Annotated in this window: 53 protein-coding genes, 3 tRNA genes and 2 pseudogenes (2 of these 58 cut by a window edge); 29 read left to right on the top strand and 29 right to left on the bottom strand. The window is 71.9% G+C overall.

What is annotated here, in order from left to right; all coding sequences use genetic code 11:
* From pheA to AC07FY_RS12115, 7 genes are all read right to left on the bottom strand, one after another.
* On the bottom strand, positions 1-478 hold the 5' portion of the coding sequence (gene pheA, locus AC07FY_RS12085) for a prephenate dehydratase (protein WP_479004245.1). Its footprint begins 458 nt before the window's first position; the window shows 478 of its 936 coding nt (coding positions 1-478); its start codon is at positions 476-478; its stop codon lies off the left edge, out of view.
* Positions 479-520: 42 nt separating this feature from the next.
* On the bottom strand, positions 521-1,798 hold the full coding sequence (efeB, locus tag AC07FY_RS12090) for an iron uptake transporter deferrochelatase/peroxidase subunit (RefSeq protein WP_479004248.1): 1,278 nt from the start codon (positions 1,796-1,798) through the stop codon (positions 521-523).
* A gap of 5 nt (positions 1,799-1,803) precedes the next feature.
* Positions 1,804-3,819, bottom strand: coding sequence for a copper resistance CopC/CopD family protein (locus AC07FY_RS12095; RefSeq protein WP_479004250.1), 2,016 nt, complete (start codon positions 3,817-3,819; stop codon positions 1,804-1,806).
* A 22-nt stretch (positions 3,820-3,841) separates the two neighbouring features.
* Positions 3,842-4,339 carry a copper chaperone PCu(A)C gene (locus tag AC07FY_RS12100; RefSeq protein WP_479004252.1) on the bottom strand — a complete coding sequence of 166 codons (498 nt, stop codon included), beginning with the start codon at positions 4,337-4,339 and terminating at the stop codon, positions 3,842-3,844.
* The gene (locus tag AC07FY_RS12105) at positions 4,336-4,989 is read right to left on the bottom strand and encodes an SCO family protein (protein WP_479004255.1); all 654 of its coding nucleotides are present in this window, start codon (positions 4,987-4,989) and stop codon (positions 4,336-4,338) included. Before AC07FY_RS12105 ends, AC07FY_RS12100 begins: the two co-directional genes overlap by 4 nt.
* Before the next feature lie 67 nt (positions 4,990-5,056).
* Positions 5,057-5,776, bottom strand: a complete 720-nt coding sequence (locus tag AC07FY_RS12110; protein ID WP_479004258.1) for a YcnI family copper-binding membrane protein — start codon at positions 5,774-5,776, stop codon at positions 5,057-5,059.
* A gap of 106 nt (positions 5,777-5,882) precedes the next feature.
* Positions 5,883-6,725, bottom strand: coding sequence for a hypothetical protein (locus tag AC07FY_RS12115; RefSeq protein ID WP_479004261.1), 843 nt, complete (start codon positions 6,723-6,725; stop codon positions 5,883-5,885).
* Between the two features lie 255 nt (positions 6,726-6,980).
* On the opposite strand from AC07FY_RS12115, the gene AC07FY_RS12120 reads away from it, so the two are divergent.
* The gene (locus AC07FY_RS12120; protein ID WP_479004264.1) at positions 6,981-7,424 is read left to right on the top strand and encodes an ATP-binding protein; all 444 of its coding nucleotides are present in this window, start codon (positions 6,981-6,983) and stop codon (positions 7,422-7,424) included.
* An 86-nt stretch (positions 7,425-7,510) separates the two neighbouring features.
* Here AC07FY_RS12120 and AC07FY_RS12125 read toward each other — a convergent pair whose 3' ends face one another.
* On the bottom strand, positions 7,511-8,977 hold the full coding sequence (locus AC07FY_RS12125; protein ID WP_479004267.1) for an aminopeptidase P family protein: 1,467 nt from the start codon (positions 8,975-8,977) through the stop codon (positions 7,511-7,513).
* Between the two features lie 195 nt (positions 8,978-9,172).
* Positions 9,173-10,702, bottom strand: coding sequence for a PP2C family protein-serine/threonine phosphatase (locus tag AC07FY_RS12130; protein ID WP_479004270.1), 1,530 nt, complete (start codon positions 10,700-10,702; stop codon positions 9,173-9,175).
* 426 nt (positions 10,703-11,128) lie between these two features.
* On the opposite strand from AC07FY_RS12130, the gene AC07FY_RS12135 reads away from it, so the two are divergent.
* A complete protein-coding gene (locus AC07FY_RS12135) occupies positions 11,129-11,851 on the top strand; it encodes a bifunctional DNA primase/polymerase (protein ID WP_479004273.1) in 723 nt (240 codons plus the stop codon).
* Positions 11,852-12,057: 206 nt separating this feature from the next.
* Complete coding sequence (locus AC07FY_RS12140) at positions 12,058-12,651, top strand: hypothetical protein (RefSeq protein WP_479004275.1); 594 nt, start codon at positions 12,058-12,060, stop codon at positions 12,649-12,651.
* Positions 12,652-12,831: 180 nt separating this feature from the next.
* Here the strand turns inward: AC07FY_RS12140 and AC07FY_RS12145 are convergent, their stop codons facing one another.
* The 3 genes and pseudogenes from AC07FY_RS12145 to AC07FY_RS12155 all read right to left on the bottom strand — a co-directional run bounded on the left by AC07FY_RS12145 (position 12,832) and on the right by AC07FY_RS12155 (position 15,528).
* Positions 12,832-13,806, bottom strand: a complete 975-nt coding sequence (locus AC07FY_RS12145; RefSeq protein ID WP_479004278.1) for a DUF5926 family protein — start codon at positions 13,804-13,806, stop codon at positions 12,832-12,834.
* Between the two features lie 246 nt (positions 13,807-14,052).
* Positions 14,053-14,654, bottom strand: a pseudogene (locus AC07FY_RS12150) (ATP-binding protein).
* A gap of 85 nt (positions 14,655-14,739) precedes the next feature.
* Entirely contained in the window at positions 14,740-15,528 is a 789-nt protein-coding gene (locus AC07FY_RS12155; protein ID WP_479004554.1) for a glycerophosphodiester phosphodiesterase, read from the bottom strand.
* A 240-nt stretch (positions 15,529-15,768) separates the two neighbouring features.
* On the opposite strand from AC07FY_RS12155, the gene AC07FY_RS12160 reads away from it, so the two are divergent.
* The 6 genes from AC07FY_RS12160 (at position 15,769) to AC07FY_RS12185 (ending at position 21,298) form a co-directional block, all read left to right on the top strand.
* Entirely contained in the window at positions 15,769-17,271 is a 1,503-nt protein-coding gene (locus AC07FY_RS12160) for a S1C family serine protease (protein ID WP_479004281.1), read from the top strand.
* Positions 17,272-17,366: 95 nt separating this feature from the next.
* Complete coding sequence (locus AC07FY_RS12165; RefSeq protein WP_479004283.1) at positions 17,367-18,272, top strand: LysR family transcriptional regulator; 906 nt, start codon at positions 17,367-17,369, stop codon at positions 18,270-18,272.
* Positions 18,273-18,351: 79 nt separating this feature from the next.
* Positions 18,352-18,900 (top strand): cysteine dioxygenase family protein, encoded by a 549-nt coding sequence (locus AC07FY_RS12170; protein WP_479004285.1) that lies wholly within the window; start codon positions 18,352-18,354, stop codon positions 18,898-18,900.
* Positions 18,900-19,946 carry a YeiH family protein gene (locus AC07FY_RS12175; protein ID WP_479004288.1) on the top strand — a complete coding sequence of 349 codons (1,047 nt, stop codon included), beginning with the start codon at positions 18,900-18,902 and terminating at the stop codon, positions 19,944-19,946. The genes AC07FY_RS12170 and AC07FY_RS12175 overlap by 1 nt, the downstream gene beginning before the upstream one ends.
* Before the next feature lie 267 nt (positions 19,947-20,213).
* On the top strand, positions 20,214-21,164 hold the full coding sequence (locus AC07FY_RS12180; RefSeq protein WP_479004290.1) for a trypsin-like serine peptidase: 951 nt from the start codon (positions 20,214-20,216) through the stop codon (positions 21,162-21,164).
* A gap of 49 nt (positions 21,165-21,213) precedes the next feature.
* Positions 21,214-21,298 (top strand) — tRNA-Ser (locus AC07FY_RS12185).
* A gap of 160 nt (positions 21,299-21,458) precedes the next feature.
* On the opposite strand, the gene AC07FY_RS12190 is transcribed toward AC07FY_RS12185, so the two are convergent.
* Positions 21,459-21,581, bottom strand: coding sequence for a hypothetical protein (locus AC07FY_RS12190; RefSeq protein WP_479004293.1), 123 nt, complete (start codon positions 21,579-21,581; stop codon positions 21,459-21,461).
* Between the two features lie 125 nt (positions 21,582-21,706).
* On the bottom strand, positions 21,707-22,579 hold the full coding sequence (locus tag AC07FY_RS12195) for a helix-turn-helix domain-containing protein (RefSeq protein ID WP_479004296.1): 873 nt from the start codon (positions 22,577-22,579) through the stop codon (positions 21,707-21,709).
* 449 nt (positions 22,580-23,028) lie between these two features.
* On the opposite strand from AC07FY_RS12195, the gene AC07FY_RS12200 reads away from it, so the two are divergent.
* The 8 genes from AC07FY_RS12200 (at position 23,029) to AC07FY_RS12235 (ending at position 31,128) form a co-directional block, all read left to right on the top strand.
* Entirely contained in the window at positions 23,029-23,451 is a 423-nt protein-coding gene (locus AC07FY_RS12200; protein WP_479004299.1) for a DUF6344 domain-containing protein, read from the top strand.
* A 514-nt stretch (positions 23,452-23,965) separates the two neighbouring features.
* Complete coding sequence (locus tag AC07FY_RS12205) at positions 23,966-25,135, top strand: acyl-CoA dehydrogenase family protein (protein ID WP_479004557.1); 1,170 nt, start codon at positions 23,966-23,968, stop codon at positions 25,133-25,135.
* The gene (locus AC07FY_RS12210) at positions 25,132-26,064 is read left to right on the top strand and encodes a bifunctional MaoC family dehydratase N-terminal/OB-fold nucleic acid binding domain-containing protein (protein ID WP_479004301.1); all 933 of its coding nucleotides are present in this window, start codon (positions 25,132-25,134) and stop codon (positions 26,062-26,064) included. Before AC07FY_RS12205 ends, AC07FY_RS12210 begins: the two co-directional genes overlap by 4 nt.
* Complete coding sequence (locus AC07FY_RS12215; RefSeq protein ID WP_479004304.1) at positions 26,064-27,095, top strand: acyl-CoA dehydrogenase family protein; 1,032 nt, start codon at positions 26,064-26,066, stop codon at positions 27,093-27,095. The genes AC07FY_RS12210 and AC07FY_RS12215 overlap by 1 nt, the downstream gene beginning before the upstream one ends.
* Positions 27,092-27,475 carry a MaoC/PaaZ C-terminal domain-containing protein gene (locus AC07FY_RS12220; RefSeq protein WP_479004306.1) on the top strand — a complete coding sequence of 128 codons (384 nt, stop codon included), beginning with the start codon at positions 27,092-27,094 and terminating at the stop codon, positions 27,473-27,475. The genes AC07FY_RS12215 and AC07FY_RS12220 overlap by 4 nt, the downstream gene beginning before the upstream one ends.
* Positions 27,472-28,638, top strand: coding sequence for a lipid-transfer protein (locus AC07FY_RS12225; protein ID WP_479004309.1), 1,167 nt, complete (start codon positions 27,472-27,474; stop codon positions 28,636-28,638). The genes AC07FY_RS12220 and AC07FY_RS12225 overlap by 4 nt, the downstream gene beginning before the upstream one ends.
* A 132-nt stretch (positions 28,639-28,770) precedes the next feature.
* On the top strand, positions 28,771-29,304 hold the full coding sequence (locus AC07FY_RS12230; RefSeq protein ID WP_479004312.1) for a SigE family RNA polymerase sigma factor: 534 nt from the start codon (positions 28,771-28,773) through the stop codon (positions 29,302-29,304).
* Positions 29,305-29,478: 174 nt separating this feature from the next.
* Positions 29,479-31,128 (top strand): long-chain fatty acid--CoA ligase, encoded by a 1,650-nt coding sequence (locus AC07FY_RS12235; protein WP_479004315.1) that lies wholly within the window; start codon positions 29,479-29,481, stop codon positions 31,126-31,128.
* Positions 31,129-31,146: 18 nt separating this feature from the next.
* Here AC07FY_RS12235 and AC07FY_RS12240 read toward each other — a convergent pair whose 3' ends face one another.
* The 3 genes from AC07FY_RS12240 to AC07FY_RS12250 all read right to left on the bottom strand — a co-directional run bounded on the left by AC07FY_RS12240 (position 31,147) and on the right by AC07FY_RS12250 (position 35,679).
* Positions 31,147-31,722, bottom strand: coding sequence for an antibiotic biosynthesis monooxygenase (locus tag AC07FY_RS12240; RefSeq protein ID WP_479004318.1), 576 nt, complete (start codon positions 31,720-31,722; stop codon positions 31,147-31,149).
* Between the two features lie 13 nt (positions 31,723-31,735).
* A complete protein-coding gene (locus AC07FY_RS12245) occupies positions 31,736-35,125 on the bottom strand; it encodes a PAS domain-containing protein (RefSeq protein WP_479004321.1) in 3,390 nt (1,129 codons plus the stop codon).
* Between the two features lie 119 nt (positions 35,126-35,244).
* Positions 35,245-35,679 (bottom strand): SSI family serine proteinase inhibitor, encoded by a 435-nt coding sequence (locus AC07FY_RS12250; RefSeq protein WP_479004324.1) that lies wholly within the window; start codon positions 35,677-35,679, stop codon positions 35,245-35,247.
* Positions 35,680-35,862: 183 nt separating this feature from the next.
* On the opposite strand from AC07FY_RS12250, the gene AC07FY_RS12255 reads away from it, so the two are divergent.
* Together AC07FY_RS12255 and AC07FY_RS12260 are read left to right on the top strand one after the other, a co-directional pair.
* Positions 35,863-35,953 (top strand) — tRNA-Ser (locus AC07FY_RS12255).
* Positions 35,954-36,225: 272 nt separating this feature from the next.
* Positions 36,226-36,298 (top strand) — tRNA-Arg (locus tag AC07FY_RS12260).
* A 79-nt stretch (positions 36,299-36,377) separates the two neighbouring features.
* On the opposite strand, the gene AC07FY_RS12265 is transcribed toward AC07FY_RS12260, so the two are convergent.
* From AC07FY_RS12265 to AC07FY_RS12310, 10 genes are all read right to left on the bottom strand, one after another.
* Positions 36,378-37,607, bottom strand: coding sequence for a site-specific integrase (locus AC07FY_RS12265; protein ID WP_479004327.1), 1,230 nt, complete (start codon positions 37,605-37,607; stop codon positions 36,378-36,380).
* Complete coding sequence (locus AC07FY_RS12270; RefSeq protein ID WP_479004330.1) at positions 37,604-37,810, bottom strand: excisionase family DNA-binding protein; 207 nt, start codon at positions 37,808-37,810, stop codon at positions 37,604-37,606. Before AC07FY_RS12270 ends, AC07FY_RS12265 begins: the two co-directional genes overlap by 4 nt.
* On the bottom strand, positions 37,798-39,210 hold the full coding sequence (gene repSA / locus AC07FY_RS12275; protein WP_479004333.1) for a replication initiator protein RepSA: 1,413 nt from the start codon (positions 39,208-39,210) through the stop codon (positions 37,798-37,800). Before repSA ends, AC07FY_RS12270 begins: the two co-directional genes overlap by 13 nt.
* Before the next feature lie 5 nt (positions 39,211-39,215).
* Complete coding sequence (locus AC07FY_RS12280; RefSeq protein WP_479004335.1) at positions 39,216-39,398, bottom strand: hypothetical protein; 183 nt, start codon at positions 39,396-39,398, stop codon at positions 39,216-39,218.
* Positions 39,399-39,489: 91 nt separating this feature from the next.
* On the bottom strand, positions 39,490-40,035 hold the full coding sequence (locus tag AC07FY_RS12285; RefSeq protein WP_479004560.1) for a GGDEF domain-containing protein: 546 nt from the start codon (positions 40,033-40,035) through the stop codon (positions 39,490-39,492).
* Positions 40,036-40,040: 5 nt separating this feature from the next.
* Positions 40,041-40,343, bottom strand: a complete 303-nt coding sequence (locus AC07FY_RS12290) for a SpdD protein (RefSeq protein WP_479004337.1) — start codon at positions 40,341-40,343, stop codon at positions 40,041-40,043.
* Between the two features lie 13 nt (positions 40,344-40,356).
* Positions 40,357-40,542 (bottom strand): mobile element transfer protein, encoded by a 186-nt coding sequence (locus AC07FY_RS12295; protein ID WP_479004340.1) that lies wholly within the window; start codon positions 40,540-40,542, stop codon positions 40,357-40,359.
* A gap of 20 nt (positions 40,543-40,562) precedes the next feature.
* A complete protein-coding gene (locus AC07FY_RS12300) occupies positions 40,563-41,228 on the bottom strand; it encodes a DUF2637 domain-containing protein (protein ID WP_479004343.1) in 666 nt (221 codons plus the stop codon).
* Between the two features lie 77 nt (positions 41,229-41,305).
* Positions 41,306-42,655 (bottom strand): FtsK/SpoIIIE domain-containing protein, encoded by a 1,350-nt coding sequence (locus AC07FY_RS12305; protein ID WP_479004346.1) that lies wholly within the window; start codon positions 42,653-42,655, stop codon positions 41,306-41,308.
* Positions 42,656-42,657: 2 nt separating this feature from the next.
* A complete protein-coding gene (locus tag AC07FY_RS12310; protein ID WP_479004348.1) occupies positions 42,658-42,987 on the bottom strand; it encodes an SCO3933 family regulatory protein in 330 nt (109 codons plus the stop codon).
* 152 nt (positions 42,988-43,139) lie between these two features.
* Between AC07FY_RS12310 and AC07FY_RS12315 the strand changes: the two genes are divergently transcribed.
* The 3 genes from AC07FY_RS12315 (at position 43,140) to AC07FY_RS12325 (ending at position 46,052) form a co-directional block, all read left to right on the top strand.
* A complete protein-coding gene (locus AC07FY_RS12315; protein WP_479004351.1) occupies positions 43,140-44,006 on the top strand; it encodes a GntR family transcriptional regulator in 867 nt (288 codons plus the stop codon).
* Complete coding sequence (locus AC07FY_RS12320; RefSeq protein WP_479004354.1) at positions 43,993-44,685, top strand: HAD family hydrolase; 693 nt, start codon at positions 43,993-43,995, stop codon at positions 44,683-44,685. The genes AC07FY_RS12315 and AC07FY_RS12320 overlap by 14 nt, the downstream gene beginning before the upstream one ends.
* Positions 44,686-45,272: 587 nt before the next feature.
* Entirely contained in the window at positions 45,273-46,052 is a 780-nt protein-coding gene (locus tag AC07FY_RS12325) for a DUF6414 family protein (RefSeq protein ID WP_479004562.1), read from the top strand.
* A gap of 303 nt (positions 46,053-46,355) precedes the next feature.
* Here AC07FY_RS12325 and AC07FY_RS12330 read toward each other — a convergent pair whose 3' ends face one another.
* Positions 46,356-47,267 carry an SMP-30/gluconolactonase/LRE family protein gene (locus AC07FY_RS12330; RefSeq protein ID WP_479004357.1) on the bottom strand — a complete coding sequence of 304 codons (912 nt, stop codon included), beginning with the start codon at positions 47,265-47,267 and terminating at the stop codon, positions 46,356-46,358.
* 107 nt (positions 47,268-47,374) lie between these two features.
* Between AC07FY_RS12330 and AC07FY_RS12335 the strand changes: the two genes are divergently transcribed.
* From AC07FY_RS12335 to AC07FY_RS12365, 7 genes are all read left to right on the top strand, one after another.
* Complete coding sequence (locus AC07FY_RS12335; protein WP_479004359.1) at positions 47,375-47,809, top strand: Lrp/AsnC family transcriptional regulator; 435 nt, start codon at positions 47,375-47,377, stop codon at positions 47,807-47,809.
* Positions 47,806-48,696 (top strand): DUF2797 domain-containing protein, encoded by an 891-nt coding sequence (locus AC07FY_RS12340; RefSeq protein WP_479004362.1) that lies wholly within the window; start codon positions 47,806-47,808, stop codon positions 48,694-48,696. The genes AC07FY_RS12335 and AC07FY_RS12340 overlap by 4 nt, the downstream gene beginning before the upstream one ends.
* 172 nt (positions 48,697-48,868) lie before the next feature.
* Positions 48,869-49,960 carry an amidohydrolase family protein gene (locus AC07FY_RS12345; RefSeq protein ID WP_479004365.1) on the top strand — a complete coding sequence of 364 codons (1,092 nt, stop codon included), beginning with the start codon at positions 48,869-48,871 and terminating at the stop codon, positions 49,958-49,960.
* Between the two features lie 121 nt (positions 49,961-50,081).
* Positions 50,082-50,849, top strand: a complete 768-nt coding sequence (locus AC07FY_RS12350) for a response regulator transcription factor (RefSeq protein ID WP_479004367.1) — start codon at positions 50,082-50,084, stop codon at positions 50,847-50,849.
* Between the two features lie 107 nt (positions 50,850-50,956).
* On the top strand, positions 50,957-52,462 hold the full coding sequence (locus tag AC07FY_RS12355) for a sensor histidine kinase (protein ID WP_479004565.1): 1,506 nt from the start codon (positions 50,957-50,959) through the stop codon (positions 52,460-52,462).
* 25 nt (positions 52,463-52,487) lie between these two features.
* Positions 52,488-53,762: a bifunctional glycosyltransferase family 2/GtrA family protein gene (locus tag AC07FY_RS12360; protein ID WP_479004370.1), complete on the top strand. Its 1,275-nt coding sequence runs from the start codon at positions 52,488-52,490 to the stop codon at positions 53,760-53,762.
* Entirely contained in the window at positions 53,759-55,954 is a 2,196-nt protein-coding gene (locus AC07FY_RS12365; RefSeq protein ID WP_479004372.1) for an ArnT family glycosyltransferase, read from the top strand. Before AC07FY_RS12360 ends, AC07FY_RS12365 begins: the two co-directional genes overlap by 4 nt.
* Positions 55,955-56,069: 115 nt before the next feature.
* On the opposite strand, the pseudogene AC07FY_RS12370 reads toward AC07FY_RS12365, so the two are convergent.
* A pseudogene (locus tag AC07FY_RS12370) lies at positions 56,070-56,516 on the bottom strand (MDR family MFS transporter) (its annotated part continues 1,122 nt past the right edge of the window); the annotation flags it as partial.

Here is a 56,516-nt window from a genome sequence, read left to right on the forward strand (position 1 = left end):
CGTACGGCGCGGCGGCGAACTCCCCCGCGAAGGCCGCGTCGAAGCGGCCTTCCTGAACCAGCCGGGCACCGTCCGCGTTCGAGGCAGCCGACTCCCACACCGCGTCGGGCAGGTTCGCCCGCAGCCAGTTGCGCACCTGCGGCTGGGCGACCGGATGCCCGGTGACCGTCTTGACGTCCGTCAGGGCGGTCCCCGGGCGTACCAGGAGCGCGAACGCGATGGGCAGCAGCACCTCGCGGTAGATCATCAGCGGCTCACCGGAAGCCAGCTCGTCGAGAGTGGCGGTGACCCCGCCCTCGACCGAGTTCTCGATCGGCACCAGGGCGGCGGCTGCCTCCCCGTTGCGGACGGCGTCCAGAGCGGCCGGTACCGACACCATCGGGACGAGCTCCCGGGTGGCTGCTTCCGGCAGTGTGCGCAGGGCGGCTTCGGTGAAAGTGCCCTCGGGTCCGAGATAGGTGAAGCGGGTGGCCGACATGCGGTCAGCCTAATGCCGGGGTGCTCACCGCCGGGTGGCTGTTCACCCTTCGAGCAGCCGCTGCCCGACGTATTCACCGGTGCGCGGCCCGGGCGGTACCGCGTACAGACCGCTGGACTCGTGCCGGATGAAAGCAGACAGCGCGTCACCGCGGTCGAGCTTGCGCTGGACGGGGACGAACCCGCGCAGCGGATCCGCCTGCCAGCAGACGAAGAGGAGCCCCGCGTCCGGCGTACCGTCCGGGCCGATCCCGTCGTGGAAGGAGAAGGGGCGCCGCAGCATGGCGGCTCCGCCGTTCTGCTCGGGGGCGGAGATCCGGGCGTGGGCGTTGGCCGGGATGACCGGCTTGCCGTCGGCGCCGATCTTGTCGAGGGCCATCTCGGTGGTCTCGCCGCCGCCGGTGAGCGGGGCGCCGGTGGCCTTGGTCCGGCCGATCACCTGCTCCTGCTGGGTGAGCGACTGCTTGTCCCAGTCGTCGAGGAGCATCCGGATGCGCCGGACGACGGCATACGAGCCGCCGGCCATCCAGGCGTGCTCGGTGGATCCGGGTCCGGTGGCGGGCACGAAGATCCGCTTGTCGAAGTCGGGCTCGGAGGGCTTGGGGTTGCCCGTGCCGTCCACCTGTCCCATGAGGTTGCGGGCGGTCATCGGTGCGGCGGTGGCGCCGGGGGAGCGGTTGAAGCCGTTCATCTGCCAGCGGACGCGCGCCGCCTCCCCGGCGTCCTTCTGCAGGGCGCGCAACGCGTGGAACGCGACGAGCCCGTCGTTCGAGCCGATCTGGACCCACAGGTCGCCGTTGCTCCGCTGGGGGTCGAGCCGGTCGGAGGAGAAGTCCGGCAGGGGGTCCAGGGCGGCGGGACGGCGGGCGGTGAGTCCGGTGCGCTCGAAGAAGGAGTGACCGAAGCCGAAGGTGACGGTCAGGGAGGAGGGGCCGGCGTCCAGGGCGATGCCGGTGTCCTCGGTCGGGGCGGCCTCCCCGGCCATCAGCCGGCGGGCGGTCTCCGACCAGCGCCGCAGCAGGGCGGCGGCCTCGGTACGGCCGGCACCCGCCGTGAGGTCGAAGGCGACGAGGTGTCCCTTCGCCTGCAGGGGCGTGGTGATGCCTGCCTGGTGGTCGCCGTTGAAGGCGACCTCTGTGGCGCCGAGGGAGGACAGGCTGCCGGCCGCTGCGGAGGCGGAACCATCCCCCGAGCCGGCGAGCGCGGACTGCGCGAGGACGCCACCGGCACCGCCCAGGGCGAGCCCGGCGGCGCCTGCGGCGCCGACGGTGCCCAGCAGGCGGCGGCGGGAGATCTCGATGTCGGTGTTGCTCTGGGTCACGCTGATCAGCCGATCTTCACGGTCTTCTGGACGGTCGTCTGGTCGATGTCGGACGTGCGGACGGTCACGTCGATGCGCCATTCGCCGGCGAGCGGCAGCTGCACACCGGAAGCCGTCCAGTGCCCGGCGGCAACCCGCTCGGGCAGCAGGGGCAGGGGGCCGATGTCCTTCGAGGGGAGGGTGAAGGACACCTTGACCTCCGGGAGGTCGAGGGGCGCGCCCTCGCCGGAGTCGGCCCAGAGGTGGAGGGTGTTGGCGCCGACCCGTCCGGGGTCGAGTTCGAGCCGGACGTTCCCCTTGCCGTTCCGGCCGCCCGTGTCGAAGGGCAGGGTGATCTTCACGGCCCGGTCCGGAACCGCCGTGGAGGCGGATCCCCGGGTCGCCTCCCGCTCCACGGTACGGCCGGGTTCGGTGCTCGTGAGCACCGTGGTCACGGCGAGCAGGGCGACGGCCACGGCCGCTTCGGTGAGGACGGAGCGGCGCAGGCCCGCACGATCCGGGTCGGCGTCCCGTACCCGCTTCTCGCGTGCGCTCTCCAGGACGGCCCGCTGCCGGGCGAGCTGGGCGGCGCGCTGGGGATCGGCGGGCACGGTGACGGTCTCTGTTTCACGTGAAACATCGGCTGCCGGGGCGGATGTTTCACGTGAAACATCGCCGGCGCCCGCAGGCGCGTCGGCCAGCCGTGCGGTCCACTTCCGCGACATGTAAGCGATCGCGACGAGGACGGCGACCAGCCCGACCTTCAGCAGCAGCAGCTGCCCGTACGAGGTGCCGGTCAGTGCCGACCAGCTGCCGAGCTGGCGCCAGGACTGGTAGACGCCGGTGGCGGCGAGCACCAGGACACTGACGAACGCGACCCGGGAGAACCGCCGGACGACCGCCCGCTCGATCCGGGGAACCCGGTACAGCGCGACGAGGAGCGCGGCGAGTCCGCCGAGCCAGGTGGCCACGGCCAGCAGGTGCAGGATGTCGGCGGGCATGGCGATGCCGGGCTGGATGCCCGTGGAGGCATGCTCGGACAGGGCCCAGGTGGCGGCGATACCCGCGGACACCACGGCCCCGCCGACGCCCAGGCCGAAGGTGAGGTCGTCGGCGTGTCCGGCTCCGGCTTCCCCGGTCGCCGCTTCCTCGGCCCCGGTCGCTTCGGACGTCTCGGGCTCGGTCCCCCCAGTCCCCTCGGCCTCCGTCAGGGCGCCCTGGCGGCGGGCGTAGACGCCGAAGAGGACCGCCATGAAGAGGGCCACGGCTCCCAGCAGGAGCAGCCTCGAGACCAGTGAGGCACCGGTCTTGGTCTCCAGGACGGCCTTGAGCCCCTCGAGGTCGAAGGCGTCGGCGAACTGTCCGGACCCGGTGTACGGGGCGCGCAGCACGAGCATGGCGAGGGTGGCGGCCGTGAGGGTCACCCAGGCGCGGACGACCAGCTTCTGGAGCGCCCGTTCGGCGGCTCCCCGGCGCCAGCACATCAGGATGAAGGCGGCGCCGCCGACGAGGACGGCGAAGCCGGCGTAGGCGGCGTAGCGGGCGATGCCGTACGCGATGCCGACGGGTCCGCCCCCCGCCTGCGCGGTGGGCAGGGAGACTGCCGTGGCCGAAGGCGCTCCGATGGAGAAGGTGAAGGCGCCGGAGATCGGGTGGCTGTCGGCCGAGACGGCCTGCCAGGCGACGGTGTACGTGCCGTTGGGCAGACCGGAGTGCAGCGCGGTGCCGTAGCGAATGGTGTTCCCGCTGCACATGTCGCGCAGCTCGCCGGTGTCCACGCGCTTGCCCTGCGGGTCCAGCACGCGGATGGAGTCGTCGCCCAGGGCGATCTGCTCCGAGAAGGAGAGCGTGACCTGGGCGGGGGCCGTGGCGACCACCGCCCCGTCCGCGGGGTCGCTCGCGGTGAGGGCGGCGTGCGCCGAGACCGGGGAGGCCGAGGCGAACAGGGCTGCCAGCAAGGCCGCGAGAACCAGCACGAGCCGCGGCAGCAGCGCCGCGGTCCGTGCGTGAACCGTGGAGGGGGCGGGGGCGGTGGCCGTCATGGCGAGTCGCTTCCTCGGTCCGTCAGTGGCCGTGGCCGGCGGTGGATGTCGGAGCCTGCGCGGTGTACGTCCGTTCCTTCACATCGAGTTCGACCTTGACCGGGGCGGCCTTCTCGAAACGCAGCTCGACGGTGACCTTGTCGCCGACCTTGGGCGTGCTCTTGAGCCCCATGAACATGATGTGGTCGCCGCCGCGCTCCAGCCGGAGCTCACCACCCGCGGGCACGTCCAGGGACGGCACCTGCTGCATCTTCTGGTTCTTGGTCTCGTGGATCTGCAGGTCGTCGGAGAGCGGGGAGGTGACGCCGGTGAGCTTGTCGGCGGTGGCGGAGTCGTTCTTGATGACCATGAACGCGCCGGCCATCTTGTCGTTCACCGGTTCCGGCATGAACGCGCCGCTGACCGCGGGCGCGGGCTTGGCCGCCCCGTCCCCGGAGCCGGAGCCGGAGCAGCCGGATATGGCGAGAGCTGCCGTCAGGGAGAGGGCGGCGGCGAGGGTGCGGGTGGTGCGGGTGTTCACGGGTTCTCCCCCTTGACGATCTTCGGCAGGTCCTTGGTGTAGTCGTCGACGGTCGTGCCCTCGCCGTAGAGGACGTAGCCCTCGTCGGTCTTGGGGGAGAACGCGATGACCTGCGCGCCGTGCATGGAGACGACGCTGCCGTCGGCCTCCTTCTGGGCGGCCTCGATACCGATGCCGAGCGACCGGGCGGCGGCCTGGATGGTGGCGAAGTCCCCGGTGAGTCCGGTGAAGGACGGGTCCTGGGCCTTGAGCCAGGTGCCGAGGGAGTCGGGGGTGTCCCGTTCGGGGTCGGTGGTGACGAAGACGACCCGGAGGTTGTCCTGGTCGGCCTTGGGGAGTGCCTTCTTGGCAACGGCGATGTTGCTCATCGTCAGCGGGCACACGTCGGGGCAGTTGGTGTAGCCGAAGTAGATGAGCGTCGGCTTGCCCTTGGTCTGCTCCCGCAGGTTCCACGGCTTGCCCGTGGTGTCGGTGAGGACCAGTTCGGGCTTGTCGAACGGGCGGTCCAGCACGGTGGCGGCCCTGGTCTTGCTCGGGCCACCGGCGATCTGGTTGACCGGGCCGGGCTCGGCGGATTCGCCGCCGCAGGCGGTCAGGGTGAGTGCGGCCGCCGCGAGGAGTGCGGCGACCGTCACGCGTGTGGTGCGCATGGAGAGGTGTCCCTGGGATCGGGGATGTGGCGGATGGGGGAAACGGCAGGGCGAGGGGCGCTGCCGGTCAGGCGGAGCGGCGGCGCGAGGCGACACCGAAGGCCACACCGCCGAGCCCGATGACGATGCCGGCGATGCCGAGGGCACGGGCGGTGGTGTCGGAACCGTGCGCGGAGTCGGCCTGGTCGTGACCGCGTGCGTCCTCGGCGTCCTTGGTCCCGTCGGTGTTCTTGTCGTCGGCGTCGTGGTGGTCTCCGCCCTTGGGGGCGGTCAGCTTCAGGACGGGCGCGGGGTTCTGCGGTTCCGCGGCGCCTTCCTTGGCCTCTTCGATCCAGCGGACGACCTCGCCGTTGTCGTAGGTCTGGATGGACTTGAAGACCATCTGCTCCGCGTTCTCGGGCAGCTTGCCAACGGAGACCGGGAACTGCTGGAACTTGCCGGGACCGATCTTGCCGCCGGACCAGGTGACCTTGGTGACGGCCTCGTTGATCTGCTTGCCGTGGATGGTCAGCGGCTTGGCCAGAGGGCTCTTCTCGACCGTCACGGTCCAGCCGGGCACGTCCTGGGGCATGACGGACGTGAGGGGCTGGTCGATCGGGAAGTTGACCTCCAGCTGGGTGGTCGAGGCGTTGTCGCGCTCGTTGGGGACCTTGAAGTCGATGGTCGCGTAGCCGCCCTTGGCGGCCTCGCCGGGCTGTACGCCGACGTGCGCGGAGGCGGGAGCGGACAGCAGGAGGACGGTACCGGTGGCGAGGGCGGCGGCGAAGGAGACGCGAGAGGTCTTCATGGCAGGAACACTCCACGGAAGCAGGGGTGACGTCGGCTCCGCGCACGGGTGCGCGCGGAGGTCGCGGCACCGGGTCCCGTCGTGCGTCCGGGGAGCGGGTGCCGCGTCAGGCTGCGAGAGCGAGCGCCGTGGGCGGCCCGCGCCTGATCACCGTGTGCTGCAGCGCCTCACGGCCAGGGGCGGCCGCGGGGTCGGCCGAGGTCCCCGGGGCCTGCGGCACTCCGCAGGGAGAGCCGGAGAGTCCGGCTCCCAGGGCGCGTACGAACGCCAGCGCGGTCCGCAGCGGACGCACCGGGTCGGCTTCGGGGGAGAGCCGGGACAGTTCGACGAGCCGGAAGAGCGCGGCGTCGCCACGGGCGAGGAGCCAGCCGGCGGCCAGTGCCGCCAGCAGGTGGCCGAGCAGCATGGCGGGGCTGAACAGTCCGGTCGCGGGGGCCGCGGAGAGCGTCTGCGCCACGTGGGCGTGCGCGCCGTGGCCCTGTGCGGCGAGCTGCCCCGCCTGCGCCGCGTCGGCGGCCAGTGCGGTCGGGTCCAGGCCGGCGGTCGTCAGGATCTGCCGGGCGTCCTCCGGGCTGAGCGGTACGGAGTTCCCCCCGCACACCAGCCGCGCGGCGAGCTCGGGCAGCGAACTGTCGGCACCGGTGACCGGTGCCGCTTCCGCCGAGGCCGCCACCGCGCCGTGCTGGCCGAGACCGAACACCGTGTGCAGCGTCAGCTGTCCGACGGTCAGCCCGGCCGCGACCCCGGCCGGTGAGCGCCGGCGTCCGGCGAGCGGCGCGGCGACCGCGAAGACCGCGAGGAAGCCGAGGCACAGGGACCACCACGGCACCGTGGCGCAGGACGCCAAGGCGTGGCCCGCCGCGGACAGCACGACACAGACCGCGGTGAACACCGCGGCCCGGATGAGCCGGAGGCCGGCTCCGGCGTGCGTCGCGCGGGGGGCAGTCATGGCCGGGCCATCATCGCACTGCCCTCGGGCCCCCCATACGGCAGGTCCGGAAGGTCCCATGAGTCCGACATGGGATCCCGTGCGGTGCCTGGCGGGGCGACGGCCGGAGGACCACGGTCCTGGACACGTCGGCGGTCACCCGGGCACTCGCATATACCGGATCCGAAAAGAGCCGCATCGGCCGAACGGGGGCAATGGAGCTCCCGCCGGCCTCCGAGCGCTTACGGATACCGATCGGTGGCAATACGTAACCGTATGAGCATCTGGTGGTCTCTCCACTTGAGGCGCGAAGCCGCGAGCGTGCCGCTCGCCCGGCGACTGCTGCTCGGGACGATGGAGACCGCGGGGGTGGACCCGGACATCTCCTACGACATCTCGGTGGCCCTGAGCGAGGCGTGCGCGAACGCGGTGGAACACGGCGGATGCGGCGGAATCCCGGACGAGACCGAGGCGTACGACGTCACGGCCTACCTCGACGGGGACCACTGCCGCATCGAGGTGACCGATTCGGGTCCCGGGTTCCCGCCCTCGGCGGTGGCCCGCCGCAGACCTTCCCTGGCCGAGCACGGTCGTGGGCTGCACCTGATCGAGGAACTCGCCGACCACGCCCTGTTCCACAACCGGCCCGGACGCGGCGCCGTCGTCAGTTTCGACAAGATGCTGAAGTGGCGCGACGACGCGCTCCTGAGGGTGTCGTAGGGGCCGGATGCCCCGCCAACGCCGACGGGCGGGACCCCCGCAAGGGTCCCGCCCGTCGTGGCGCCGGCAGCGTGCCGGGGCGCTCGTCAGCCCTTGAGGCGGGCCATCCAGGCCTCGACCTCGACGGACGTGCGGGGCAGTGCGGCCGACAGGTTCCGGTTGCCGTCCTCGGTGACGAGGATGTCGTCCTCGATCCGGACGCCGATGCCGCGGTACTCCTCGGGCACGGTCAGGTCGTCGGCCTGGAAGTACAGGCCGGGCTCGACCGTGAGGCACATGCCCGGCTCCAGCGTGCCGTCGACGTACGCCTCGGTGCGCGCGGCGGCGCAGTCGTGGACGTCCATGCCGAGCATGTGACCTGTGCCGTGCAGCGTCCAGCGGCGCTGCAGGCCGAGCTCCAGGACGCGCTCGACCGGACCCTCCAGCAGGCCCCACTCGACGAGCTTCTCGGCCAGGACGTGCTGGGAGGCGTCGTGGAAGTCGCGGAACTTGGCTCCGGGCTTGACCGCGGCGATGCCGGCTTCCTGCGACTCGTACACCGCGTCGTAGATCTTGCGCTGGATGTCGCTGTAGGTGCCGTTGATCGGCAGCGTGCGCGTGACGTCGGCGGTGTAGAGCGAGTGGGTCTCCACACCGGCGTCGAGCAGCAGCAGGTCTCCGGAGCGGACGTCGCCGTCGTTGCGGACCCAGTGCAGGGTGCAGGCGTGCGGGCCGGCGGCGCAGATGGAGCCGTAGCCGACGTCGTTGCCCTCGACGCGGGCCCGCAGGAAGAAGGTGCCCTCGATGTAGCGCTCGGAGGTGGCCTCGGCCTTGTCGAGGACCTTCACGACGTCCTCGAAGCCGCGGACGGTGGAGTCGACGGCCTTCTGCAGCTCGCCGATCTCGAAGTCGTCCTTCACGGCGCGGGCCTCGGAGAGGTAGACGCGCAGCTCCTCGTCGCGCTCCTTGGTCACCTTGTCGGTGAGGGCGGACTCGACGACCGTGTCGTGGCCGCGCACGACGCGCACCGGGCCCTCCGCCTCGGCGAGGGCCTCGGCGAGCTCGCGGACGTCCTTGGCGGGAATGCCCAGCAGCTGCTCGGCCTCGGTGAGGGAGTGGCGCCGGCCGACCCACAGCTCGCCCTGGCCCGAGAGCCAGAACTCGCCGTTCTCCCGGTTGGAGCGCGGCAGCAGGTAGACGGTGGCCGTGTGGCCGGTCGCCCCGGTGGGCTCCAGGACGAGAACGCCGTTCTCGGTCTGGTCGCCCGTGAGGTACGCGTACTCGGTGGAAGCGCGGAAGGGGTACTCGGTGTCGTTCGAGCGGGTCTTCAGGCGGCCCGCGGGGACGACGAGGCGCTCGCCGGGGAAGCGCTCGGACAGCGCGGCGCGGCGGGCGGCGGTGTGGGCGGCCTGGGCGATGGGCTCCAGCCCGCGCAGCTCCGTGTCGGCCCAGCCGGTGCGCATGCTCTCGGCGAGTTCGTCGCTGACGCCCGGGTACAAACCGTTCTTGCGCTGCTTGTGCGTCTTCTTGGGCTGCTCTTCGTCCGGGGTCTCCGGGGTGAGCTCGTCAGCCACGTCATTCTCCTCAGCTACGACGACAGGCACGGACCGGGGTGGGGCCCTTGTCCATCGTATGTGCGAGCTCCGGCAGCCCCGTGTGCTTTATCGCACGAACGACCGGTTTGCCCGCACCGCACGCGACCTCTCTCCACCCCGCACGCCACCCCTCTCCACCCCCGCACGCCGCCCCACTCGCACCGCGCGCAGCGCTCACTCGAACCGGGCGGCCAGCAGCACGATGTCCTCGGGGAGGCCGGCCGGGTCTCCGTCGGGCAGGAGGGATCGCAGGACGTGGTCGCAGACGGCGGCCGGGTCCTCGCGGGCGGAACGGGGGACTGAGGCGGCCGCCGCGTGCAGCCGGGCGTAGGCCCGGTCCATCGGGTCACCGGTGCGCCGCAGCAGCCCGTCCGTGTAGAGCAGCACCGTTTCTCCCGGTGCGGGCTCGATCTCCACGCTCGGCGCCTCCCAGCAGGACAGCATCCCGAGCGGCGCCGAGAGCGAGGTTTCCAGGTACTCGGTGCGGCGCTCGCCGATGAGCAGCGGCGGGGCGTGCCCGGCGCCGGCCAGGAGGATCTTCCGCTGGGCCGGCTCGCAGTAGGCGAAGAGCGCGGTGGCCGAGCGGGCCGGCTCGGTCAGGCGCAGCAGCAGTTCCAGGTCGGACAGGACGGCGACCGGATCCTCGCCCTCCATCACGGCGTAGGCGCGCAGCGAGGCCCGCAGCCGTCCCATCGCGGCCACGGCGCTGGGGCCGGAGCCGGTGACGGACCCGACGGCCAGTCCCAGGGCGCCCTCGGGCAGCGGCAGAGCGTCGTACCAGTCGCCTCCGCCCTGAGGCCCGGTGTGGTGGCGGGCGGCGAGCTCGACCCCGGGAACCCGGGGGAGGCGGCTGGGCAGCAGCTCCTCGGTGACGGTGGCCAGGCGCGACCGGGAGCGCTCGACCTCGAGCATCCGGGCGAGGTGTTCGGCCGCGTGCCGTACGTAGAGTCCGAGGAGGTCGCGCTGGCGGTCGTCGGGCTCGGCCTGCTCGTCGTAGAGCCAGACCGCCGCGCCGAGCCGGCCGGTGGCCTCGGCGGTCAACGGGAGGGCGTAGCTGGCGGCGTAGCCGAGGCGGGCGGCCACCTCGCGGTGGCGGGGGTCGAGGGGGGCGGCGAAGCCTCCGGCGCCGGGGGGCTCGCCGGGTTCGGGCAGTACCTCCGAGCCGCCGTGGGCGCCGGGGAGCCCGTCGAGGATGCGGCCGTAGGAGGTGGCGCTGCGCGGCACGGTCTCGATGTGGCCGAGGTCTGCGTGGCCGAGTCCCAGGCCGATCGTGCTCATCGGGCCGAGTCCGTCGGAGGGTTCGAGGACGATCAGGCCGCGGCGGGCGCCGACGAGCGCGGCGCCGGCGCGCAGGAACTCGCGGAGGGAGGACTCGAGATCGCCGGTGCGGGCCTGGCGTTCGGTGAGCTCGTGGAGGGTGGTGAGGTCCGAGACCATGCTGGCCAGACGGTCCTGGATGAGACCGCCGGGGCCGGGTACCGCGGCCGGGGCGGGGGTGGTGCGGGCGGGCGTGGGCGCCGCAGTGTGCGCTGGCGCCGTATCCGTTGGATCGATTTCAGCCACTTTCGGCAGATGCGGAGCGCTCATGGCGTCCGCCTTTCCACCTGGTGCGATTCGCCATATAGCATCGCAAACCCCCAGATCGTGCTGCGCCGCCATCAAGGAATCCACATCTACACGCACACACGGATCCGTGTCCAGCATTGTCAAGGTGGGAATCCTGGTGTCCGTGGGGCGGCAACTCACTGTCCAGCCAAGGCTAGAACTTGGCCGGAAAAAGACGGAAGCGAGCGGTTTTTGCGGTCGACTGGGCGGGCCCCACGAGGGGTCCGGGTACGTAATCCGTAGTGCCTGGGGCCAGTTGGCGCGGTCCGGCACTGCTCGGCCACGATCTCGGCACCGCTGCGTTGCCCCGTCCGGACCCCCCCGAGAGGGTTCGGGAACCGCTCGGGGACGGCCGCCGTCCTTAACCGCGGTGGCCGGTGCGGACTTGCGTTCCATGACAGAACAGCACAAATCATGTGAACCTGCTTATAGCGGACAGTGACGCGAAAACCTGTACGTGTGGTGATACACCGCTCACACGGTGTGATGTGGCCCTCGACGTTCAACGGAAAGGAACGAGCGCTCATGCGCGAGATCCTCGGAAGGCGTCTCAAGCGGCTCCGCGATCGCTTTCAATCCCTGCGCCCCACCCCGCGACAGGCCGGCACCGCGCCGGCCCTCCTCGAAGCGGCGCTCACCTGCGCCACCCGCTGGCAGTGGCCCGTGCTGCCCGGAGTCGGCCGCTCCGCCGCGGACGGCTCGCGCTGCGCCTGCCCCGACCCCGACTGCGTCGTGCCCGGCGCGCATCCCTTCGACCCCGGCCTGCTCGCCGCCACCACCGACCCCCGCATGATCAGCTGGTGGTGGACCAACCGGCCCACCGCCCCCGTCCTGATGGCCACCGGGGGAACCGCCCCGTGCGCCGTGAGCCTCCCGGCCGGCGCGGCCGCGCAGGCCCTCGTACGGCTGGACGCGCAAGGCCTGCGGCTCGGGCCGGTCGTGGCCACGCCGACGCGGTGGTCGCTGCTGGTGGCGCCGTACTCGCTGGAACGGCTCGGCGAACTCCTCTACGCCAAGGACCACGTGCCTTCCTCGCTGCGCTTCCACGGCGAGGGCGGCTACCTCCTGCTGCCCCCCTCCGCCGCCTCCAGCGGTGGCCTGGTCCGGTGGGAAAGGGAACCGGCGCCGGAGCCGGCACCCTCCGCGGGCGGGCCCGAACTCTGGCTTCCACAGGTGGAGGCCGTGGTGGACGCGCTGGTCGAGGCGAGCACCGGCGCGCCGGGCGGCGGCAGCAGGCTCGCCTACTGACCGACCGGCCCACCTCGGGCCGCGCTGCGGCTGCGAACGCGCGGACTCGCCCGACGGCTCGCCGCCTGATGGCGCCCGCGCCGGTCCGACCTCCGGGGTGGCGGTGCCCGCGCGGATCACTCGTACGGGTGCCAGCGGGGCCGGTTTCCCGGGGAATTGGGCGCGGGGATCTCCCTGCCCCATTCCCGCGTCGCTATCTTCGGCGAATGAATCTCCGCCTGATCGGTATCGGCGCCGGTGTGCTGGTCATCTTGTCGCTCCCGCTCGCAGGAGCGATCGCCGGGCCGGATTTCGCCGGTCAGGACGACGCGAAAAGCGGCGGCTTGTTCTCGACCCTCGGGCTGCGGGACGCCGCACGGCCGGCTTCCTCGGCCTCGGCGCGATCGGCGCAGACGCCCGCTCCGGCGCCGCCCGCGGCCGGCCCGGAGCGGTCCGGCCCCTTCGAGCAGCCCCGTACCGATTCCCGGTGCGGCCCCGAGCTGTCCTCCCCCCAGGGCGTGGAGGCGCAAACGTGCGTGCTCGTGGGCGAAGGGCGGACGTGGGGCCGGAGTTACTACCGGAACACGAGCGGCCGCGCGCTCGATGCAGTGCTGACGGTGATGGGACCGGCCGGGCGTACTGTGCAGATCCTCTGCGCCATCGGCGCGGGCGACGAACCGGGGTTGTGCGAGACGCCGAGGGAGGCCTCGGCCGGGGCGCCGGACGGTTACTCGGCCGTAGCGGAATTTGCAGTTCCGGATGATGAAGGGAAGCTGCTCCTGCGGTCCGGGAGCAACTCACCGGCACCGGGAGACGGTTGAGAACCGTCCTAAATTCAAGGCCCGGTCGCTGGCGACGGGGGATGCACCAGCGACCGGGCTACAAGAACGGTAACAAGAGATCGCCGGTACGCAAATTCGATCTCTGATATTCGGACACCGATTTGCAGACGGTTAGCGGGAGTTGTGACTCCTGTCACCGGATCGGCGCGGTGGCGCAGGTCAGCTGAGGGTCACCTGGCGGTTGGTGAGCCCGCCGCGTGCCCGGCGCTCGTCCGTGGTCAGCGGGGCGTCCGAGGCCAGAGCCGTGGCCAGCCGCTCCGCGAGCTCCGCCGCCGGCTTCTCGACGTCGTCGGCCGTGACCCCGGTGGGGAGGTCCCAGACGGGGACCATCAGGCCGTGCGCGCGGAAGGAGCCGACGAGCTTGGTGCCTTCACCGAGCGAGGAGGTGCCGGCGGCGTGCAGCCGCGCGAGGGCGTCGAGCAGCTTCTCCTCGGGGTGCGGCATGACCCAGCGCAGGTGGTTCTTCTCCGGGGTCTCGCACCAGTAGGCCGCGTCCACGCCCGTCAGCTTGACGGTGGGAATGGCGGCCGCGTTGGCCCGTTCCAGCGAGGCGGCGATCTCCGGGGAAGCGCTCTGGGCGCTCTCCGATTCCGGAATCCAGAATTCGAAGCCGGTGTGCACAACCGGCTCGAAAACGCCCTCCGGGTCCAGGAGATCCTGAAGTCGCGGACCGTCGGCCGGCACCCGGCGGGCCGGAACGGGACTACCGGGCTCCGCTACGAGCGCGCGCTGGAGGGTGTCCGCCATGTCCCGGCCGAGGTCGCCGCTGGAGGAGTCGTTCTGCAGGCCGAGGAGGACGGAGCCGTCCTCGCGGCGCAGCGCCGGCCAGGCCATGGGGAGCACGGTGACCAGCGTGACGGAGGGAACGCCCTCGGGCAGGCCGCCCTTGAGGGTGAGCGGGACGGTGGCCGCCGGGACCAGCTCGCGCAGCGCGACCCAGTCGCATTCGCCGGGCAGGCCTTCGAAGGGGCGCCGGACGTGCTCGGTGACGGCGTGCGCGGCGGCCGCCCCGTGGCAGGCCTTGTAGCGGCGCCCGGATCCGCAGGGACAGGGCTCACGAGCGCCCACCACCGGGATTTCACCGTTGTTGAGCTGCGGCTTTGCGGTCTTGGCTGCGGGGCGCTTCTTGGCCATCGTGCGTGTCTCCCGGTTGCGGCGGTACGGCGTCGTGTCTCGGCGCGAGCCTAGCCGTTCGTACCGCCGGAACCGGTGGGGTGCGGCCGGGAGCACGGTCGGCGTGCGCTCCCGGACGGCCGCGTGTGCGATGTCCGGTACTGCTGTGTGGCGCTTGTCCTGCTGCTCGCTCGTTGACGGATCCCGGTCACGGATCCCCATCGCGGATCCCGGTCACGGATCCCGCTTCGGTTGGCGGAGCCCCGTTCACGGCTCCAGGTCGTCGAAGGCCGTGGTGAAGTCGATCGCCGGGGGCGCAACGCGCGTAGCGAAATCGTCGTGCCGGGGCCCGCAGGCGACGATCACCCAGACCGTGACCTCACCCGCCGCTCCATCCCGGACACCCCAGTCCTGGGCCAGCGCGCTGATGATGTTCAGCCCGCGGCCGCCCCGTGCGGTGACCGAGGGCGTGGCCGGGACCGGGCGGGTGGGTCCGCCCCCGTCCGTGACCTCGACCGTCAGCCGTCCCGCTGTGTCGACGCGCCATGCGGCGCGTATCTCCCCGTCTCCGACTTCCCGCGCGCCCAGGGGCCTGCCATGTCGGCAGGCGTTGCTGAGCAGTTCGGAAAGGATCAGTACGGCATCGTCCACGACCGATTCGGACACCCCGCTGATGCGCAATTGCTCCCGCATCCGGTGCCGCGCTTCGCCCACGCCCGCAGGACCATGGCGTACATCCATGCACGACGACGTGGGCACTTCCTGTGCCACCACCAACGCCACCCCCGGAACCTCCTTAGCCCCACGCATGGTCTGGATGCCCCAATGGCCTGGACCGGAAACCGCCGCGGCGGAGCCCCCTGACGCATTCGAACCGTTCGGATGCGGAGCGGATGCGCCGGGGCACGCCCTGTGACCAGCGGGATGGGAGGGGTGGGTGGGCAAAAGGGGACGTCAGCGCCCCAGTTGGGACAAGACCTGACGTGGTCTGTTGGTGATGATTGCTTCAACACCCAAATCAGCGCAGAGCTGAACGTCTTGGGGATCGTTCACTGTCCATACGTGCACGGAATGGCCCGCACCCTGGAGCTTGCGGATGAAGCCCGGGTGGCTGCGGACGATCCGCATCCCGGGGCCGGCGATCCTCACTCCGGCGGGCAGCCGTCCGTCGCGCATCCGGGGCGAGATGAACTGCATCAGGTACACGGTGGGGATCGTCGGGGCGGCGGCCCGCACCCGGTGCAGCGAGCGGGCCGAGAAGCTCATGACGCGGACGGGGTGGGGGCCCTCCCCCTGCGGGGCGTCCAAGCCGAACCGCTTGAGGAGGAAGATCAGCCGCTCCTCCACCTGTCCGGCCCAGCGGGTCGGGTGCTTGGTCTCGATCGCGAGCGAGACCGGCCGTCCGGCGTCGGAGACCAGCTCCAGCAGGCGCTCCAGGGTGAGGACGGAGGTGCGCTCGGGGTCGGCGTCCCAGTCGGGGGACTCCTCGCGGTCCTTCCAGGAGCCGAAGTCGAGGGCGGCGAGGTCGGCGAGCTCCAGGGCGGACACGGCCCCGCGGCCGTTGGAGGTGCGGTTCACCCGGCGGTCGTGTACCAGGACCAGATGGCCGTCCGCGGTCAGCCGGACATCGCATTCGAGGGCGTCCGCGCCGTCCTCGATGGCTTTGCGGTAGGCGGCCAGGGTGTGCTCGGGGGCGTCCTCCGAGGCGCCGCGGTGGGCGACGACCTGGATGGGGCGCGGCATTGCGTGGGTCACCGGGTCATGGTGCCACCGTCTGGCCGATCGGCGTCGGGACCAGGTCTTGCGGGTGCGTCCGGAATGCCGGATATAAAGAATGGCAGGAGATGCACAGGTCCGGCTTACAGTGCTCTGACGGGCTATGGGAAAAGCTTTGCCCAGGAACTTGTACGGCACGTCGAACGTTCAGTCGGCCCGATACAGCCAGAGAATTTCTGCAGCCGTGTGTGACGAGGAGAGAGAGCTGTGAGCACCGAGAACGAGGGCACCGCGGCCCCCACACCCCCCGCGGCCCCGTCCGCACCCCCTGCTCCGGCCTCCGCGACGCAGGCGGCCGGACCGGTACCCGTTGCCGAGCCGGTGACCCAGCAGCTGCCGCACACGGCAGCGCAGGGCGCCGAGCCGACCCAGCACATCCCGCCCGTGCCGGCGCCCCCGCCCGCGGCCCCGGCGTACGGGCAGTCACCGGCGTACGGGCAGTCACCGGCCGGCGCCCAGGCACCGGCGGCCCACGGAGCCGAGGGCTGGCCGCCTCCGCCGCCCACGGTGCCCGCTTACGGCGCCGGTGGCCACGGCGGTGGCGGTGCCTGGGGTGCCCCCTTCGGTGCGGACGGCACCCCGCCGGCCAAGCCCAAGGGCCGGGGCGGCCTGATCGCGGCCGTGCTCGCCGCGGCGCTGCTCGCCGGCGGCATCGGCGGTGGCGTCGGCTACTGGGCCGCCGACCGGAGCGAGAACGGCACGGGCTCGACGACGATCAGCGCGGGCAACACCCCGAAGGACCTCAAGCGGGAAGCGGGCTCGATCGCGGGCCTCGCGGCGGGTGCGCTGCCCAGCGTGGTCACCATCGAGGCCTCGGCCGGCGACGGCGACGGCGGAACCGGCACCGGGTTCGTCTATGACCAGCAGGGCCACATCCTCACGAACAACCACGTGGTGGCCTCCGCCGCGAACGGCGGCAAGCTCACCGCCACCTTCTCCGACGGCAAGAAGTACGACGCCGAGGTCGTGGGCCGGGCGCAGGGCTACGACGTGGCCGTCCTCAAGCTGAAGAGCCCGCCCGCCGGCCTCAAGCCGCTGCCGCTCGGCGACTCCGAGAAGGTCGCGGTCGGCGACGCGACCATCGCGATCGGCGCACCCTTCGGCCTGTCCAACACGGTCACCACGGGCATCGTGAGCGCCAAGAACCGCCCGGTCGCCTCCGGCGACGGTTCCGGCAGCAAGAACTCGTACATGAGCGCGCTCCAGACCGACGCCTCGATCAACCCGGGCAACTCCGGCGGCCCCCTTCTCGACGGGCGCGGCGCGGTCATCGGGATCAACTCGGCGATCCAGTCGGCGGGCAACGGCGGCTTCGGCGGCGGCCAGGCCGGCTCCATCGGCCTCGGCTTCGCCATCCCGATCAACCAGGCGAAGAACGTCGCCGAGTCCCTGATCAAGACGGGCAAGCCGGTCTACCCGGTGATCTCGGTCTCCGTCGACCTCCAGGCCAAGACCGAGGGCGCGAAGATCTCCGAGCAGGGCGCGCCCGCCAACGACCTGGTCGACCCGAACGGCCCGGCCGGCAAGGCGGGCCTCAAGCCCGGTGACATCATCACCGAGTTCGGCGGAAAGCCGGTCGACAGCGGCCCGACGCTCATCAGCATGATCTGGACGTACAAGCCCGGCGACACGGTGAAGTTGACGTACCTGCGCGACGGCAAGCCGAACACGGTCGACATCACCCTCGGCTCGCGGGTGGGCGACAAGTGACGGGAGAACGCCGAGCGCACCCGGTGGCTTGATGGGAGGGGCCGTGGGCGGAATTCCGCCTACGGCCCCTCCCAACGTCCGCTTATGCTTCACGCGTGTTCGATTCCCGGCACATCCGGACGTTCCACACCGTGGTCGCTGCGGGCTCCTACTCGGCGGCCGCCCGCGTGCTGGGGTACACCCAGCCCGCCATCACCCAGCAGATGAAGGCGCTCGAACGCGCCGCCGGCACCCCGCTGTTCACCCGCGTGGGCAGGAAGATGCAGCTCACGGAGGCCGGGGAGTCGCTCTCGCGGCACGCCGAGGCCATACTCGGCAGCCTCTGTGCCGCCGAGGCCCAGCTCAAGGCGTACGCGCGCCTGCGTACGGGGCGCGTGCGGTTGTGCGGCTTTCCCAGCGCCAACGTCACCCTCGTCCCGGAGGCACTGAGCGGCCTGGCCAAGGAGCACCCGGGCGTACAGGTCGAGCTGCTGGAGGGGGAGCCGCCGGAGTCGCTGCGCCGGCTGGAGCGCGGCGAGTGCGACATCACCCTGGCCTTCACCTACCCCGGGCTGCACGAGGAGGTCCCGGAGGAGGTCGCCGAGGTCAGGCTGCTGGAGGATCAGCTGACGGTGCTGCTCCCGACGGGGCACCCGCTGGCCCGCCGCCGCGCCGTACACCTCGCGGACCTGGCCGAGGAGCAGTGGATCGCGGGCTGCCCCCGCTGCCGGGCCAACCTCCTGCACGAGTGCGCGGAGCTGGGCTTCGTACCCGACATCCGTTTCGCCACCGACGACAACCTGGTGGTGCAGAGCCTCGTCGCGCAGGGGCTGGGGGTGGCCATGATGCCCGCGCTGGTCCTGCCCTCCCTCTCGCTGAACCGCGTCTGCGGACGGGCCCTGCAGCCCGCGGCCCGCCGTCACATCGCCGCCTACGTCTACCGGGACCACCTGCGCGTGCCGGCGACCGCGGTGGTGCTCGACGCACTGAGGAGTGCGGCCGCGAACCGCGTCGGCTGCTGACCCATCCATAAGCGCACGTTGTGATTTCGGGTCACAACTGTCGTTGGACGTGATGGAACGGCAGCAGGACGCTGCGCATATGACCACCACCACGCCGGCCCGTACGACCACGAGGATGGCCGCCCTCGTCAGTGACATCCGCAAGGTCGTGGACCGGGGGCTGGCCCCGGACGTGACCGCGTACCTGGTGGGCGAACGCCTCACCCCGCATCTGGGCGCACCGGACCTGCTGACGCCAAGCCAGCAGGAAGGCGACCCGGAACGGTACCGGCAGCACCTGCTGCACGCCGAGTCCGACGGCAGCTTCTCGGTGGTGGCACTGGTGTGGCTGCCCGGCCAGGAGACCTGCATCCACGATCACGTGGCGTGGTGCGTGGCCGGGGTGCACCAGGGCCAGGAGAGCGAACGCCGCTACCGGCTCTCCCCGGGGCCGGACACGGCCCGGCTGGTCCCCACCGAGGACGTGGTCAACGGCCCGGGCGAGGTCTGCGGATTCGCTCCGCCCGGGGACATCCACAAGGTGCGCAACTCCTGTCCCGCGAAGGCGATATCGGTGCACGTATACGGAGCCGACGTCTCCCGGCTGGGCACCAGCATCCGCCGTGTCTACACGCTCCCCGTCGACTGATGGCGCTCCTGCACCGCCCCCAGGGGGTGGGGGCCCCGCATGTTTCACGTGAAACACCCATGCTCCGGCCCGGGTTGCTGGCGGCCGCCGGCGGAGCGCTGGCCGCCTGGTGCATCCACCGGCTGGTACCGGCCGTCCCCATGCTGACCGCGTCCGTGGTCCTGGGCATCGCCGCAGCCCACCTTCCCGGCCTGCGGGGCCTTGTACGGGGAGCCGCCCGGCCCGGCCTCTCCCTGGCAGGGCGGCGGCTGATGCGGATCGGCATCGTCCTGCTGGGACTCGGTCTGGGGCTGGACCAGGTTCTCCGGCTCGGCTGGGCGACGGTGGCCATGGTCGCGGCGGTGGTCGCCGCCACCTTCTTCGGCACCCTCTGGCTGGGCCGGCGTCTGGGACTCCCGGGCGACCAACCACTGCTGGTCGCCACCGGCTACTCGATCTGCGGGGCCTCGGCGATCGGCGCGGTGAGCGAGGTCGCGGGGAGCGACGAGGAGGACGTGGCCGCCTCGGTGGCCCTGGTGACCCTCTGCGGGACGCTCGCCATCGCCGTGCTTCCCCTCCTGCAGGGCCCTCTGGGGCTCACCGGTCCGGAGTTCGGGCGGTGGGTCGGCGCGAGCGTCCACGACGTCGGCCAGGTGGTGGCCACCGCGCAGACCGCGGGCCCGGGCGCGCTCGGCGAAGCGGTGCTGGTCAAGCTGATGCGGGTGGCGCTCCTCGCCCCGCTGGTCGCGGCCGTCGCCCTCTCCGTACGGGCCAGGCGGCGCGGGGTGCGCACCGCCTCGGGCCGCCGACCCGCCCCGGTACCGCTGTTCGTCGCCGGGTTCCTGGCCGCGGCGGCCGTACGGGCCACGGGCGTTCTGCCCGATGTGGCCCTGGAGTGGGCCCACACCGCGCAGGAGGCCCTGCTCGCGGCGGCTCTGTTCGGACTGGGAAGTGCCGTGCACCTGCCGAGCCTGGCCCGGACCGGCGGACGGGCCGCGGGGCTCGGGCTGGCGGCCTGGGTGGTCGTGGCCGGGGCCTCGTACGCCGGGGTGCTGCTCACGTCATGACGGCGCGGAGCGAAGGGAGTTGGCCATTTCATGGCCGGAACCGACCGAACGTTCTGACTGCCCGCTGACAATGGCGCGCGCCCGTGCCACTCTGCCCGGCAAGCGCACGCCCCGCACGTCCCGCCGGATCCCGCAGAGCCCGCACACCACTCAGCTCGGGCCGCACCACTCGGCCCGCACCGCACAGCCGATCCGCACCGACCGCTCTTCACCCCCACCCTGCTCAGGTCCGCCCGACCGGACCGGGCACGGCAGAAGGAGTCCTGCGTGAATCGTCATCGCATCGCCGCATCCGTCCTCTTGTCGGCAGGCGCCCTGATCGCGGGGGCCCTGACCGCTGCCTCCCCCTCGGCCGCGGCGGACGCCCCCGCGTCCTTCCGGCAGCAGCACACCCAGGGATTCTGGACCGCCGAGCGGATGCGGGCCGCCGCCCCGCTCGACGTCACGGCGGTCCCCGGCACGGCCCGCACGCCGGTCGCGACCTCCGCCGCCCCCACCCGTATCGCCCCGACGCCCGCCTCCGCCTCACCCACCGCCTTCCCGCAGGCCGGCGGGGCCTGGACGGGCGGCGGAGCGGTGGTGAAGACCTCGGGCCGGGTCTTCTTCACCATGGGGAGCCGGACCGCCTCCTGCTCCGGTGACTCGGTGACCAGCGCCAACGGCAGCACGGTCATGACAGCCGGCCACTGCGTGAAGTACCAGGGCGCATGGCACACCAACTGGGTCTTCGTCCCCGGCTACGACAACGGCAACGCGCCCTTCGGCCAGTGGCCGGCCACCAAGACCTTCGCCACCGACCAGTGGGCCGCGAGCGAGGACATGAACATGGACGTCGGCCTCGCCGTCGTCGCCCCGCTGAACGGCCGGACCCTGACGCAGGCGGTCGGCGCCCAGGGGATCCTCTTCAACGGCGGGTACAACAAGAGGATGTACTCCTTCGGCTTCCCCGCGGCGGCACCGTACGACGGCTCCAAGCTCGTCTACTGCAGCGGCAACAGCGGCAAGGACTTCCTGCTCACCAAGGACCACAGCCTGTCCTGCAACATGACCGGCGGCTCCAGCGGCGGGCCCTGGTTCCAGGACTTCAACGAGACCACCGGTCTCGGCACCCAGGTCTCGGTGAACAGCTTCGGCTACACCTTCCTCCCGAACCGGATGTACGGCCCGTACTTCGGGAACGAGGCGAAGGCGGCCTACGACAAGGCCCAGACCGCCTGACTCTCCACGGCCCCGCCATCCCCGCCCGGCCGGTACTCTGTACCGGCCAGGTGGGTTGCCCGAGCGGCCTAAGGGAACGGTCTTGAAAACCGTCGTGGCGCGAGTCACCGTGGGTTCAAATCCCACACCCACCGCTTGCAGGTCAGGGAACTGGCCGCCAGAGGGCGGGTCCCCGGTCCGGGGGCCCGCCCTCCGTCTTCATCCTGATCAGCACCGGGATCCCCCTGCTTCCCGGCGCCGGCCAGGGTCCATGGGCCGGGAGGCAGCGGCTGCTGCCCGGCCGTGAGCGGGGCGTCAGCGGCCGCCCGCGTGCCCGCCCTCCCGGCGTCGGCGCCTGCGAGCACCCAGGGCGCCCGCCAAACCGATCAAGCCGCCCGTGATGGCACCGGACACGAGGATGCGCAGCAGGTCTTCCATCGGGTAACTCCCCCTCCGGACCAGGTTCACCGCGCGCCGTTCCGTGCGCTTCGGTGCCTGATCGCTACGAAGGGGACACTAGCCACGCGAGGACGGGCAGGCTTGGACGAATTTGACCTCGCGGCTCAGAGCGGGAGGGCTCCCTCCGCCAAGCGGGCGGCGGCCATCCGGCCCGGAGTGGTCCCGGCCAGCGCGCGGAACTCGCGGTTGAGGTGGGCCTGGTCGTAGTAGCCGCAGGCCGCCGCCACTTCCGTGAGGTTCGCGTCCTCCCCGGTGAGCAGCCGCACGGCCCGGTTGAAGCGCAGCACGCGGGCGGAGGTCTTGGGGGTCAGACCGATCTGTTCGGTGAAGCGCCGGATCAGGTAGCCCTGGCTCCAACCCACTTCGTCCGCGATCCGGCGCACCGGGATCACCCCGCCCGCCCGCGACAGCAGGCGCCACGCGTGCCGTACCTCGGGCGCCGGGTCGGGTCCGCGTGCGATCCGGGCCGACAGGGCGAAGTCCAGCAGGTCGAAGCGGGCTGCCCAGTCACCGGTGGCAGCCAGGTGCTCCACCAGCAGCCCGGCGCCGGGTCCGAACACGTCGCGGAGCTCGACCGCCCGGTTGGTCAGCTCGCTCATGGGTACGGCGAACAGTCGGTAGGCCCCCAGCGGGGTCAGCTCGAGCCGGATGGCTTCCTGTCCGCCGGGGTGGTCGCACATGCGCGGTCCGTCCTCCAGGCCGACGACCAGCGAGCCGGTCACCTGGACGGACGGATCCACCTCCCCGACGCGGCGGACCTGGGCGAACGGTTCCCCGAGGTTGATCAGCACGACGGCCCTGCCACTGGGCACCAGGCGGGCCCGATAGGGCGAGGCAGCCGCATCCCAGTAGCCGGCATAGCTGTGTACATAGGGGCGCAGCTGGGGTGGCCACGGCCGGGTCACCCGCCACCGGCCGCCCACCCGCGTCATCTCGACGTTCCGACCGGTCGTGCCCGCGGTTCCGATCACCGGCACATCGCTCTCCCTCCCGCGAGGCGGAGCGCCCACGCCCGCGCGGCGGAGCGCCTGCGGTTCGGGCCCATTGTGGTCCGGCAGTGCCCGGGTCCGCCGGGGACGGGCGGCGCCGCCGGCCACATCGCGCCTGCACGGTGGAAGAGACGCGACGGGTCGCACGCGTTCCCCCGCCGGGGTAACGACGCGCGACACGTCTGCCGACTTGCCGGTGCGCCGCGCGCGTGCCGCTGCGGAGAAGAGCCCTGACGTGGGACGAAGATGCAGGTCAGAGGGGTGCGCGCGGGCTTTCCCGCATCACCTCGCCGCCGGAGACGACCCTGCCGACTGGGCCTTCCGAGTGGTGTTTGTCGGAAGATCGGCGCGCGTCGTGGGTGAGGTGAGGTTGCGGGCACATCATGACGAATGTATTCAGATCCGCCCGTCCGACATTGTGAAACGAGGCACCTGTCATGGCTCAGCGCAGCACCCTCTCCGCTCTCCGGACTTCGGTCCTGAACGCCCTCGTGGCCCTCCTCGCCTTCCTCGGCCTCGGTGGCAAGACCACGCCGGCGGCCGCCTCCGCAGCGGCCCCGGTCGGTCCCCGCGTCCCGGCCGCCGCGGTGCGCCGCCCGGTGCCCGCTCCCCGGCGGACCTGGCGGGCGGTGATGCGCGGCGGTTCGCTGCCGCCGACCATCAAGCAGCGGATCCGCGCCGAGGCGCACGGCAAGTCCCCGTCCGTCCGCCGCTCGACCACCGCCGCCGCCATGGGAGCCGGGCCGGGAACCGCCGCCCGATCCCTGACGCAGTCCGGCGCCCTGGCCGGAGCCGCTGCCGGTGCCCCGTCGGCAGCCACCGCAGGAGCGGCCCGGAACGCGCTCGCACTGGCCGCGTAGGTCCTTCGGTAAGACGTGATGACGAAGGACGACGAAGCCGTAGGCGTACCCGTACAGCCATAGCGCAGTACCCGCAGTACCCGCAGTACTCGTTACATCCGGATTCGCCGGCGTACGCGCCGCCTCCGGGCAAGGTGATGGGAATCGGCGCTGGAGCCCGGTCGCATGTGACCGAGGATCGCGCCGTGTGGTGCCCCGGACCGGGGCACGCAGGAGACGCCCCGGCGGACGCCGGGGGCGCACAGGGGCGCAGACGTCGGCATTGCAGGGCCGCAGTCCCGGGAGACGGTGGGGTTCCCGGACGACGCGGCCCTTTTCGGCATGTCCGGGACACGCGTTCCGGCGGAACGCTCCCTCCCTTGCGGGCACGGATTTCAGTGGTGGTGGCCGCGGCCTCCAGCCGCCTCGCCCTCCCACCCGACCCCGCCCCGATCGCTCCCCGACCTTGACACCACCAGTGAATCTGACGGACAGTCAGCTCTACTCGATGATGCGATGCCGGGAGGCCAGCGCCGTGCACCTCGCCCCGACCGAAGGCCAGTTGCGGCTGCGTGCCCAACTGCGGGAGTACTTCCAGGAGCTGCTGCCGGACGGGGTCCCCCAGGACCCGGCGCAGCAGCGCGTGCTCCTGCGCCGCATCGGCGCCGACGACCTGCTCGGTCTCGGCTGGCCCGTCGAGTACGGCGGCCGGGGACGCGGTCCCGACGAGCAGTTCGTCTTCTTCGACGAGGCATACCGGGCCGGAGCCCCCGTCTCCATGGTCACGCTCAACACGGTCGGTCCGACCCTGATGAAGTACGGCACCAAAGAGCAGAAGGACTACTTCCTGCCCCGGATCCTCGCGGGCGAGATCGTCTTCGCCATCGGCTACTCCGAACCCGGGGCCGGTACCGACCTCGCCGCCCTGCGCACCCGCGCCGTCCGCGACGGCGGTGAGAACGGGGCAGGTGGCGACTGGGTCGTCGACGGGCAGAAGGTCTTCACCTCCAACGCCCAGAACGCCGACTGGATCTGGCTCGCCTGCCGCACGGACCCCGAAGCCCCCAAACACAAGGGCATCTCGATCATCCTGGTCCCCACCGACGCCGCCGGCTTCTCCTGGACCCCGATCGACACCGTCGGCGGCCTCACCACCACGGCCACGTACTACGACTCCGTACGCGTGCCCGCCGGCAACCTCGTCGGCCCCGAACACGGCGGCTGGGGCCTGATCACCAACCAGCTCAACCACGAGCGCGTCGCCCTCGCCGCCATCGGCATGCAGGCCGAGGACTTCTACGAGGCCGCCCTCAGGCACGCCCGCACCCCCGACCCCGTCACCGGCGACCGCCCCGCCGACCTCCCCTGGGTGCGCTCCCGCCTCGCCGAGGCGCACGCCCGGCTGGCCGCCGTACGCCTGCTCAACTGGCGCCTCGTCCAGGACGTGGGCGCCGGGACCCTGGCCCCCGGCGATGCCAGCGGAGTGAAGTTCCTCGGCACCGAATCCACCGTCGAGGTCTACCGCATGTGCCAGGAGGTGGTGGGCGAGGAGGCCCTCATCCGGGGCCCGGCCGCCTTCGCGGGCGGCGAGCTGGAACGGATGAACCGGGCCGCCCAGATCAACACCTTCGGCGGCGGGGTCAGCGAGGTCCAGCGGGAGATCGTCGCCATGATGCGGCTCGGCATGAAGGGGAGGAAGCGATGACGGGGGACGCAGCCGGAGCAATCGAGGAGGCGGACCGGTTCCACACCCTCCTCCTGGCCTTCGAAGGGCAGCCCGCCGCCACCGCGGGGCGGGGCAAGGACGTGGTCAACCAGCCGATGATCCGCCACTGGTGCGAGGCGATGGGCGATGCCCACCCCGCCTACACCGGCCCGGACGCCATCGCTCCGCCCACCATGCTCCAGGCATGGACGATGGGCGGGCTGTCCGGCCACACCGGCCGGTCCTCCGCCTACGACGAGCTCCTCGCGCTCCTCGACTCCGCCGGCTTCACCTCTGTCGTCGCCACCGACTGCGAGCAGGAGTACCTGCGCCCGCTGCGGCCCGGGGACACGGTGACCTTCGACGCCGTCATCGAGTCCGTGTCACCGCGCAAGACGACCAAGCTGGGCACCGGCCACTTCGTGACCACGCGCATGGACGTCCACGCGGACGGCGGGCTGGCCGGCACCCACCGCTTCCGGATCCTCAAGTACGCACCGGCCGCAGCGCGCCGGGAGCAGAAGGACAGGGCCCGGCGCCCCCGACCGGTGATCAACCGTGACAACGAGGGGTTCTGGGCCGGGGTCCGCGACCACAAGCTGCTGATCCAGCGCTGCACCTCCTGCGCCACCCTCCGCTTCCCCTGGTTGCCCGGCTGCAACGCCTGCGCCTGCGCCGACTGGGACACCGTCGAGGCGTCCGGGGCCGGCACCGTCTTCAGCTACGTGGTCATGCACCATCCGCCCTTCCCCGCCTTCGACCCCCCGTACGCCGTGGCGCTCGTCGAGCTCGCCGAAGGGGTCCGGATGGTCAGCAACATCACCGGCGTGCCGTACGACAAGGTGCGCATCGGACTGCCCGTCCACCTGGAGTTCCTCCGCGTGGACGACGAGCTGGAACTGCCCGTCTTCCGCGGGAGTGAGGGCTGATGGACTTCCACCCCACCGAGGAGCAGGCCGCCGCGGCCGGACTCGCCGCGCGGATCTTCCGCGACCTCGCCACCCACGAACGCCTCACCGCCGCCGGCACCGGCAGCGACGCCGAGCTGTGGAAGGCGCTGACCACCTCCGGGTTGATCGCCGCCGTCAGGGATGTCGGCCTGCTGGGGCTGGTCCTGCTGCTGGAGGAGCAGGGCCGCACCACCGCACAGGTCCCGTACGCCGCCACCTGTGCGTACGGCGTGCTCCCGCTGGCCGCACAGGGCAGCCCCGAGCAGCGCGCCCGGCTGCTGCCCGCCCTGGAGAGCGGCGAAGCCGTGGCCACCGGGGCCTTTCCGGCCCGCGGGCGGATCACCGCGCAGGACGGCAGGCTCACCGGGACCGCCCCCGCCGTGCCCTGGCTGCGCGAAGCCACCCACGTGCTGGTCCCGGACGCCGACCGGGAGCTGTGGCTCGTACGGACGGACGCACCGGGTGTACGGACCTCGCCGGTGGAGACCACCGCCCCCTGGTCGGCGGGACGGCTGACCCTGACCGGCGCCGCGGCGGAACGGATCGGCGCCACCGGGGCCTACGGCGAGGTCCTCGCCGCTGCCCGGACCGCCTTCGCAGGCCTCCAGGCGGGTGTCTGCGCCGGCTCGCTCGCCCGCGCCGTGGAGTACACCTCGACCCGCGAGCAGTTCGGCCGGCCGCTCTCCACCAACCAGGGGGTCATGCTGCGCGCCGCCGACGCGTACATGGACACCGAGGCGATCCGGGTCACCGCCTATGAGGCGGCCTGGCGCATGGACGAGGGGCTGCCGGCGCGCGAGCAGGTGCTGACCGCGGCGTGGTGGGCCTCGGAGGCGGGGAAGCGCGTCGTGCACGCCGGCCAGCACCTGCACGGCGGCATGGGCGCCGACGTGGACCATCCGGTCCACCGGCACTTCCTGTGGGGGCGCCAGCTGGACGCCTACCTGGGCTGCGGCAGCGAGCTGCTGGCCGAACTGGGGGCTTCGATAGCCGAGGGGGAACACGCATGAAGGTCGGCGACACACTGCCGCCGCTGGAGATTCCGGTCACCCGCACGCTGATCGTGGCCGGTGCCCTCGCCTCCCGCGACTACCAGGACGTCCACCACGACGCTGAGCTGGCGCGCGAGAAGGGCGCACCGGACATCTTCATGAACATCCTGACGACGAACGGCCTGGTCGGCCGCTACGTCACCGACCGCCTCGGCCCGCACGCCGTGCTGCGCAGGGTGGCGATCCGGCTGGGTGCCCCCAACTATCCGGGCGACACGATGACTCTCACCGGCACCGTCACCGCCGTCACCGGCACCACGGTCGACATCCGTGTGACCGGCGCCAACGGACTCGGCCACCACGTGACGGGAACGGTCACCGCGGAGGTACCGGCATGAGCGTGCGCACGCGCGACGAACTCGGTGGCCGCGCCGCCATCGCCGGTATCGGCGCGACCGAGTTCTCCAAGGACTCCGGCCGCAGCGAGCTCAAACTCGCCGTGGAGGCCGTGCACGCCGCACTCGACGACGCCGGCCTCACACCCGCCGACGTCGACGGCATGGTCACCTTCACGATGGACACCAGCCCCGAGATCACCGTCGCCCAGGCGGCCGGCATCGGGGAGCTGTCCTTCTTCTCCCGCATCCACTACGGCGGCGGCGCCGCCTGCGCCACCGTCCAGCAGGCCGCCCTCGCCGTCGCCACCGGGGTGGCCGAGGTCGTGGTCTGCTACCGCGCCTTCAACGAGCGCTCGGGCCGCCGCTTCGGCTCCGGTGTCCAGCAGCGCGAACCCTCGGCCGAGGGGGCCGCGCTCGGCTGGTCACTGCCCTGGGGGCTGCTGACCCCCGCCTCGTGGGTGGCCATGACGGCCCAGCGCTACCTGCACGCCCACCGGCTCACCCCCGAGGCGTTCGGCCACGTCGCGGTGACCGACCGGCGGCACGCCGCGAACAACCCGGCCGCCTACTTCCACGGCAAACCCATCACCCTCGCCGACCATGCCGCCTCGCGCTGGATCGCGGAGCCGCTGCGCCTGCTGGACTGCTGCCAGGAGACCGACGGGGGCCAGGCCGTGGTCGTCACCACGGCCGAACGGGCCCGTGACCTGCGGCATCCGCCCGCCGTGGTCACCGCTGCCGCGCAGGGCGCCGGCCGCCGCCAGGAGGGCATGACCTCCTTCTACCGCGACGACCTCAGCGGGCTGCCCGAGATGGGCGTGGTCGCGCGCCAGCTGTGGCGGACCAGCGGACTGCGGCCCTCGCACATCGACGTCGGGATCCTCTACGACCACTTCACCCCCTTCGTGCTGATGCAGCTGGAGGAGTTCGGCTTCTGCGCGCCCGGCGAGGCCGGCGATTTCGTCGCCGCGGACGCGCTGCCGCTCAACACCCACGGCGGCCAGCTGGGGGAGGCCTACCTGCACGGCATGAACGGGATCGCCGAGGCGGTCCGTCAGCTGCGCGGCAGCTCCGTCAACCAGGTCGCCGGTGCGGAGCACGTACTCGTCACGGCCGGTACCGGCGTGCCGACCTCCGGGCTGATCCTCGGAGCCGACGGCTGAGACCGGCCGCGTCGGGCTGCGCCCCTCCACCTTCAGGCGGTGGGGTTGGCCCCACTCCTACAACCTGAGGCGGATCCCCCTTCGGCACTTGCGGCCGATCCCAGGGCGCGCGGGCGCTCCTAGCGTGGAGACATGACCACGCCTGTGTGCACGCTCGCCTCGCAGCCGACGCCGTACCCGTCGTTCTCGGCGTACGTCCGGACCCGCGGCACGGTCCTGATGCGCACCGCGCGCTCCCTCACGGCCAACCCGTGCGACGCCGAGGATCTGCTCCAGACGGCCCTGGCGAAGACCTACATGGCCTGGGACCGCATCGAGGACCACCGCGCCCTCGACGGGTACGTCCGGCGGGCCCTGGTCAACACCCGGACCTCCCAGTGGCGCAAGCGCAAGGTCGACGAGTTCGCCTGCGACGAGCTCCCGGAGTCCGAGGAGACCCCCACTGCCGACCCCGCGGAGGCCCAGGCCTTGCGCGACGCGATGTGGCGTGCGGTGACCCGGCTGCCCGACCGCCAGCGGGCGATGGTCGTCCTGCGCTACTACGAGGACCTGAGCGAGGTACAGACCGCCGAGCTGCTGGGGGTGTCGGTCGGCACGGTCAAGAGCGCCGTCTCCCGTGCGCTGGGCAAGCTGCGTGAGGACCCGGAGCTCATACCGGTCCGGTGAGCCGACACCCCGGCCCGCTGCGCCGAACGATGTTTCACGTGAAACGAAGGAGTTGTTTCACGTGAAACACAGCGTGGTTTCTACTCCCGGGTAGTGACATGCCGACCGGTACGTGCGCAGAATCGGCAGCATCCGTAGCCGCCGCGGCGCCGCAGCGCTCACCGGGAGGACGCTTTGCTCAGCACCATGCAGGACGTACCACTCCTCGTCACCCGCATACTCCAGCACGGGATGACGATCCACGGGAAGTCCCAGGTCACGACCTGGACCGGGGAGGCCGAGCCGCACCGCCGCAGCTTCGCCGAGATCGGTGCCCGCGCCACTCGCCTGGCGAACGCCCTGCGCGACGAACTCGGAGTCCGCCAGGACGACCGGGTCGCGACCCTCATGTGGAACAACGCCGAGCACGTCGAGGCGTACTTCGCGATCCCGTCCATGGGCGCGGTCCTGCACACCCTGAACCTGCGGCTCCCCGCCGAGCAGCTGATCTTCATCGTGAACCACGCCGTCGACCGGGTCGTGCTGGTCAACGGCACCCTGCTGCCCCTGCTGGTGCCGCTGCTGCCGCACCTGCCGACCATCGAGCACGTCGTGGTGGCGGGCGTCGGCGACCGTTCGGCGCTCGCGGGCCTGGACGTGCGCGTGCATGAGTACGAGGAGCTGCTCGAGGGCCGTCCGGACAGCTACGACTGGCCCGAACTGGACGAGCGCCAGGCGGCGGCCATGTGCTACACCTCCGGCACCACCGGGGACCCCAAGGGCGTCGTCTACTCGCACCGGTCGATCTACCTGCACTCCATGCAGGTCAACATGGCCGAGTCGATGGGGCTGAAGGACACGGACACCACCCTCGTCGTGGTCCCGCAGTTCCACGTGAATGCGTGGGGGCTGCCCCACGCGACCTTCATGACCGGCATCAACATGCTGATGCCGGACCGCTTCCTCCAGCCCGCCCCGCTCGCCGAGATGATCGAACGGGAGAAGCCCTCGCACGCCGCGGCCGTCCCGACGATCTGGCAGGGACTCCTGGCGGAGGTCACCGCCCACCCCCGCGACCTGAGCTCGATGACGCAGGTCACCATCGGCGGCGCGGCCTGCCCGCCCTCCCTCATGGAGGCCTACGACAAGCTGGGCGTCCGCCTCTGCCACGCCTGGGGCATGACCGAGACCTCCCCGCTGGGCACGATGGCCCACCCGCCGGCCGGATTGAGCGCCGAGGAGGAGTGGCCCTACCGGATCACCCAGGGCCGTTTCCCGGCGGGTGTCGAGGCCCGACTGGTCGGACCGGGCGGTGACATCCTGCCCTGGGACGGCGAGTCGGCGGGCGAGCTGGAGGTGCGCGGTGCCTGGATCGCGGGCGCCTACTACGGCGGGGCGGGCGGCGAACCCATCCGCCCCGAGGACAAGTTCAGCGCGGACGGCTGGCTCAAGACCGGCGACGTCGGTGTCATCAGCACCGACGGCTTCCTCACCCTGACCGACCGCGCCAAGGACGTCATCAAGTCCGGTGGCGAGTGGATCTCCAGCGTCGACCTGGAGAACGCGCTCATGGCCCACCCCGAGGTCGCGGAGGCCGCGGTCGTCGCCGTCCCCGACGACAAGTGGGGCGAGCGCCCGCTGGCCACCGTCGTCCTCAAGGAGGGCGCGAGCGTCGACTACGAGGGCCTGCGCGCGTTCCTCGGCCGGTCCATCGCCAAATGGCAGCTGCCCGAGCGCTGGACGGTCATCGAGGCGGTTCCCAAGACCAGCGTCGGCAAGTTCGACAAGAAGGTGATCCGCAAGCAGTACGCGGACGGCCGGCTCGACGTCACGAAGCTGGACTGACCGCTCCCGCCCCGCCCGTCAGCCCTTCGTGAGCCATGGCCGCAGCAGCTTGCTGACGGCGGGCATGGCCACGTAGGTCATCAGGGTGCTGAAGACCACGGCGAACGCCGCGGTCCGCACCACGAAGTGCAGATCCACCAGGTACGGCCCGAGTACCGCGTTGCCCGCCAGTGAGATCGGGAAGATGGCCAGCCCCGAGCTGATCGCCATCTTCCACCGCGGCGGCGCGGGCCGGGTCGTGCCCGGCTTGGCGAACCACGTCTCCATGCCGTGCAGTTCGCGGCGGGCTATCTCCGTGTGGTGGTGGCCCAGGCAGTTGGAGAACCACTCCGCCCGCTCCGGGGAGTCCTGCCAGCGCTGGAAGGCCGCCTGGTCGCGGAAGCGGTGGACCAGGAACCACGGCCCGCCGTCCCGCGCCGGCCGGAAGAGCCCGTACCCGAGGTGGTCCGGGAAGCGGGCCGCCGTTTCCAGGATCCCGTGGGCCCAGGCCTCGAAGGTCTCCTCGTGCCCGGGCTCCACCTGCCGCGCGATCAGCAGGTTCACCTCCCCGTTGTCGGCGGGGACGGTGTGCTCGCTCGTGTGGGTCGTGGCCATCGGGCCAGGATGACTAGTTGGTGCCGATCTTGGCCAGCAGGTCCACGATGCGGCCCTGCACGTCCGCCGTCGTGGCCCGTTCGGCGAGGAAGAGCACGCTCTCGCCGGACGCCAGCCGCGGCAGTTCGGACGACGTGATGCCGGTCGTCGTGTAGACGACCAAGGGGGTGTGGTTCAGCTGCCCGTTGGCACGCAGCCAGTCCACGATCCCGGCCCGCCGGCGGCGTACCTGCATCAGGTCCATGACGACCAGGTTCGGCCGTATCCGCGTCGCCAGCTCCACGGCGTCCGTGTCGGCGCCCGCCCGGGCCACCTGCATGCCGCGCCGCTCCAGCGCGGCGGTGAGGGCGGTCGCGATCTCGTCGTGCTCCTCGATTAGCAGGACCCGCGAGGGATGCTGCTCGCTGTCGCGCGGAGCGAGCGCCTTCAGCAGGACGGCCGGATCTGCGCCGTACGCCGCTTCGCGGGTGGCGTGCCCCAGACCGGCCGTGACCAGCACCGGCACCTCGGCGGCCACCGCGGCCTGGCGCAGGGACTGCAGGGCGGTCCGGGTGATCGGCCCCGTCAGCGGATCCACGAACAGCGCGGCGGGGAACGCGGCGATCTGCGCGTCCACCTCCTCGCGGGAGTGCACGATCACCGGTCGGTAGCCGCGGTCGCTGAGCGCCTGCTGCGTCTGCGCGTCGGGCGCGGGCCACACCAGCAGCCGGCGCGGGTTGTCCAGCGGCTCCGGCGGCAACTCGTCGTCCACGGGCCGCGGCACGGGGCGGTTGACCACCTCGACGGCGCCACCCGGCCCGTCCAGCGGTTCGGGGCCCTCGTCGGCGCCCGCCTCGGGAGCTCCTATCGCGAAGGCCCGGCCCTGCGGAGCGGGCTCGGAGAGCCGGCGACGGCGGCCGGAGCCCGAACCGGTGGGATCCACCGAGATGCCCTGCCCGAGGGTGCCGAGGGCGCGCACACTGATCGGCTGCGCCGCCTGGCCCTCCGCCGCGCCGTCCTGCGGCTGCCGGGCCCCGGGCACCGCGACCTGGCCGGACGGCGTCTCGCCGTCCTCGGGAGCGGTACGGGCCGCCGGAACCGGCCAGGCCGGCGCGTTCGACAGCGCCCGCCGCCGCCCCGTGGGAGGTACGGGATCCCCCTCGGCCGAGGCCGGCGGCAGCGCCGCGGCTTCGTCCTCGGCCGCGGGCGCGCCTCCCAGGACCCGCCGGCCGCGGCGGCCACCGGGGGTATCGGCATCGGCCTCGGCGGCGGGAGCGTGGGCCGATCCGGCCATCACGGGATCCTGCGCGGCCGCGGCCGCGGCCGCGGCCGCGGGGGCCGGGGCCGCAGCCGGGGTGCCCGGAGCAGCCGGAGGCGTCGCCGGAGCCGCCGGAGTCGGACCGGCGGGCAGCGCGAAGCCGCCCTCGGGGGCGATGGGCCGTACGGCACCCGGGGCGGAGGCGGGCGCCCGCCCGACCCCGTTCGCCGGCACGGGACCGGCGGTCTGCGCCGGACCCGCGGCGCCCAGCGCCCGACGGCGCCCTGCGGGGTGCTCCACCGGCGGCACGGAGGGAACGGGGGGCACAGGGGAAACGGCGGGTACGGGCGGCAGCGCGGGCATGGCGGTGCCCTGCGGGGGCACGGGCTGCCCGGGAGCGCCCTCGCCGGCGTCACCGGCGCGGCCACGGCGCCGGCCGGTGCCCAGCCCCGCCGGGTTCACCGGGGACTGCGCGAGCTCCGGCCCGGTTCCGGTGCCCGCGGCGGCCTCGCCGGCCCGGCGCCGCCCGGACGGCAGCGCCAGTGCGGCGCCGCCCTCGGCGGCCTTCTCGCTTGCGGGTGCGCCGGAAGAGACGGCCTCGTCCTCCAGGAACGCGTCAACCCCGCGCCGGGCCCGCCGGCCTCCCGAGACCCGGCCCGCGGGGGCCGCGTCGGCCGGGGGCTCGTCCGCCGGCTCGGGCACGGTGACCGTCCCCGCGCCCGCGCCCAGCGGGAGCTCGAGCACATACGCACCGCCGGGCGCGCCCGGCACCTCCACCGTCTGCAGCACGCCCCCGTGCGCGGCCACGATCCCCCGCACGACCGGCTCGTGGACCGGGCTCCCGCCCTCGTACGGCCCGCGCACCTCGATGCGTACGACATCACCGCGCTGGGCGGCGGCCACCACGATGGTCGAGTCGGCGTACCCGCTGCCCTGCCGGGTCTTGCCGGTGGCGTCCACTCCGGCGACGTCCGCGACCAGGTGGGCCAGCGCGGTCGCGATCCGCTCCGCGTCGACCTCGGCCTCGATCGTCGGCGCGTGGACGGCGAACTGCGCCCGGCCCGGCCCGATCAGCTCGACGGCGCCGTCGACGCCCGCCGTGACCACGCCGTTGATCAGGACCTTCTTCTTCTTGAGCCGGTCACTGCCGGAGTCCAGCCGCTGGAACCCCAGCACGTTGTCCACCAGCGTGGTCATCCGGGAGTACCCGGCGGCCAGGTGGTGCAGCAGCTGGTTGGCCTCGGGCCACAGCTGCCCGGCGTCGTCGGCGGCCAGCGTGGCCAGCTCTCCGCGCAGCTCGTCCAGCGGCCCGCGCAGGGATTCGCCGAGCACGGCCAGCAACTGCGCGTGGCGGGCGGCGAGGGCGTCATAGGGCCGCCGGTCGGTGAAGGTCATGACGGCACCGACGAGCTGCTCCCCGTCCCGCACGGGCGAGGTGGTGAGGTCGACGGCCACCGGCTGCCCGGCCTTGTTCCACAGCACCTGGCCGCGCACGCGGTGCTTGCGCCCGCTGCGCAGGGTGTCGGCGAGCGGGGACTCCTCGAAGGGGAACGGCGAGCCGTCGGCGCGCGAGTGCAGGACCAGTCCGTGCAGTTCGCGGTTGCCGAGGTCGGTGGCGCGGTAGCCGAGGATCTGCGCGGCGGCCGGATTGACCAGCACCACCCGTCCCTCGGTGTCCGTGCCGACGACGCCCTCGGCGGCGGCCCGCAGGATCATCTCGGTCTGCCGCTGGGAGCGGGCCAGCTCGGCCTCGGTGTCCACGGTCTGCGAGAGGTCCCGTACGACGAGCATCAGCAGCTCGTCACCGGTGTAGCCGGGCTGCGGTTCGCGGTAGGCGTCGCGCCCGTCGAGGTGGGCGCTGGTGACCTCGACGGGGAACTCCGTGCCGTCGGTGCGGCGCGCGATCATCCGCTTCGGCTTGGCGCGGCCGCCTTCTTCCTCGCCGGGCCGGCGCATGGAGCCTGGGATCAGCTTGGAGTCGAACTCGGGCAGGAGGTCGAGCACCCCCCGGCCGACGAGCCCGGTGCCGGGGCTCTCCATGACCTCGAGGGCGATCGAATTCGCGTTGACGACCGTGCCGTTGGCGTTGACGAGCAACAGCGCGTCCGGAAGCGCGTCGAGTATTGCTGCGAGGCGAGCAGCGCCTCGGGATGGCCTGCTGCTCACGACGAGCTTCCTCCCTGACCACGACTACTGGCATGTCACGGGAGGAGTCTAAGGCCACAGTCCCGCGGTGAGGTGGCCGATGTGTGGCGGACACCACCCGTCACGGGCATCCTCCCAGGTCAGGAACGCCCGGGCGGAAGCAGAGGTTCCAACTCCTTCCAACGGCTGATCTCGCAGCCGTTCGTCCGGCGGAAGTGCGCGTCCACGGTGCGCCCCCGCCAGCTCCCGGTGATGTCGGCGGTGGCCGGGCCCCCGTATTGCATGCGGCAGACCTGCCGCTCGGAGACGGGCGCGAACGGGTCCTTCCCCTCCCTGGCGAGCCGGTCGAGCTTCGCGCAGGCCTGCTCGGCCGAGGGGTGGTCGCCGCCGACGGGGCCGCATTCGAGTCGGTACTGGCGGTCCAGCCGCGGGTTGCCGGTGTTGGCCATGGTGATCGTCAGCCGGTCGGGCGCCGCCGAAAGCAGCCCCCCGAGGGGCTCGGGCAACGGGGGCAGCGGCCCGACGGCCGCAGCGGCCAGGGCGGAGGTGACGGCGAAGGCGGCGAGACGCAGCATGGGCACTCCAGGTCGTCCGTACGTCGTACGCCTGACCAACGACGCGGGTGCGCCGACGTTGCGTGCCGAGGGGTTTAAGGCTTTGCCCTCCGCCCGCCCCGCCTAGTACCGTGGGAGCGGATTGGTGAGGGGCCCTGCGCCTGTGTCATCATCTGCACGCACCTTCGTACGCGAGGGTGTGCTGGAGGCGTCGCCTAGTCCGGTCTATGGCGCCGCACTGCTAATGCGGTTTGGGGCTTACACCCCATCGAGGGTTCAAATCCCTCCGCCTCCGCGCTTCACGAAGCCCCGGTCCACGCGGACCGGGGCTTCGGTGCGTTGCGGCACCCGCTCGCTCCGACGTCTGTGCGACCTCTGCCCGCGCCGAACGCCACCGAGGTGCCCGCACACCGCTCCCGCGGCGGCCCCCCGCACCCATCCGGATGATCTTCTTCCAGGTCGTTTCCGCAGGTCATCGCTGGTCTGCCTAATGGATTTCGCGTCCCGGCGAGGTCCATGTATTGTTGTTCTCGCAAGGCCAACGGGGCGCAAAACCCCGGCGGACAAGCACTCGTAGCTTAACGGATAGAGCATCTGACTACGGATCAGAAGGTTGCAGGTTCGAATCCTGCCGAGTGCACAGCAGGCCAGAAGCCCCGGACGAAAGTCCGGGGCTTCTGCCGTTTCAGGCCGTACAGCAGCGAAGTACAGCAACCGCCTCAGCCGCTGCTGCCACCCATCGCTTCGGACAGCTTGCCGATCGCGTCCCGCACCTGCTCCTCGCTCGCCTCGGCATAGACCTCCATCGTCATGGCGATCTGCGAATGCCGGAGGATCCGCTGAGCCACCTTCGGGTGCACCTTGAGCGCGACCAGCAGCGAGCTGCACGTGTGCCGGGTGTTCCGGAGCGGGATCGCCCGGAGGCCGGCGCGTCGAGCCCGCAGCGCGAACATCCGGGTGAGGTTCCCCGGCTCGATCGGAGTTCCGTACTTCGTCGTGAAGACGAGCCCGCGGTTGTCCTGCCAGAGCTCCCCGGCGGCCTTCCGGTCCCCGATCTGCTGGGTGCGACGCATCCGCAGCGCCTTGAGGCAGAGAGACGGCAGCGGAAGGAAGTCGTCGGAGTCCTCCGTCTTGGTCTCCCGGTGCAGGAGCTGCCGACCGGCCCGCTGGATCTGATGATCGACGTAGAGCTCCCCGGCGTCGAAGTCGATCGACTTCCAGGTCAGGCCCAGCACCTCACCACGCCGGAGCCCGAGGCAGAGGACGAGCATCCACGCGGCGAAGAGATGATCCTCCCGTGCTACCCCGTCCGCCAGGAACCGGCCCGCCTCGACCACCGACCACGGCTTGACCCGCGTGCGGCGGGGTCGCGGCACCTTCACCAGGGAAGCGACGTTCTTGCTGATCTCCTCTTCCACAACGGCGTGCGTAAGGGCGGCTCGCAGAGCATCGCGAGAACCCTGGATCACGCGTCGGGAGGGGTGCGCCTCGCAGCACTCCCCGATCGCACAGCACCGACGATTCTCAGGGGCGCGCTTCTCGTCCTTGCCCTGGGCGCAGCACTGGCAGGTGGCCGCCAGCTTGGTCAGCCACTCGCGGACATCGCGGACGGTCAGCTTGTCCAGTCGCTTGGTGCCGAGGTGCGGGGCGATGTAGAGGCGGACGTACCCCTCGTACGAGACGTAGGAGAGAGGAGCCAGGTTGGGCTTCACGATCGAGTCCAGCCAGTAAGAGAGGAAAGCGGCGAGCGTCCGGTGCCGGGTGGCGACCGGCCCCTTCTTCGCCTCCGCGTGCAGGTTGAGCCACTTCTCGTGGACCTCCTCGCGGGTCTTGCCGTAGGCGTACTTCCGGGCACGCTTGCCGTCCGGCTTTGTCACCCAGACGTAGGCGGCGTAGCCGTTCTTGTACGGGTAGATCGAGCCTTCGCCGTTGCCACGCTTGCCGCTCATGCCGCCCACCCTTCGGCGTCGGCGGTGATGCGTTCGACGTACTCGTCCACCCAGGCCGGAAGGATGCGGCGGTTGCGGCCCACCTTCACCGAACGGATCTCCCCTGCGAGCACGAGCATCTTGGTCTTGGACAGGCCGAAGCCGAGCATGTCGGCGACCTCGGCCGTGGTGTGCCACTTCCGCTGGATGACTACGGCAGCCACGCGGTTTCTCCTTCCAGTTCAGACAGTTCGGCCCGCATCTCACGGGCGTGTTCGCGGTTGTGCTTGAGCTCCCGGCGGACGTTGGCGGCGAGCCAGGACTCACCGGGGGTGGAGCCGTGGCCGGCGTAGGCCCAGTGCGCGACGACGAGGAGCGTGGCTTCCGGATGGTCGTCGGGGTCGGGCAGGCCGAGTGAGGCGCGTTGCTGTGCGGCGCGGTAGTCGGCGCGGACCTGGCGTAAGGCGCCGAGGGTGGTCGAGTAGCGGCGGGACTTGGTGGTGAAGTGGCCGCGGAAGCCGAGCATGTGAGCCCAGGCCCGAAGGCGCCGGTCGGGATAGGCCCGGTCGAGGTCCATGCAGGCTTCCATCAGCCGCCGGGGATGGTCGGGCACGCCCAGGAGGACGAGCGCTTCCTTGTTGCCCACGGGCTGGTCTACAGCGCCGGTCGTCTCGGCGGCCTTGGTCGCGTACTTGGCGACATAGGAGGCGACCGCCTGCTCCGTCAGATCTTCCCCGTTGCCGAAGGCGCCGATGGGCTGCACGTCGATCTGCTCGCCCCACTCGAGCACCCAGTCATTGGCGAAGCCGTGCTCCGGGCTGGCAGGCACGACGATGCGGACGCGGGCTGCGGCGGCCCGGATGGCGTCGGTAAGCAGGTCGAGGGTGGCCCACACCGGGGGCGGGCTGTCCGGCCCGTCCACTCCGTCGAAGCGGATCACCGCGTGGAAGTGCACGGCTCCGCGCTTCTGGTACTCGGCGACCTTGCCGAAGGAGACGCGGGATTGTTCGCGGGCGGCTTTCTGCGTGAGGCCGGCGCGGGCGGCGATCTCTCGGCGGAGGTAGATCGTGAAGTAGCGCCACAGCTCGGAGGCGTGGTTGTTCCAGAGAACCGCACCCGCGTAGTCGTACGTTCCTGGATCGAGCGGGGTGCCGAGTTCGGGCGCGTCCTCGGGGTGCCGGACGCCGCAGCGGCAGGGCCGGGTCCCAGGCCGGTTGTGGACCGGGCCGAAGGACGGAGCGGTCAGGGTGGCAAAGACCCGGGGGTGATCGCGGATCGTCTCGGGGGTGCCCTTGTCGGGGGCGCCGACGAGCCCGGCGCGGATCAGGTGGTAGGTGTCCCCGGCGTAGGTCCAGGCGCAGGCGGGGCAACGGGAGGCGCGGCGGTTGCCGCAGGCGACCCGCAGGACCCCGCCGGGTTCGGTGTCGGTGTTGTAGGCGTGGAGCACGGTCTGGGTGGCGGGGTCGAGGAGCTTGGTGCCGCCGTTGAGCCGGATGGGCGCGGTGCATCCTCCGGTGCGACGGATCTGTTCGTGGAGGCGGTCGAAGCCGGGGGCCCCGGCCACCCGGAGCAGATCGCTCAGGGTGGCCGGGTCCAGGCCCGCCAGGGTGGCGGCGTCGGTCACGGGTGTCACTTCCCGGCGCGGACGAGTGTGGCGGAGATGGTGTGGCCGAGGCCCCGGCAGGTGGGGCAGTTGACCTGCACGGTGGTCCGGATGCCGTCGGAGGTCCGGAGGCCGGTGGTGATGGTGGCGGTGGCGAAGCCGTCGCAGTCGCGGCACACGCGCCGGGTCGAGGTGGTTTCGGGCATCATGAGCTTTCCCTTTCGGGTCCTGTGGATCTGGATGGGGTTCAGGCGCCCGGGGCGGCGGAAGTTTGGCGACCGAGGCCGCTCCGGGGGCCGCTCAGCGTGTGTTGCGCCTGCCGTGGCCCTTGGCCGCGTACATCGAGGAGTCGGCGGCGGACAGCGCGTCGGTGAGGGCGGGCACCGGAAGGTCTTCGCGGTGGCAGTGGCCGACCGAGGCCGAGACCGGCAGGGTGCAGGCGTGGTGCGTGATGGGCTGGTCCAAGGCGGTCCGGAGGGCGTGGAGGCCCGGGGTGCGGCCGGGGTCGGTGACGATGGCGGCGAACTCGTCTCCGCCGAGGCGGGCGGCGATGCCGTGGCGTCCGCACCAGGTGGTCAGGCGGCGGGCGGTCGCGGTGAGCACCGCATCGCCAGCGGCGTGGCCGTGGGTGTCGTTGATGGCCTTGAAGTCGTCCAGGTCGACCAGGAGCACGAGGGCGCCGGGGTGCTTGGCCATCAGGTGTTCGGCGCGGGTGGTCCAGCCGGAGCGGGTGTGCAGTCCGGTCAGGGGGTCGCGGCGGGCGGTGGCCAGTCGGCGCAGGAGCATCCCGCCGTGGAGGGCCCAGCCCAGGACCGGTAAGCCTGCTGCGATCACGTGGGTGTCCATGGTGGTCATCGCCCCTTCTGGAGGTCCTTGATGAGCAGGCGCAGGACCACTGCGACCAGGGCGACGGAGACGCCGGTGATGGCGACCGCCAACAGCATCGAGACGAGGACAGCGCCGACGACCAGGACCACGGCGCCTCCACCGGCGGCGAGGGCGACCGCGCTGCCCGGGGTGAGCTGGACCGTGGAGCGGCTCGCGGCGAAAGGGGCGGGGGCCGGAGCGGTCGGCGCGACGGCGGTCGAGTGATCCGCGATCGTGTGGCGTGCCGGGGTTGCGGTGTCCGGAGTCGGGTACTTGGGGGTGAACACGGGTGGGCTCCTCTCAGGCTTTGCAGCGGTGGGTGCGGGCGGCGAGTTCGGCGCCGGCGCGGCTGAGGTAGTCGGCGGAGAAGTCGCAGCCGGGGGCAGTGCAGACGGCGGTGTGCTTGGTGCGGCCCCGGCTGTCGCGGTGAGTGCCGACGCGCACCGGGCCGATCCGGATGACGTTGTGGAAGCGGTTCGGACGCATGCGGGCGACCTCCTTTCGTGTCAGGTGAGTTGGAGTGCGATCGAGTCCGCCAGAGCGGCGGGTACGCCAAGGCGGCTCCGGAGAGTTGCCGCGTCGATCGGGCTGCCTGTCTGGGCCTGGTGGGCGTCCGCGATCTTTCGCGCGTGGTCGAGCAGTGCGGGCGGAACGGGTACGGCGGGCGCCGTGGGAGGGGGCTGCGGCGGTGCATCATCCGGGGTGGGCTCGGCCGGAGGCAGCTCAGGAGTCTGTTCCGGTGCTCGCTCCACCGTCAGGTCCTGCATGGGTTCGATGTGGGGCTGTTCCTTCGGCTCAGGCTCCGGCGGCGGTGTGGGTGCATGGGCGAGGAGCGTGCCGCCGAGGAAGGCGAGGGCGGGCCATCCGGCGACGAGGATGCGCAGCCAGGCCGGTACGTCTTGCAAGTCGAGCAGTCCGGCGGTGGCAACGTTGGCGCCGAGCGACGCGACGAGGGCGATGGCGAACCAGAGCCAGGCGTCGCGGTTATCCGCGTCTGTGCGCATCCGTCGCCATGCGGCGACCAACAGCAGGTCGACGCTCACCGGGTAGGCCCACGCCTTCCAGCCGTCCTGTCCGGCGGCCGCAGCCAGGTCGTGCAGGTGGGCGAAGGACAGGGCACCGGCGATGACGGCCTGGACGAGCACGGCGTCGAGGCGGAGGGTGCGGAACACGGGGTCACCTCCTTTCGGGCATGGGTCGGGTAGGGACCTGGCGCGAGATGGTCACGCCGACCGAGGGGAGAGAGCTGCTAGTCCGTCGCCGGGATGGGCTTCACGAGTGGGACGGACCCCGGAGCCGCAGCTTCGATGGGGACCACCGGCCGGTACGGGGCGAGCCGCGGAACGTCCGGCGTGAGGTGCGCGTACTGGGCGCAGGTTGCAGCGGCTTCGGCCGCACTCAATTCGGGGGTACGGATCCGGGACCAGCCGCCGGAGGAGTCGCCGGCCACCGCGACGCCGGGCCGGTCGGGCGGGATCGTCGTCACGGCCACCACCGCATCCGGGGCGATGTCGCCGACGCCCATGTCGGCGGTCTGCTTGTCGTTGACACGGTGGACGACGCGTCCGGTGAGCTGGGCACGGAGGGCGGTGGCTCCCTTACCGAGGTCGGACCCGAATCGCTGGCCGCAGATCTCCAGGTAGATACCGGCGGCACGGGCCATCTGCCCGAGCCGGATCATCTGCATGACCATCCGGTCCCGGCGTTCCTCGTCCTTCTTCCCGGCCACGAGGAACAGTTCCGCGACCTCATCCACCAGCAGAACGATCGGTACCGGCCGGACCGCTTCGGGCAGAGCCCATAGGTCAGCGGCCCCATGGTCACTCAGCAGGTCGAAGCGGCTTTCCATCTCATCCACGAGCGCATCCAGGAGCCCTGATGCCTCCCCCGGCGTCACAGCGAGCGCCGAGAGACGCGGTGCGTATCCCCGCTGCTCAACGCCCCGCTTGCAGTCGATCCCGACCAGGGCGACCCGCAGACGAGCGAGGCCCGCGACCAGATTGCGCAGGTACATGGACTTGCCCGACTGATTGGCGCCGAGCGTCAGCGCGTGAGGAACCTTTACGTAGTCCCGGACGAACGCGGTGCCGTCGTCCCGGAGCGCGACCGGAACCACCAGCAGCCCAGAAGGGCGTCGGCGCGGCATCTTCACCCGGCGCAGTACGTCATAGCCGGTCATCCGCAGCTCGACGAAGCCCGGTCGGGTCTCGATCACGTTGACGGAGTGGACGCCCCAGGCGTGCCGAAGCCGTTCGGAGGCCGCCACCACGTCGGCGGGCTCCAGTCCGGCCGGGAGGCGGAGGGTGACCCGCATGCCGGTCGAGGAACCCCGAACGCGACGGATCTTCGGCGGTACGGGCTGTACGTCACTGCGGCGGGCGACGTTGCGGACCAGGAACGCCCGCAGGCGGGACGGCTGGACCGTCAGCCCGCACACGTCCATCGTGGAGCGGTACGTCATCGCGAACCGCACGCGAGCCACCGGCAGTCCGACCAGGGACCAGTACACGCGCGGCGCGCGAACCTTGGCGTAGCCGAGCCCACCGCCCGTACCGGCCAGCGGGAGGCCGACCTCCCATAAGGTCGTCAGGTCGGCCATGGTCAGGCCCCGACCGTGAGGGCGACGGCGCGGAACGAGATGCCGTGCCGGGTCTGGCCGTTGAACGTGTTCTCCCAGTCACGGGCCTTCAGGCCGATCACCGAGACCGGCATGCCCGGCATCAGGCCCTCCGGCAGCCCGGTCTCCGGAACGGTCACCTGGTAGAGGTTGCCCTCTCCCTCATCCGAGATCAGCAGGCCCACCGTGGACAGCGGGGCATTGGTCTCCCGGTCCATGGCACGCTCACCGGTCTGCTTGCTCACGAGCTTCGGGGTCGGGGCCGTGGCCACGAACACCACGGCGGTCGACGTGTCCACCTTGAACGACGGCATGGTTTCTCCTTCAGAGATGCCAGCAGGAAGCTAGATGACCAACTTGGCTAGCCCGGTTGGTCACATCTCGAAGGTAGGAGAGATGGCTAGCCATGTCAACAACATGACTGCCCTGACTGTCCTGCCTGGGGGGTGTCGCCTACCATCGACCCATGACCTTCGTCCCCGAGCCGCTAGACCCAGACGACGACCGAGCCCCGTACGAGCAGGTGGCCAGCAGCCTCAGCGCTGCCATCCGAACGAGGCGGCTGAGCCCTGGTGAAAAGCTCCCGTCCCACAAGGAACTGACGGAGCTGTACGGCTTCGCGCGGGCGACGATCCAGCGCGCGCTGCGAGACCTCGAAGACGAAGGACTTGTGGTCTCCCGCAAGGGCAGCGGTGTCTACGTCCGCAACCGGACGGAGCGGCCGGCGGGACTGCGGCCTTACGTCGAACAAGCCTTCGCCAAGGATCGCGTGACCATCGACTTCGCCGGGTTCTCCAGCGAGACCCTGCACGGGGCGCTTCAGGAACCGCTCGACAAGATCCGGGTCGGCCGACTCACGCCCTCGAGCATCACCATGCGGATACTCGTCCCGGACATGTCCGTGCCGCAGGCCGCGCCCGTGCGCATGGAGGACGGGGCCGACGACAAGCGGCTCCGCGACCGCATGCACGACATCATGGTCAGCTACACCCGCAGCATCCGGGACGCCATCACCGAGCTGGAGCACCTGGGACTCGTCGCGGAGACCCGGATCAGCGTCCGCGTCCACAGCGGCACGCAGTTCTTCAAGCTCTACGTGATCAACGACGAAGACGCGTTCTTCGGCTACTACCCGATCCGCCCCAACAAGGTCGTTGCCCAGGGCGAGACCATCGAGATCTACGACTTGGTGGGCAAGGACGCGACGCTCTTCCACCACTCGATCAACGACGGCGAGTCCTCGGGCGGAGCCCAGCAGGTCCAGCAGGCCCGCATGTGGTTCGACAGCGTCTGGGAGACCATCGGAAGGGACTTCGACCTTGACGCGCGATGAGCGGCTCACGGCGGTCTTGGCGGACGCACGGGTGATCTTCTTCGACTTCGACGGCCCCGTTTGCGACGTGTTCGCAGGGCTGCCCGCTCCCGAAGTCGCCAAGCAGCTAACTGCGCTGCTCTCCACCCAGAACGAAGCCGCGGGTGCCGAGGCCGCCGAGACCGACGACCCGATCGAGGTCCTGCGCATTGCTCATGAAGCCGACGGCACCATCGGCCAGGAGGTAGAGAGCGCGCTTACGACGGCAGAGGTCGAAGCCGTCGCGGTGGCCGGCCCGCCGATCCCTGGTGCGGTGGAGGCCCTTCAGGCCGCGCGGGCAGCTGGGCGAGCCGTGGTGGTGGTGAGTAACAACTCCGCCGAGTGCGTCCAGCGCTTCTTGGAGGTGCACGGTTTGGGGGAGTACGTCGCGGGGATCGTCGGTCGCCCCTCAGGTCAGCCCCACTTGATGAAGCCGAACCCGTTCCCGCTGATCACTGCGGCCGAGCAAGCGCACATGGACGTCACGAACTGCACGCTGATCGGTGACTCGCTCACGGACATCCAGGCCGCTCATGCAGCGGGAACGACGGTCATCGGCTACGCCAACAAGCCCCACAAGGCCGCACTTTTCGCTGAAGCGGAAGCCGACGCGATCACCGATGACATGCAGGCCATCGCCGACGCACTCACCACGGCGTAGCCGAGGAGTAGCACGGACCTGTTACAGGTTTCTCTACCTCATCAAGCACCCGGCTGCGCTCCGCTCCGCCGGGCGGGCTTCCCGGCTCCGCTCCGCGCGACGCTCCTGCCTTCGGCCCGCTCCGCGCGCGCTGCGCCGACGCCCGCCCCTGCAAGACGGGTAGGCCCAAGGGCATGAGTCGAGCCCCAATGGCCGCGGTTCCATCACTCACCGACATGCCTCCGGCGGGGGCCTCAGGCTCCGGGATGGCGGGGGCGACGTACGCGGGTGCCGGCCGGTGGGGGTTGAGGCGGGGGAACTCCCATCCCGTCTGCCATCGGCCCAGGACAAGCCGAGCAGACACGGCACCGGGCGTCCAGGTCGTTCGTACAGTGGCGCGCTCCACCTGGACGCCCGGCACCGCGTCCGCTCCACATGCGTGTGGGCCGACGGCAGACGGGATGGGAGTTGGGGTGCAGTGCCGGTTGAGGGGTGACGGGTTGGCGCGCAGATGGCAGCATCCGAAAACGCGCCGCTCCGGTCCTGCAACCGCAGGCTGCCTCCGCGAGTCTCCCTCGACAACGAGCCATCTCCTGCAAGGAGTGCAGATGCTTCTAAGGCGTTTTCTCTACCTCGACGAACAGTTGGTGCGAGAGTCGCTAGCTCAAGCAGACTCCGGGATCTTCGAAGAACAGACGATCACCCGGAGCAGTAATAGCGACAGGAAACTGGGCGGTGAAGCAAAGGTCGGCCCTGTGGGTGGAAAAGTCGAGAGAGGAAAGGTTTCAAGCGAAGAGATTGCTCACGTATTGAAGCAGACTCCGGAAAGTCAATTCAATCGCCTGTATGCCTGGCTAGAGGAATCGAGTCAGACTGTAGACATCTTCGCTAACGACGCTGAAGTTTGGCGGGGGCTGCGGTCCGGCGAGGTGGTAGTTGCCCAGTGTGATCTCGAAGTACCTACCACATCACGGTTCATGACGTCCCCCGACGAGATGGAAGCCGTCAGTCAGATGATGAGCTTGTTCGGGCAGACGATGGATCAGGGGCAGCGGTCAGCCATAGAAGGATTTGCCGCCCTGTCCCGTTCGTCCGAACAGCGCGTGGTAATCGTTGGCGATGTAGAAGAAGAAGCCCCGAAGGTTGTCTCGGCGCTCAAGAAATCTGCTTTGCGTGTTGGGTACGACGAGCTTGAAACCGAGGCGACGGTAGTCGGGATCCTCCACAAGAAAATTCCGGCAGGAGAGCGGCATCTTCTATTCAATCTTCCCGGAATGAACCTCCTGCCCAGAGCGGAACGCCGGAGGATGGCGCAGGCAGCGGACGCGGATCCGACTATGTTCATCGAAGGGCCCTTGGGCATCGTTACCCCCCTGGCCATCTTCTAGGTTCGGCGGTACAGCAGCCCAGTACCGCAACCGCAGCAACTGACCCCGCCCGGTAGGGTCCTTCAGGGGTCTTGAAGCAGCCGGTATGACCGTCGCTGACCGCTCTGGCTAGAGCTACGGATCAGAAGGTTGCAGGTTCGAATCCTGCCGAGTGCACAGCAGCTCAGAAGCCCCGGACGAAAGTCCGGGGCTTCTGGCGTTTTGCGGTCGGGGCGGACCGGGTCTCCCTCTTCGGGGGGTGCACGTAGCGGAGCATCACGCACTTCTCCGTGGAGACCGACGGGCACTTCGGTCTCGACGCCCTCAGAGGACTCGGGGCAGGCCGGTCACGGACATCACCAGGGAGTAGAGGGAGGTGGTGGCGGTGATGAAGAGGCGGTTGTTCTTGGGGCCGCCGAAGGCGATGTTCGAGACCGGTTCGGGGACGCGGACGCGGCCGATCAGGGTGCCGTCCGCGGCGTAGCAGTGGACACCGGACTCCATCGCGGCGGCCCACAGGCGGCCCCCGTCGTCGAAGCGGATGTTGTCGACGGGGCGGCAGGTCGTGAAGACGCGGTCGCCGGTGAGGGTGCCGTCGTCGGTCACCTTGAAGGCGCGGATGTGGCCGGCGCGGGTGTCCGCGGCGTAGAGCTCGCTCTCGTCGGGGGAGAAGACCAGCCCGTTGGGGCCGAGGAAGCCGTCGGCGACCATGCGGATCTCGCCGGTGGCGGGGTCGGCCCGGTAGAGGTTGCAGGCGCCGATCTCGGCGGGCGCGCGGTGGCCCTCGTAGTCGCTGGTGATGCCGAAGTCGGGGTCGGAGAACCAGACCGAGCCGTCCGAGCGGACCACCGCGTCGTTCGGGCTGTTGAGCCGCTTGCCTTCGAAGCGGTCGGCGATGACCGCGAGGCGGCCGTCGGGCTCGGTGCGGGTCACGCGCCGGTTGCCCTGCTCACAGGTGATCAGGCGGCCCTCGCGGTCCAGGGTGTTGCCGTTGGGGTGGCCGGCCGGGGAGCGGAAGACAGAGACGGCGCCGGTCGCCTCGTCCCAGCGGAGCATGCGGTCGTTCGGGATGTCGCTCCAGACGAGTTGGCGCCAGGCGGGCAGGTACAGCGGGCCCTCCGCCCAGCGGCAGTCGTCGTAGAGCCGGTCCAGGCGCGCGTCGCCGTTGGCGCAACGGCCGGTTGTGAAGCGCTCGTCCAGGATCTCGTACAGGTTGGGGTCCGCTATGCCTGACATGATTCCCCCTGCGAGGTAGTCGCCGAATATTCTTCGGTTCGAGGTCGAGATTGCAGGATCGGGTACCGTCTTCGCAAGGGCCGACGGGTCCATGGGAGGAAGATCGCGTGGACGACATCGACCGGGCGCTCGTCCTGCGCCTGCAGGAGGACGCCGGCCAGTCGTACGCCGCGCTCGGCGCGGCCGTGGGGCTGTCGGCGGGGGCGACCCACGAGCGGGTGCGCAAACTCCGCGAGCGCGGGGTGATCCGGCGGACCACCGTCGAGGTGGACCCGGCCGCCGTCGGCAGCAAGGTGCTCGCCTACGTGATGGTCGACTCCCGCGTCTGGATGGGGGAGTCCGCCGCCGCGTTCGAGGCGATCCCCGAGATCCAGGAGGCGCACATCATCGCGGGCAGCGCGTCGGTCCTGGTCAAGGTGCGCACGGCGTCGACCGGGCAGCTGCAGGACGTCCTGCGGCGCCTCTACGCCATCGACGGGGTGAGCGGTACGCACGCCACCGTCGTCCTGGAGACGTTCTTCGAGCGGCCCCTTCCGCTGTGAGCTGGCGATGTACCGGGATCCGCTGGACGGACGGGCGGCCGGCCATCGGCTGGTACGGGCCGGGGGGCGCGGAGCGGGCGAGTCCGCTCGCCTACGGGCAGCGGCTGGCCTTCGTCGCCCGGGGGGAGCGGCGGTGCCTGGGGGTGTGGCGGGCCGGGAAGCGGACGCCGTGCCCCACCGCGGCCGTCGTACCCGGCCGCGCCGGGAGTGCCCAGTGCCCCGCGTGCGCACGGCTCGACCGGTCGTTCTCGGTGGCCGCCGACACCAACTCCGCCGATCCGCGCACCTACCGCGTCTACCTGGCCTGGTTCGGACCGGGCATGGTCAAGGTCGGGATCACCGCCGAGGAGCGCGGCGGGGTCCGGTTGTCGGAGCAGGGCGCCGTGGCCTGGGCCTGGCTGGGGCGGGGTCCGCTGATGGCCGCCCGGCGCACCGAGGAGCTCCTGCGAGCGGCCCTGGGGGTCCCCGACCGGATCGCGTACGCCCGCAAGCGCGCCGTCCGGGCGCACCTGCCGGCCGCTGCGGAGCGGGCCCGCGACGTCGCCGAGCTGCACGCGCGAGCCGCCGCGCTGCCGGGCTGGCCGGACTCGCTGGAACGGGTGGTGTGCGAAGTGGCCGACCAGGCGGCATCGTTCGGGCTGGACGGGCTGCCGGAGCCCGCCCTGGTGGTGACCGAGATGGTGCACGATGGGGCGGTCGCGGGGCAGTTGGCGGGCGCGGCCGGTCCCGATCTGCACTTTGCGGACGGGCTGGTCGTCGACACCCGCCTGCTGGCCGGATGGGAACTGGCCGCCGCCGCGGACGGGACCGCCGCGACCTCGGTGCCGGTGGTGCGGATTCCGTCGGCCGGGGAGCAGCCACCGGGCGGGCAGGACGGACTCTTCTGAGTCATGCCGTGCGTGCCGCCCGTGCCGTCCGTGCCGTCCGTGCCGCCGTGCCGCCGGGGCACGGGGCCAACGGGCGCGGGGGCTCGGGCGGCACGGCGGGGGTACGCGTTCCGGTGGCCTGAAGGCGGGGATCACAGTGGACATCGGCGGGCCTGCCGCACAGGGTGGGGGCATGACCACCCAGCCGGCCGGAGCCGCATCCCCTACGTCGCGACCGCCGGACGGAGTCCCGCCCGCGAGCCCGACGGCTGAGGCGGTGGCGGTCCGCGCGTTCCAGGAACGGCTCGGGCTGCCCGGACTGGTCGACGTGCACACGCACTTCATGCCGGAGCGGGTGCTGGACAAGGTGTGGGACTACTTCGACGCGGTCGGTCCGCTGACCGGCATCGAGTGGCCGATCACCTACCGGCACGAGGAGCAGCAGCGCGTCGCGCTCCTGCGGGAGTTCGGCGTCCGGGCCTTCACCGCCATGCTCTATCCGCACAAGCCGGCGATGGCGGCATGGCTCAACGCCTGGTCTGCCGGTTTCGCCGCCCGGACCCCCGACTGCCTGCACACGGCGACCTTCTTCCCGGAGGAAGGCGTGCGCGAGTACGTCCGCCAGGCCCTCGACGCCGGGGCGCGGGTGTTCAAGGCCCACCTCCAGGTCGGGGCCTACGACCCGAACGACGAACTGCTCGACCCCGTCTGGGGGCTGCTCGCCGAGGCCGGCGTACCGACCGTGATCCACTGCGGCTCCGGTCCCGCCCCGGGCAAGTTCACCGGGCCCGGGCCGATCGGCCGGCTGCTGGAGCGCCATCCGCGCCTGCCGCTGATCGTGGCCCACATGGGCATGCCGGAGTACTCCGAGTTCCTGGACCTCGCCGACCGGTATCCCGAGGTGCGCCTCGACACGACCATGGCCTTCACCGACTTCTCGGAGCGGATCAGCGGCTTCCCGCCCGGGGACCGCAGGCGGCTCCTCGACCTCGGCGACCGGATCCTGCTGGGCACCGACTTCCCGAACATCCCCTACCCGTACGAGCACCAGCTCGACGCGCTGGAACGGCTGGACCTCGGTGACGACTGGCTGCGGGCCGTCTGCCACGACAACGGCGCCCGGCTGTTCGGTCTCGGCGCCCTGGACCGCCCCGACGGCCGCCCGGACAGCCGCGACCGCCCGGACAGCCGCCACCGCCCCGACGACCGCCCGGACAGCCGCCACCGCCCCGACGACCTGGACCGCCACGACAGCCCGGACGCTGTCGACGGCCTCGAGCGCTGAGCCCGCGCCCCGGCTGAGTCGGCCGCCGCATCCGGAGCACACGGCAGCCGGGTTTCCGTTTCTCAGCAAATTCACAGACAGGCGCAAGAACGCTCTCAGAGGCACCGGACAGCGTGGATGCATGACTGCGACGACCACCACCCCCGCGTCCACGTCCACCACCACGCCCGCGGCCCTGGTGCGGCCGGACGGCGGGCCCTGCCGGGTCCTCGTCGTCGACGACGAGGCCGCGCTCTCCGAGCTGCTGTCCATGGCGCTGCGCTACGAGGGATGCGAGGTCCGCAGCGCCGGGGACGGGGCGGGCGCGGTGTGCGCGGCGCGGGAGTTCCGGCCCGACGTCGTGGTCCTCGACGTCATGCTGCCCGACATGGACGGGCTCGCCGTCCTCGGCCGGCTGCGTCGCGAGCTCCCGCAGGTCCCGGTCCTCTTCCTGACCGCCAAGGACTCCGTGGAGGACCGCATCGCGGGTCTGACGGCGGGCGGCGACGACTACGTCACCAAGCCGTTCAGTCTGGAGGAGGTCGTCGCCCGGCTGCGCGGACTGGTCCGCCGTTCGGGCGCCGCGCGGGCCGCGCGCGGCGGTTCGGTGCTGGTGGTCGGCGACCTGCGGCTCGACGAGGACAGCCACGAGGTGGTCCGCGCCGGACGGGAGATCCACCTGACCGCCACCGAGTACGAGCTGCTGCGCTACCTGATGCGCAACCCGCGCCGGGTGCTCAGCAAGGCGCAGATCCTGGACCGCGTCTGGTCCTACGACTTCGGCGGCCAGGCCAATGTGGTCGAGCTGTACATCTCCTACCTGCGGCGGAAGCTGGAGAGCGGGCCGGGCCTGGCGCCGCTGATCCACACCCGGCGCGGCGCCGGCTACCTGATCAAGCCGGCCGAATAGTGGCCTTCCGCGGCAACCGGCGGCCGAGGATCCGGCGGCCGAGGACCCCGCGGCCGACGCCCCGGCGCACGGGGACCCGGTGGCCGACGCTCCGGCGGCCCTGGTCGCTGCGGACCCGGCTCGTCGTCTCGGCGGTCGTCCTGATCGCGGTCGTCGGCGCCGCCATCGGGACGGTCACCACTCTCGCGCTGCGCTCGTACCTGGTGGACAAGCTCGATCAGCAGCTGCGCACGTCCGTCGCGATGGCCTCCCCGCGCCCCGGCACGGGCAAGCCGGTCACCAAGAAGTCGGTCCTCGGCCCCGGCACCCCGCTGGGGGCCGTCGGCTTCCGGGTCGGTCCCGACGGCACGGTGTTCGGGGCCGACCGCAGTGTGCGCCTCGATGATCCCGAGCGCGACGACCCCACCCCCCTCACCGAGGCGCAGATCGCCGCCCTGGCCCGGAGCGCCCGCACCGATGACCGGGGCGGGGCCGCGCCGGGCGACCTGAGCCTTCCGGGACTCGGGGCGTACCGGGTGCTGGCCGCGCCCGACGGCAGCGTCGTACTCGGTTTTCCGCTGCGCGAGGTCGACTCCACCGTGCGCACGCTGATCGCGGTGGAGGTCTGCGTCACCCTCGCCGGGCTGATCGCGGCCTCCCTCGCCGGGCAGGTCCTGGTCGGGGTCGCCCTGCGTCCGCTGCGCCGGGTCGCCGCCACCGCCACCCGGGTCTCCGAGCTCCCCCTGCACAAGGGCGAACCGGCCCTGGACGAACGGGTCCCGGACGCCGAGGCCGATCCCCGCACCGAGGTGGGGCAGGTCGGCGCCGCCCTCAACCGGATGCTGGGACACGTCGCCGCCGCCCTGACCGCCCGCCAGGAGAGCGAGACCCGCGTCCGGCGGTTCGTCGCCGATGCCAGCCACGAACTGCGCACCCCGCTGGCCTCCATCCGCGGTTATGCCGAACTGACCCGCCGGGGACGGGAGGAGCCCGGCCCCGACACCCGCCACGCGCTGGGACGGATAGAGTCCGAGGCCACCCGGATGACCGGTCTGGTCGAGGACCTGCTCCTGCTGGCCCGTCTCGACGCGGGCCGCCCGCTCTCCGCCGCGGACACCGACGCCGACCTCGCTCCGCTCGTCGTCGACGCCGTCAGCGATGCCCGGGCCGCCGGCCCCGCCCACCACTGGCGGCTGCGCCTGCCCGAGGAGCCCGCGCTCGTCCGCGGCGACCCCGCCCGCATCCAGCAGGTCCTGGTCAACCTGCTGGCCAATGCGCGTACCCACACCCCACCCGGCACCACGGTTACCGCCGTTGTTTCACGTGAAACGTCGGTCGTCCGACTGCGGGTCGAGGACGACGGGCCGGGCATCCCACCCGCCCTGCTCCCCCACGTCTTCGAACGCTTCGCCCGCGGCGACGCCTCCCGCTCCCGCGCCGCGGGCTCCACCGGCCTCGGGCTTGCCATCGTCCAGGCCGTCGTGACCGCGCACGGCGGCCGGGTCGGCGTACGGAGCGAACCCGGGCGGACCTGCTTCGAAGTGCTGCTGCCGCTCGCCGGAGCCACGACCGGCGCCCGCGGGTCCGGGCAGCCGGACTCACAGACGGGGCACAGGCTCACCACACAGCGGTGACAGCCCGCTCGCCGAGGGTCGGAGCATGCGAATCGACGCCTCTCCCGGTGCCCTTCCGGCCCGGGCGCCCCTCGCGCCCGTGCCCGGTGAGCCCGTCCTCGACGTGGTGATCCCGGTCTTCAACGAGGAGGAAGACCTCGGACCGTGCGTGCGCAGGCTGCACGAGCACCTCACCCGCACCTTCCCCTACCCCTTCCGGATCACCGTCGCCGACAACGCGAGCACCGACCGCACCCCCGAGGTCGCGGGCGGGCTCGCCGCGGCCCTGCCCGGCGTCCGCAGCACCCGGCTGGAGGAGAAGGGCCGGGGCAGGGCCCTGCGCACCGTCTGGTCGGGTTCCGACGCACCGGTCCTCGCGTACATGGACGTGGACCTCTCCACCGACCTCAACGCCCTGCTGCCGCTGGTCGCCCCGCTGATCTCCGGCCACTCCGACCTCGCCATCGGCACCCGCCTCGCGCGCTCCTCACGGGTCGTGCGCGGAGCGAAGCGGGAATTCGTCTCCCGCGCCTACAACCTGCTCCTGCGCTCCTCCCTCGCCGCCCGCTTCAGCGACGCCCAGTGCGGGTTCAAGGCCATCCGGCGGGAGGTCGCCGAGCGGCTGCTGCCGCTGGTGGAGGACTCCGGCTGGTTCTTCGACACCGAGCTGCTCGTCCTGGCGGAGCGGGCGGGCCTGCGGATCCACGAGGTGCCGGTGGACTGGGTTGACGACCCCGATTCCACGGTCCACATCGTGCGGACCGCCGCCGAGGACCTCAAGGGCGTCTGGCGGGTGGGCAGGGCCCTGGCCGTCGGAGCGCTCCCGCTCGACCGGCTCGCCCGCCCCTTCGGCGACGATCCGCGCGACCGCACCGCCCTGCCTGGGGTGGACAGCGGCCTGGCCCGCCAGCTCCTCGGCTTCTGCGCCGTCGGGGCCCTGTCCACCCTGCTGTACCTGCTGCTGTACTCCGCCTTCCGTGCCGGAACCGGCCCGCAGCCCGCCAACGGTGCGGCCCTGCTGCTCTCAGCCGTCGCCAACACCGCCGCCAACCGCCGGCTCACCTTCGGCGTGCGCGGCCGCGACCGGGCCGTGCGCCATCAGGCCCAGGGGCTGCTGGTGTTCGCCATCGGACTGGCCCTGACCAGCGGCTCCCTCGCCGCCCTCGGTGCGGCTGCGGCCCATCCCGGGCACGGCACCGAACTGGCCGTACTGATCACCGCCAACCTCGCCGCCACCGTGCTGCGGTTCCTGCTCTTCCGCGCCTGGGTCTTCCCCGACCGACGCGGCTCCCGGTTCCCTACGTCCAAGGACAGTCGATGACCACGGCAGCACTTCCCCTCCTCCCGGCCGCCCGGGCCCGGCCCACCACCGGCCGGGCCCGCTGGGAGCGGCCCGCGCTCGCCGGGCTGCTGACCGCCACGGCCCTGCTGCTGCTGTGGGACCTGGGTTCCTCCGGTTACGCCAACTCCTTCTACTCCGCCGCCGTACAGGCGGGCAGTGAGAGCTGGAAGGCCTTCTTCTTCGGCTCCTCGGACGCCGGGAACTCCATCACCGTCGACAAGCCCCCGGCCGCGCTCTGGCCGATGATGCTGTCGGTCAGGCTGTTCGGGCTCGGCTCCTGGCAGATCCTGGTCCCCCAGGCCCTGATGGGCGTCGCGACCACCGCGGTGCTCCACACCGCCGTGCGGCGCCACTTCGGCCCGGCGGCAGCGCTGCTGAGCGGCGCCGTGTTCGCGCTCACGCCCGTCGCCGCGCTCATGTTCCGCTTCAACAACCCCGACGCGCTGCTCACCCTGCTGCTCACGGTCACCGTGTACTGCGTCCTGCGCGCACTCGACGGGGCGCGCACCACGTGGCTGGTGTGGGCGGGGGCCGCGGTCGGCTTCGCCTTCCTCACCAAGACCCTGCAGGCCGTCGTCATCCTGCCGCCCCTCGCCCTGCTGTACGCCGTCTGCGCGCCGACGGGGCTGCCAAGGCGCCTGGGCCAGCTGCTGGTGGCGGGGCTCGCGATGGTGGCGGCCGGCGGCTGGTGGGTGGCGGTCGTGGAGCTGTGGCCCGCCTCCTCCCGTCCGTACATCGGCGGCTCGCAGACCAACTCCTTCCTGGAACTGACCCTCGGCTACAACGGCCTGGGGCGGATCAACGGGAACGAGACGGGCAGCGTCGGCGGCGGCGGAGGAAGCCGCGGGGGCGGCTGGGGTGAGACCGGCATCGACCGGTTGTTCTCGGCGAACATCGGCGGCCAGATCTCCTGGCTGCTGCCCGCGGCCCTGGTCCTGCTCGTGGCCGGTCTGGTGACCACCCGGCGGGCCCGGCGCGCCACCGACTCCCTGGAGTCCGCGGCGCGCGCGGCGTTCCTGGCCTGGGGCGGCTCGCTGCTGATCACCGCACTCGTCTTCAGCCACATGCAGGGCATCTTCCACGAGTACTACACCGTGGCGCTGGCGCCGTTCGTGGCCGCGCTGACCGGCATGGGGGTCGCCGTGCTGTGGGAGGAGCGGGGCAGCAGGGCCGCCCTCCTGACCCTGTCGGGCACGCTCGCGCTGTCCGCGGTCTGGTCGTACGTCCTCCTCGGGCGGGCCACCGGCTACCTGCCGTGGCTGCGCTGGGCGGTGCTGGTGGGCGGGCTGCTCGCGGCGGCCGCGCTGCCGTTCGCCGTACGGGCGGGCCGCCGGGCGCTCCGGGGCACCGCGGCGGTGGCGCTGGGCGCCGTGCTGGCGGGGCCGTTCGCGTACTGCCTGACCACCGTGAGCACCGGGCACACCGGGTCCATCGTGACCGCCGGACCCGCGGTCGCCGGCGGCCGGGGCGGCCCCGGCGGCATGATGCGCGGCGCGGCGTCCGGTATCGGCGAGCTGCCCCCGGGCGCCCCCGGCGGTACCGGCCGGGGTGGCGGCCCGCAGGGCGGCACCACCCCGCCGCAGGGCGGCATGCCGGCGGGCCAGGCCCCTCCGGCGGGCGGGGCGCCGCAGGACGGTGGAGCGGGCGGCCGGGGCGGGATCGGCTCTGAGCGCTTCGGCGGCGGGGCGGACGGGGCGGGCGGTCCCGGCGGGTTGCTGGGCGGTACGCGGGTCACCGCCGAGGCCGAGGCGGCCTTGACCGCCGACGCCGACCGCTACACCTGGGCGGCGGCGGTCATCGGCTCGCAGAACGCGGCCGGCTACCAGCTGGCGGGCGGCGCCCCGGTCATGCCGATCGGCGGGTTCAACGGCAGCGACCCCTCGCCGACCCTGGAGCAGTTCCAGCAGTACGTACGGGACGGAAGGATCCACTGGTTCATCGGCCAGGGGGGCGACCGGACCGGTACGGGAGACGGCACGGGGAACGGTACGGCGGGAGCCGGCGGCGCCGGCGCCGCCGGCGGGGTCGCCGGGGGGACGCGACGCGGCGGCGGCGGGCCCGGCGGGGCCGCCGCCACCGCCATCGAGACCTGGGTCAAGGCCACCTTCAAGGCGACCACGGTCGGCGGAGCCGCCTTCTACGACCTGACGGCGGCCACGTCCACGCCCTGACCCGGCCCCGCTGCGGCGGCCCCGCATACCGGAGCCCTCCGATACCGGAGCCCCCGATACCGAAGCCCCCCGATTCCGGGGGCTCCGATACCGAAGGCTCGGGTATCGCTCAGGCCTTGACCGATGCCTCCGCCTGCGCGCGGGCAGGGGCCTCGGGGGAGGAGGCCGCCGGACCGTGGGGCTCGGCCTTCGACTTCAGCGCGACCTCCTTGATGAAGAGGCAGAGCAGCAGGGCCAGCAGTGCGGTGGGCGCCGAGTAGAGGAAGACGTCGCCCACGCCGTGCCCGTACGCCGACTCGACGACCGTACGGATCGGGACCGGCAGCGCGTCGAGGTCCGGGATGGCGCCGCCGCCCGTGCCGCCGTGGCCCATCGCCGCGGCCTTCGGGCCGAGCGCGGCCAGGCCGTCCTTCACGTAACCGGTGACCTGGTTCGCCATCAGCGCGCCGAGCGCGGAGACACCCATGGCACCGCCGAGCGAGCGGAAGAAGGTGACGACCGAACTGGCCGCACCCAGGTCCTGGGCCGCGACCTGGTTCTGGGTGGCGAGGACCAGGTTCTG

The sequence above is a fragment of the Streptomyces sp. NPDC045967 genome, from assembly GCF_056430495.1.

Coding starts and splice junctions, on each gene's coding strand:
- AC07FY_RS12095 (WP_479004250.1), bottom strand. CDS start 3,819: ATGACGGCCACCGCCCCCGCCCCCTCCACGGTTCACGCACGGACCGCG.
- AC07FY_RS12105 (WP_479004255.1), bottom strand. CDS start 4,989: ATGCGCACCACACGCGTGACGGTCGCCGCACTCCTCGCGGCGGCCGCA.
- AC07FY_RS12110 (WP_479004258.1), bottom strand. CDS start 5,776: ATGAAGACCTCTCGCGTCTCCTTCGCCGCCGCCCTCGCCACCGGTACC.
- AC07FY_RS12115 (WP_479004261.1), bottom strand. CDS start 6,725: ATGACTGCCCCCCGCGCGACGCACGCCGGAGCCGGCCTCCGGCTCATC.
- AC07FY_RS12120 (WP_479004264.1), top strand. CDS start 6,981: ATGAGCATCTGGTGGTCTCTCCACTTGAGGCGCGAAGCCGCGAGCGTG.
- AC07FY_RS12130 (WP_479004270.1), bottom strand. CDS start 10,702: ATGCTGGACACGGATCCGTGTGTGCGTGTAGATGTGGATTCCTTGATG.
- AC07FY_RS12135 (WP_479004273.1), top strand. CDS start 11,129: ATGCGCGAGATCCTCGGAAGGCGTCTCAAGCGGCTCCGCGATCGCTTT.
- AC07FY_RS12140 (WP_479004275.1), top strand. CDS start 12,058: ATGAATCTCCGCCTGATCGGTATCGGCGCCGGTGTGCTGGTCATCTTG.
- AC07FY_RS12145 (WP_479004278.1), bottom strand. CDS start 13,806: ATGGCCAAGAAGCGCCCCGCAGCCAAGACCGCAAAGCCGCAGCTCAAC.
- AC07FY_RS12155 (WP_479004554.1), bottom strand. CDS start 15,528: ATGCCGCGCCCCATCCAGGTCGTCGCCCACCGCGGCGCCTCGGAGGAC.
- AC07FY_RS12170 (WP_479004285.1), top strand. CDS start 18,352: ATGACCACCACCACGCCGGCCCGTACGACCACGAGGATGGCCGCCCTC.
- AC07FY_RS12175 (WP_479004288.1), top strand. CDS start 18,900: ATGGCGCTCCTGCACCGCCCCCAGGGGGTGGGGGCCCCGCATGTTTCA.
- AC07FY_RS12190 (WP_479004293.1), bottom strand. CDS start 21,581: ATGGAAGACCTGCTGCGCATCCTCGTGTCCGGTGCCATCACGGGCGGC.
- AC07FY_RS12200 (WP_479004299.1), top strand. CDS start 23,029: ATGGCTCAGCGCAGCACCCTCTCCGCTCTCCGGACTTCGGTCCTGAAC.
- AC07FY_RS12210 (WP_479004301.1), top strand. CDS start 25,132: ATGACGGGGGACGCAGCCGGAGCAATCGAGGAGGCGGACCGGTTCCAC.
- AC07FY_RS12215 (WP_479004304.1), top strand. CDS start 26,064: ATGGACTTCCACCCCACCGAGGAGCAGGCCGCCGCGGCCGGACTCGCC.
- AC07FY_RS12220 (WP_479004306.1), top strand. CDS start 27,092: ATGAAGGTCGGCGACACACTGCCGCCGCTGGAGATTCCGGTCACCCGC.
- AC07FY_RS12225 (WP_479004309.1), top strand. CDS start 27,472: ATGAGCGTGCGCACGCGCGACGAACTCGGTGGCCGCGCCGCCATCGCC.
- AC07FY_RS12230 (WP_479004312.1), top strand. CDS start 28,771: ATGACCACGCCTGTGTGCACGCTCGCCTCGCAGCCGACGCCGTACCCG.
- AC07FY_RS12240 (WP_479004318.1), bottom strand. CDS start 31,722: ATGGCCACGACCCACACGAGCGAGCACACCGTCCCCGCCGACAACGGG.
- AC07FY_RS12250 (WP_479004324.1), bottom strand. CDS start 35,679: ATGCTGCGTCTCGCCGCCTTCGCCGTCACCTCCGCCCTGGCCGCTGCG.
- AC07FY_RS12265 (WP_479004327.1), bottom strand. CDS start 37,607: ATGAGCGGCAAGCGTGGCAACGGCGAAGGCTCGATCTACCCGTACAAG.
- AC07FY_RS12280 (WP_479004335.1), bottom strand. CDS start 39,398: ATGATGCCCGAAACCACCTCGACCCGGCGCGTGTGCCGCGACTGCGAC.
- AC07FY_RS12285 (WP_479004560.1), bottom strand. CDS start 40,035: ATGGACACCCACGTGATCGCAGCAGGCTTACCGGTCCTGGGCTGGGCC.
- AC07FY_RS12295 (WP_479004340.1), bottom strand. CDS start 40,542: ATGCGTCCGAACCGCTTCCACAACGTCATCCGGATCGGCCCGGTGCGC.
- AC07FY_RS12305 (WP_479004346.1), bottom strand. CDS start 42,655: ATGGCCGACCTGACGACCTTATGGGAGGTCGGCCTCCCGCTGGCCGGT.
- AC07FY_RS12310 (WP_479004348.1), bottom strand. CDS start 42,987: ATGCCGTCGTTCAAGGTGGACACGTCGACCGCCGTGGTGTTCGTGGCC.
- AC07FY_RS12315 (WP_479004351.1), top strand. CDS start 43,140: ATGACCTTCGTCCCCGAGCCGCTAGACCCAGACGACGACCGAGCCCCG.
- AC07FY_RS12325 (WP_479004562.1), top strand. CDS start 45,273: ATGCTTCTAAGGCGTTTTCTCTACCTCGACGAACAGTTGGTGCGAGAG.
- AC07FY_RS12330 (WP_479004357.1), bottom strand. CDS start 47,267: ATGTCAGGCATAGCGGACCCCAACCTGTACGAGATCCTGGACGAGCGC.
- AC07FY_RS12345 (WP_479004365.1), top strand. CDS start 48,869: ATGACCACCCAGCCGGCCGGAGCCGCATCCCCTACGTCGCGACCGCCG.
- AC07FY_RS12350 (WP_479004367.1), top strand. CDS start 50,082: ATGACTGCGACGACCACCACCCCCGCGTCCACGTCCACCACCACGCCC.
- AC07FY_RS12360 (WP_479004370.1), top strand. CDS start 52,488: ATGCGAATCGACGCCTCTCCCGGTGCCCTTCCGGCCCGGGCGCCCCTC.
- AC07FY_RS12365 (WP_479004372.1), top strand. CDS start 53,759: ATGACCACGGCAGCACTTCCCCTCCTCCCGGCCGCCCGGGCCCGGCCC.